General features: G+C 75.1%; 55 protein-coding genes and 1 pseudogene (2 of these 56 running past the window's edge). 33 read left to right on the plus strand and 23 right to left on the minus strand.

Going from position 1 to position 56260, the window contains the following annotated elements; genetic code table 11:
• On the plus strand, positions 1-241 hold the final stretch of the coding sequence (locus AB0N04_RS16335; RefSeq protein WP_360206485.1) for an NB-ARC domain-containing protein. 1007 nt of this gene lie to the left of the window's left edge; only the last 241 of its 1248 coding nucleotides appear in the window; the start codon falls outside the window, past its left edge; its stop codon occupies positions 239-241.
• Positions 238-1974, plus strand: a complete 1737-nt coding sequence (locus AB0N04_RS16340) for a tetratricopeptide repeat protein (RefSeq protein WP_360206487.1) — start codon at positions 238-240, stop codon at positions 1972-1974. The genes AB0N04_RS16335 and AB0N04_RS16340 overlap by 4 nt, the downstream gene beginning before the upstream one ends.
• Positions 1975-1997: 23 nt before the next feature.
• Here the strand turns inward: AB0N04_RS16340 and AB0N04_RS16345 are convergent, their stop codons facing one another.
• Entirely contained in the window at positions 1998-2807 is an 810-nt protein-coding gene (locus AB0N04_RS16345; protein WP_360206489.1) for a helix-turn-helix domain-containing protein, read from the minus strand.
• Positions 2808-3170: 363 nt separating this feature from the next.
• On the opposite strand from AB0N04_RS16345, the gene AB0N04_RS16350 reads away from it, so the two are divergent.
• Complete coding sequence (locus AB0N04_RS16350; protein ID WP_360206491.1) at positions 3171-3836, plus strand: DUF4097 family beta strand repeat-containing protein; 666 nt, start codon at positions 3171-3173, stop codon at positions 3834-3836.
• A gap of 137 nt (positions 3837-3973) precedes the next feature.
• Positions 3974-4792 (plus strand): alpha/beta hydrolase, encoded by an 819-nt coding sequence (locus AB0N04_RS16355; RefSeq protein ID WP_360206494.1) that lies wholly within the window; start codon positions 3974-3976, stop codon positions 4790-4792.
• 93 nt (positions 4793-4885) lie between these two features.
• Here the strand turns inward: AB0N04_RS16355 and AB0N04_RS16360 are convergent, their stop codons facing one another.
• Complete coding sequence (locus tag AB0N04_RS16360; RefSeq protein WP_360206497.1) at positions 4886-5689, minus strand: alpha/beta fold hydrolase; 804 nt, start codon at positions 5687-5689, stop codon at positions 4886-4888.
• 499 nt (positions 5690-6188) lie between these two features.
• Here AB0N04_RS16360 and AB0N04_RS16365 point away from each other — a divergent pair, with 499 nt between their 5' ends.
• Positions 6189-6755, plus strand: coding sequence for an RICIN domain-containing protein (locus AB0N04_RS16365; RefSeq protein WP_360206500.1), 567 nt, complete (start codon positions 6189-6191; stop codon positions 6753-6755).
• Between the two features lie 79 nt (positions 6756-6834).
• Here the strand turns inward: AB0N04_RS16365 and AB0N04_RS16370 are convergent, their stop codons facing one another.
• On the minus strand, positions 6835-7374 hold the full coding sequence (locus AB0N04_RS16370; RefSeq protein ID WP_360206503.1) for a hypothetical protein: 540 nt from the start codon (positions 7372-7374) through the stop codon (positions 6835-6837).
• Between the two features lie 247 nt (positions 7375-7621).
• Positions 7622-8019 (minus strand): annotated as a pseudogene (locus AB0N04_RS16375) (alpha/beta fold hydrolase); the annotation flags it as partial.
• Between AB0N04_RS16375 and AB0N04_RS16380 the strand changes: the two are divergent.
• Together AB0N04_RS16380 and AB0N04_RS16385 are read left to right on the plus strand one after the other, a co-directional pair.
• Entirely contained in the window at positions 7954-8112 is a 159-nt protein-coding gene (locus AB0N04_RS16380; RefSeq protein ID WP_360206581.1) for a hypothetical protein, read from the plus strand. The pseudogene AB0N04_RS16375 and the gene AB0N04_RS16380 sit on opposite strands and share 66 nt — an antisense overlap.
• A gap of 267 nt (positions 8113-8379) precedes the next feature.
• A complete protein-coding gene (locus tag AB0N04_RS16385) occupies positions 8380-9123 on the plus strand; it encodes a DUF4097 family beta strand repeat-containing protein (protein ID WP_360206506.1) in 744 nt (247 codons plus the stop codon).
• 307 nt (positions 9124-9430) lie between these two features.
• On the opposite strand, the gene AB0N04_RS16390 is transcribed toward AB0N04_RS16385, so the two are convergent.
• From AB0N04_RS16390 to AB0N04_RS16405, 4 genes are all read right to left on the minus strand, one after another.
• Positions 9431-10081, minus strand: a complete 651-nt coding sequence (locus AB0N04_RS16390) for a hypothetical protein (protein WP_360206508.1) — start codon at positions 10079-10081, stop codon at positions 9431-9433.
• Positions 10082-10305: 224 nt separating this feature from the next.
• Positions 10306-10980, minus strand: a complete 675-nt coding sequence (locus tag AB0N04_RS16395) for a response regulator transcription factor (protein WP_360206511.1) — start codon at positions 10978-10980, stop codon at positions 10306-10308.
• Positions 10977-12359 carry a histidine kinase gene (locus AB0N04_RS16400; RefSeq protein ID WP_360206514.1) on the minus strand — a complete coding sequence of 461 codons (1383 nt, stop codon included), beginning with the start codon at positions 12357-12359 and terminating at the stop codon, positions 10977-10979. Before AB0N04_RS16400 ends, AB0N04_RS16395 begins: the two co-directional genes overlap by 4 nt.
• A 320-nt stretch (positions 12360-12679) precedes the next feature.
• On the minus strand, positions 12680-14875 hold the full coding sequence (locus tag AB0N04_RS16405) for an MMPL family transporter (protein WP_360206517.1): 2196 nt from the start codon (positions 14873-14875) through the stop codon (positions 12680-12682).
• Between the two features lie 413 nt (positions 14876-15288).
• Between AB0N04_RS16405 and AB0N04_RS16410 the strand changes: the two genes are divergently transcribed.
• The 3 genes from AB0N04_RS16410 (at position 15289) to AB0N04_RS16420 (ending at position 18634) form a co-directional block, all read left to right on the plus strand.
• Positions 15289-16413, plus strand: coding sequence for a DegT/DnrJ/EryC1/StrS family aminotransferase (locus AB0N04_RS16410; protein ID WP_360206520.1), 1125 nt, complete (start codon positions 15289-15291; stop codon positions 16411-16413).
• Positions 16414-16597: 184 nt separating this feature from the next.
• Positions 16598-17542, plus strand: coding sequence for an NAD-dependent epimerase/dehydratase family protein (locus AB0N04_RS16415; RefSeq protein ID WP_360206523.1), 945 nt, complete (start codon positions 16598-16600; stop codon positions 17540-17542).
• A gap of 12 nt (positions 17543-17554) precedes the next feature.
• Positions 17555-18634 (plus strand): hypothetical protein, encoded by a 1080-nt coding sequence (locus AB0N04_RS16420; RefSeq protein ID WP_360206525.1) that lies wholly within the window; start codon positions 17555-17557, stop codon positions 18632-18634.
• A gap of 75 nt (positions 18635-18709) precedes the next feature.
• On the opposite strand, the gene AB0N04_RS16425 is transcribed toward AB0N04_RS16420, so the two are convergent.
• The 4 genes from AB0N04_RS16425 to AB0N04_RS16440 form a co-directional block, all read right to left on the minus strand.
• Positions 18710-19447 (minus strand): polysaccharide deacetylase family protein, encoded by a 738-nt coding sequence (locus AB0N04_RS16425; RefSeq protein WP_360206527.1) that lies wholly within the window; start codon positions 19445-19447, stop codon positions 18710-18712.
• A 7-nt stretch (positions 19448-19454) separates the two neighbouring features.
• Positions 19455-20255: an SDR family NAD(P)-dependent oxidoreductase gene (locus AB0N04_RS16430; RefSeq protein WP_360206530.1), complete on the minus strand. Its 801-nt coding sequence runs from the start codon at positions 20253-20255 to the stop codon at positions 19455-19457.
• Positions 20256-20333: 78 nt separating this feature from the next.
• On the minus strand, positions 20334-21344 hold the full coding sequence (locus AB0N04_RS16435) for a hypothetical protein (RefSeq protein ID WP_360206532.1): 1011 nt from the start codon (positions 21342-21344) through the stop codon (positions 20334-20336).
• 151 nt (positions 21345-21495) lie between these two features.
• On the minus strand, positions 21496-22299 hold the full coding sequence (locus tag AB0N04_RS16440; RefSeq protein ID WP_360206535.1) for an SAM-dependent methyltransferase: 804 nt from the start codon (positions 22297-22299) through the stop codon (positions 21496-21498).
• A gap of 226 nt (positions 22300-22525) precedes the next feature.
• On the opposite strand from AB0N04_RS16440, the gene AB0N04_RS16445 reads away from it, so the two are divergent.
• Positions 22526-23158, plus strand: a complete 633-nt coding sequence (locus AB0N04_RS16445; protein WP_360206538.1) for a sigma-70 family RNA polymerase sigma factor — start codon at positions 22526-22528, stop codon at positions 23156-23158.
• A gap of 230 nt (positions 23159-23388) precedes the next feature.
• Entirely contained in the window at positions 23389-24039 is a 651-nt protein-coding gene (locus AB0N04_RS16450) for a hypothetical protein (protein ID WP_360206540.1), read from the plus strand.
• Positions 24040-24069: 30 nt separating this feature from the next.
• Here the strand turns inward: AB0N04_RS16450 and AB0N04_RS16455 are convergent, their stop codons facing one another.
• From AB0N04_RS16455 to AB0N04_RS16475, 5 genes are all read right to left on the minus strand, one after another.
• A complete protein-coding gene (locus AB0N04_RS16455) occupies positions 24070-25866 on the minus strand; it encodes a condensation domain-containing protein (RefSeq protein ID WP_360206542.1) in 1797 nt (598 codons plus the stop codon).
• Between the two features lie 192 nt (positions 25867-26058).
• Positions 26059-26688 carry a 4'-phosphopantetheinyl transferase superfamily protein gene (locus tag AB0N04_RS16460; protein ID WP_360206544.1) on the minus strand — a complete coding sequence of 210 codons (630 nt, stop codon included), beginning with the start codon at positions 26686-26688 and terminating at the stop codon, positions 26059-26061.
• A gap of 131 nt (positions 26689-26819) precedes the next feature.
• On the minus strand, positions 26820-27599 hold the full coding sequence (locus AB0N04_RS16465) for a hypothetical protein (RefSeq protein ID WP_360206546.1): 780 nt from the start codon (positions 27597-27599) through the stop codon (positions 26820-26822).
• Positions 27600-27603: 4 nt separating this feature from the next.
• Positions 27604-27894 carry a phosphopantetheine-binding protein gene (locus AB0N04_RS16470; protein ID WP_360206549.1) on the minus strand — a complete coding sequence of 97 codons (291 nt, stop codon included), beginning with the start codon at positions 27892-27894 and terminating at the stop codon, positions 27604-27606.
• A gap of 86 nt (positions 27895-27980) precedes the next feature.
• Positions 27981-28913: a 3-oxoacyl-[acyl-carrier-protein] synthase III C-terminal domain-containing protein gene (locus tag AB0N04_RS16475; RefSeq protein ID WP_360206551.1), complete on the minus strand. Its 933-nt coding sequence runs from the start codon at positions 28911-28913 to the stop codon at positions 27981-27983.
• Between the two features lie 321 nt (positions 28914-29234).
• On the opposite strand from AB0N04_RS16475, the gene AB0N04_RS16480 reads away from it, so the two are divergent.
• From AB0N04_RS16480 to AB0N04_RS16495, 4 genes are all read left to right on the plus strand, one after another.
• The gene (locus AB0N04_RS16480) at positions 29235-29489 is read left to right on the plus strand and encodes a hypothetical protein (RefSeq protein WP_360206554.1); all 255 of its coding nucleotides are present in this window, start codon (positions 29235-29237) and stop codon (positions 29487-29489) included.
• A complete protein-coding gene (locus tag AB0N04_RS16485; RefSeq protein WP_360206557.1) occupies positions 29486-30646 on the plus strand; it encodes a glycosyltransferase in 1161 nt (386 codons plus the stop codon). Before AB0N04_RS16480 ends, AB0N04_RS16485 begins: the two co-directional genes overlap by 4 nt.
• A 192-nt stretch (positions 30647-30838) precedes the next feature.
• Positions 30839-31846: an ATP-binding cassette domain-containing protein gene (locus AB0N04_RS16490; protein WP_360206560.1), complete on the plus strand. Its 1008-nt coding sequence runs from the start codon at positions 30839-30841 to the stop codon at positions 31844-31846.
• Positions 31847-31868: 22 nt separating this feature from the next.
• On the plus strand, positions 31869-32633 hold the full coding sequence (locus tag AB0N04_RS16495; protein WP_360206562.1) for an ABC transporter permease: 765 nt from the start codon (positions 31869-31871) through the stop codon (positions 32631-32633).
• Positions 32634-32762: 129 nt separating this feature from the next.
• On the opposite strand, the gene AB0N04_RS16500 is transcribed toward AB0N04_RS16495, so the two are convergent.
• From AB0N04_RS16500 to AB0N04_RS16515, 4 genes are all read right to left on the minus strand, one after another.
• The gene (locus AB0N04_RS16500) at positions 32763-34079 is read right to left on the minus strand and encodes a PLP-dependent aminotransferase family protein (protein ID WP_360221830.1); all 1317 of its coding nucleotides are present in this window, start codon (positions 34077-34079) and stop codon (positions 32763-32765) included.
• Positions 34076-35011 carry an alpha/beta hydrolase gene (locus AB0N04_RS16505; protein ID WP_360221833.1) on the minus strand — a complete coding sequence of 312 codons (936 nt, stop codon included), beginning with the start codon at positions 35009-35011 and terminating at the stop codon, positions 34076-34078. The genes AB0N04_RS16500 and AB0N04_RS16505 overlap by 4 nt, the downstream gene beginning before the upstream one ends.
• A 189-nt stretch (positions 35012-35200) precedes the next feature.
• The gene (locus tag AB0N04_RS16510) at positions 35201-35995 is read right to left on the minus strand and encodes a methyltransferase domain-containing protein (RefSeq protein WP_360221836.1); all 795 of its coding nucleotides are present in this window, start codon (positions 35993-35995) and stop codon (positions 35201-35203) included.
• A 41-nt stretch (positions 35996-36036) separates the two neighbouring features.
• Positions 36037-37131: an alpha-hydroxy acid oxidase gene (locus AB0N04_RS16515; protein ID WP_360221839.1), complete on the minus strand. Its 1095-nt coding sequence runs from the start codon at positions 37129-37131 to the stop codon at positions 36037-36039.
• Between the two features lie 180 nt (positions 37132-37311).
• Between AB0N04_RS16515 and AB0N04_RS16520 the strand changes: the two genes are divergently transcribed.
• The 12 genes from AB0N04_RS16520 (at position 37312) to AB0N04_RS16575 (ending at position 49183) form a co-directional block, all read left to right on the plus strand.
• Positions 37312-38757, plus strand: a complete 1446-nt coding sequence (locus AB0N04_RS16520) for an AMP-binding protein (protein ID WP_360221842.1) — start codon at positions 37312-37314, stop codon at positions 38755-38757.
• Between the two features lie 144 nt (positions 38758-38901).
• Positions 38902-39177 (plus strand): phosphopantetheine-binding protein, encoded by a 276-nt coding sequence (locus AB0N04_RS16525; RefSeq protein ID WP_360221845.1) that lies wholly within the window; start codon positions 38902-38904, stop codon positions 39175-39177.
• Positions 39174-39428, plus strand: coding sequence for an acyl carrier protein (locus AB0N04_RS16530; RefSeq protein WP_360221848.1), 255 nt, complete (start codon positions 39174-39176; stop codon positions 39426-39428). Before AB0N04_RS16525 ends, AB0N04_RS16530 begins: the two co-directional genes overlap by 4 nt.
• A complete protein-coding gene (locus AB0N04_RS16535) occupies positions 39425-40561 on the plus strand; it encodes a beta-ketoacyl synthase N-terminal-like domain-containing protein (protein WP_360221851.1) in 1137 nt (378 codons plus the stop codon). Before AB0N04_RS16530 ends, AB0N04_RS16535 begins: the two co-directional genes overlap by 4 nt.
• A 79-nt stretch (positions 40562-40640) precedes the next feature.
• A complete protein-coding gene (locus AB0N04_RS16540) occupies positions 40641-41168 on the plus strand; it encodes a beta-ketoacyl synthase N-terminal-like domain-containing protein (RefSeq protein WP_360221854.1) in 528 nt (175 codons plus the stop codon).
• 278 nt (positions 41169-41446) lie between these two features.
• Entirely contained in the window at positions 41447-43063 is a 1617-nt protein-coding gene (locus tag AB0N04_RS16545; RefSeq protein ID WP_360221857.1) for a class I adenylate-forming enzyme family protein, read from the plus strand.
• On the plus strand, positions 43060-44316 hold the full coding sequence (locus AB0N04_RS16550) for a beta-ketoacyl-[acyl-carrier-protein] synthase family protein (protein ID WP_360221860.1): 1257 nt from the start codon (positions 43060-43062) through the stop codon (positions 44314-44316). The genes AB0N04_RS16545 and AB0N04_RS16550 overlap by 4 nt, the downstream gene beginning before the upstream one ends.
• A 102-nt stretch (positions 44317-44418) precedes the next feature.
• Positions 44419-45405 (plus strand): 4-hydroxyphenylpyruvate dioxygenase, encoded by a 987-nt coding sequence (hppD, locus tag AB0N04_RS16555; RefSeq protein WP_360221863.1) that lies wholly within the window; start codon positions 44419-44421, stop codon positions 45403-45405.
• 31 nt (positions 45406-45436) lie between these two features.
• A complete protein-coding gene (locus AB0N04_RS16560; protein WP_360221866.1) occupies positions 45437-46351 on the plus strand; it encodes a phytanoyl-CoA dioxygenase family protein in 915 nt (304 codons plus the stop codon).
• Entirely contained in the window at positions 46348-47373 is a 1026-nt protein-coding gene (locus AB0N04_RS16565) for a thiamine pyrophosphate-dependent dehydrogenase E1 component subunit alpha (RefSeq protein ID WP_360221869.1), read from the plus strand. The genes AB0N04_RS16560 and AB0N04_RS16565 overlap by 4 nt, the downstream gene beginning before the upstream one ends.
• The gene (locus tag AB0N04_RS16570; RefSeq protein WP_360221871.1) at positions 47370-48338 is read left to right on the plus strand and encodes a transketolase C-terminal domain-containing protein; all 969 of its coding nucleotides are present in this window, start codon (positions 47370-47372) and stop codon (positions 48336-48338) included. Before AB0N04_RS16565 ends, AB0N04_RS16570 begins: the two co-directional genes overlap by 4 nt.
• Before the next feature lie 56 nt (positions 48339-48394).
• Positions 48395-49183 carry a DUF3050 domain-containing protein gene (locus AB0N04_RS16575; protein WP_360221874.1) on the plus strand — a complete coding sequence of 263 codons (789 nt, stop codon included), beginning with the start codon at positions 48395-48397 and terminating at the stop codon, positions 49181-49183.
• A gap of 32 nt (positions 49184-49215) precedes the next feature.
• On the opposite strand, the gene AB0N04_RS16580 is transcribed toward AB0N04_RS16575, so the two are convergent.
• On the minus strand, positions 49216-50565 hold the full coding sequence (locus AB0N04_RS16580) for an acyltransferase (RefSeq protein WP_360221877.1): 1350 nt from the start codon (positions 50563-50565) through the stop codon (positions 49216-49218).
• Between the two features lie 146 nt (positions 50566-50711).
• Between AB0N04_RS16580 and AB0N04_RS16585 the strand changes: the two genes are divergently transcribed.
• The 5 genes from AB0N04_RS16585 (at position 50712) to AB0N04_RS16605 (ending at position 56047) form a co-directional block, all read left to right on the plus strand.
• Positions 50712-53066 (plus strand): FHA domain-containing protein, encoded by a 2355-nt coding sequence (locus AB0N04_RS16585; protein WP_360221880.1) that lies wholly within the window; start codon positions 50712-50714, stop codon positions 53064-53066.
• A 112-nt stretch (positions 53067-53178) separates the two neighbouring features.
• The gene (locus AB0N04_RS16590; protein WP_360221883.1) at positions 53179-53766 is read left to right on the plus strand and encodes a hypothetical protein; all 588 of its coding nucleotides are present in this window, start codon (positions 53179-53181) and stop codon (positions 53764-53766) included.
• Between the two features lie 161 nt (positions 53767-53927).
• Positions 53928-54914, plus strand: coding sequence for a serine/threonine-protein kinase (locus AB0N04_RS16595; protein ID WP_360221892.1), 987 nt, complete (start codon positions 53928-53930; stop codon positions 54912-54914).
• An 86-nt stretch (positions 54915-55000) separates the two neighbouring features.
• Positions 55001-55378, plus strand: a complete 378-nt coding sequence (locus AB0N04_RS16600; RefSeq protein WP_360221886.1) for a DUF1304 family protein — start codon at positions 55001-55003, stop codon at positions 55376-55378.
• Positions 55379-55549: 171 nt separating this feature from the next.
• Positions 55550-56047 carry a hypothetical protein gene (locus AB0N04_RS16605; RefSeq protein ID WP_360221889.1) on the plus strand — a complete coding sequence of 166 codons (498 nt, stop codon included), beginning with the start codon at positions 55550-55552 and terminating at the stop codon, positions 56045-56047.
• Positions 56048-56079: 32 nt separating this feature from the next.
• Here AB0N04_RS16605 and AB0N04_RS16610 read toward each other — a convergent pair whose 3' ends face one another.
• Positions 56080-56260 carry the end of a streptophobe family protein gene (locus tag AB0N04_RS16610; protein ID WP_363364572.1) on the minus strand. Its footprint extends 1187 nt past the window's final position, so 181 of the gene's 1368 nt are visible here — the last part of the coding sequence; its start codon lies beyond the right edge, outside the window; the stop codon is at positions 56080-56082.

Genomic DNA, 56260 nt, shown 5'->3' on the forward strand with positions numbered 1-56260 from the left:
GCGGCCCGTCACCACGGCCCTGCTCGTGGCGCTGGAGGCGGCGCAGCGGGAGGAGCCCGTGGGCCTGGCCGTCCCCGCGATGCAGCTGGCGGCCGTGCTCGACCCCGCCGGACACCCACGGCAGCTGTGGACCGAGCCCGCCGTGCTGGCCTACCTCGCCGAGCGCCGGTGGGGCCCCGACCACCGGATCACCGGCCGTTCCCACCGAAGTCCGTGCTGCGGAACCTGCGGCGCCTGGTGACGAGGCGGGAGGAGGAACCGAAACCGCCCGTCACCGCCACCGAGGTCCGGCAGGTCCTGGCCGTGCTGCACAACTACAACCTGCTGACCGACGGCGGCCCGGACGCGGGCCCCCGCGCGATCGCGGTCCACGCCCTCACCTCCCGCGCGACCCGCGAGGTCGGGCCCAAGTACCTGGGCGCCTGCTTCGCCGCCTCGTGCAGCCTCCAGAGCCTGTGGCCCGAGCCGGAGCACACCGACCGCGTCCTGGTCGAGGTCCTGCGTGCCAACAGCGAGCACCTGGCCCGGACGGAACACAAGTTCATGTGGATGCTCGGAGCGAATTCCCTGCTGTTCGCCCTCGGACGCAGTCTCATCGACGCGGGCCTGCACGTGGAGGCCATCGAGTACTGGAAGTTCCTCACTCAGGAGTGCGAGGAGCGGTTCGGCCCCGACCACATGGACACCAGGAGGGCCCTCCTGGGCCTCGCCTCCGCCTACAACATCGCGGAGCGCGGCGCCGAAGCCGTCGCGCTCGGGGAACAGCTGCTGTCGACGACCCCGTCCGCATCCTCACGCGGCCTGTCCGGCGGCATCTCGGTCCGGAACAACCTCGTCATCTCGTACTACGAAGCAGGCAGGCCAGCCGACGCCCTCGCGCTGGCCGAACAGCTCCTGGCCGACGTCGAGCAGCTGTGGGGCCCGACCGACCCGCGGACGCTGACCATGCGCAGCAACGTCGCCGCCTGCTACCAGAACACCGGCCGTGACGCCGAAGCGGTCGAGCTCGGCGAGGAGGTGCTGCGGGAGCAGGAGCGCACGCTGGGCCACGAGCACGAGGACACCGTGCACAGCCGCGCCCTCCTGGCCGGCTACTACCGCCAGATCGGCCGGACGGACGAGGCGGCCGAGACGGCCGAGACGGCCGAACTGGCGCACGCGCAGACCGAGCGGATCCACGGTGACGACGGCCTGCCGACCCTCACAGCCAGGAAGACCCTCGTCACCTGCTACCTCGCGGCGGGCCGGGCCGCCGACGCGGTCGCACCCGCCGAACGCCTGGTCGACGGCTACGCCCGGCGCGTGGGCGACACCCACGGACGGACGGTCAACGCCCGTGCCCTCCTCGAAACCGTCTACGGGGCGGTCGGCCGCACCGCCGACGCCATCTCCGTCGCGGAACGCCTCCTGGCGGACCTGGCCCGGACCGACGGCCTCGACAGTTCCGCCACGCTCGCCACGCGCCACCGGCTCGGGAAGCGCTACCTGTACGACGGACGCCCGGACGACGCCGTCACCACACTGGAGCAGTCGCTGGCCGAGTACACCCGGGTCCGGTCCGCGGACGCCCCGGACACCTACGAGGCGCAGCTGCTCCTCGCCGGCGCCTACTGGCACACCGGGCGGCACGCCGAGTCCATCGCGATGCGGGAGACCCTGCTGGCAGGCGCCGAGCGGCACCTCGGCGGTGACCTCACCGTCCCCAAGGTCCAGACGCTCGACTTCCTCGGCGGCCTGCTGCTCGCGCACGGCCGAGCACTGCTGTCGCGGACGCCGGCGTCGGCGCTGGCCTGTGCCGAGAAGGCCACCGACCTCCTGCGCCCCGTGGAGGAACTCGGAACGGGCAGCTGGTCGGAGACCCTGAAAGCCGCCGCCCTGCTCGGAACCGAGGCACAACACCGGGCCGCCTCGGACGACCAGGTCCGGGCCCACGGAGCACCGGTCGACGACACACCGGACCCGACGATCCGATGATGCGATGCTCCGAACGAGATCGCCTAGCCGCGGACCGGGCCGGGCCCGGAGGTGGCGGGTGAGTCGGCGGCCGTGCCGGAGGTAGCGGCGGCCGGGGTGCCGGCGTCGGCGGCCTGGGGCGTTTCGGGCTTGGTGTAGAGCACGTCACGGGCCTGTTCGGCGGCGCGGACGATGCCCTCGGAGACGAAGTCGAGGAAGCGGGCGACGTTCTCCAGCCGGGTGGCGGCCGGGGTGCCGGGACCGAGGACGCCGACGCCCTGTCGGGCGGCCTCGCTGAACGTGGCATTGTCCCGGGCGCTGCGGATCATCGACTGGTACCAGAGGTCGTCGTCGACGATGTAGCGCTCGCGGCGGCGTTCGTCGCGCTGCCGGCGGATGAGCTCCAGGCCCTCCAGGAGCGTGACCGCCTTGGAGACGGACGCCGGGCTGACCTGCAGGCGCCGGGCGAGGTCGGCGGCGGTGAGGCTGCCCGCGTCGGTGGTGTAGAGGCAGGCCAGCACCCGGGCCGTCATCTTGGGCAGGCCCGAGTGCATGAGGATGGTGGTGAGCGACTCCTCGTACTCGCGCACGGCCTCGGGGTCGCGCCCGTCCGGCTGGGGTCCGGACTCCGGACCCCGGGGGGCCACGGGCCGGCGCCGGTGCGCGCGGTGCTCGGTGGCGCGGTGGGCCAGGTCGGCGCGGTAGGAGGTCGGGCCGCCGTTGCGCATCACCTCACGGGTGACCGTCGAGGTCGGGCGGTCCAGGCGCCGGGCGATCTCGGCGTAGGGGAGGCTGTCGGCCAGCCCCAGCGCAATCTGCTGGCGTTCCTGCTGGGTGAGCCTGCCTCCCGGCATCGCGGTCTCCTCGGTGTTCCTCGACGGTCTTCGACCGTGTTCGACGGTTCGTGACGGCCGTTGGCGGACGGCGCACTTCGCGACCCCTGGCGGTGTTCCTCGTGGCCCTCGGCATCCCTCGGCGCCCCCCGGTTCCCCTTCGCCGGGGCCCTGCGCCCTCACCATAGCGTTCACCTCCAACCCATTGCAATGCCGCGAGTCACTGGCGTTGCGTTAGGCGAGAGACCATTGCAATGAAAACTGTCACTTGACCTGCAGAGTAAAAGTTTTTGCGCAACAAGCATGTTGCCGAGATATGGAAAGCAACGTAGCGTTTCTCTTGTCAGAAAACAGCACGCAGGCAACCGAGCACAGGAGCGCACGATGCAGACGTTCGACACCCCCGCCCCGATCGCCGCCGTCCTGGACATCCCGGCCGGGCGCGTCCAGTTCATCGCCGCCGACCGCGGCGACACCACCGTCGAGGTCCGGCCCGCCAACCCCGCCAAGGGCCGCGACGTCCAGACCGCCGAGCAGACCACCGTCACCCACGCCGACGGCGTCCTCCGGATCAGCACCCCCGAACCGGCGAACCGGCTCTTCGGCCCCTCGGGAGCCCTGGAGGTCACCGTCAAGCTGCCCGTCGGCTCCCGCGTCGAGGCCAGGACCTCCAGCTGCGAGCTGCGCGGCGTCGGCCGCCTCGGCGACGTCCACTTCGACGGCGCGTACCGGCAGATCAAGATCGACGAGGCGGCGAGCGTGCGCCTGACCGCGGTCGACGGCGACGTCGAGATCGGCCGTCTCACCGGCCCCGCCCGGATCAGCACCGCACGCGGCGACATCCGGATCACCGAGGCGGTGCGCGGAGCGGTCGTGCTCGGCACCCAGTCCGGCGACATCACCGTCGGTGCCGCCGCCGGCGTCTCGGCCACCCTCGACGCCGGCACCGGCCACGGCCGCATCAGCAACGCCCTGCGCAACGACGGCACCCCCGGACTCGACATCCGCGCCACCACCTCCCAGGGCGACATCACCGCGCGCAGCCTCTGACGGAACACCACCGGGGCGCTCCGGCACACCGGCACGACCCGACCCGGCCCGGCGCAACGCGGCGCAACGGCAACTCGGCGCGACTCGACTCATCACGACACGGCACGACACGGCACGACACGACCAGGGGGAACACCATGGCGAAGAACAGCAGCACCTCGACCGCCCGGCAGTGGACCGGCATGGTCCCGGTCGACGACACGGCCCTGGCCGTCACCGACAGCGGCGGCCCCGGCATTCCCGTGCTCTACCTCAACGGCCAGTTCGCCACCCAGGGGTACTGGCGGCACGTCATCACCGACCTGGGGACGGACTGGCGGCACATCACCTACGACGAGCGGGCCCGCGGCCGGAAGTCCGGGCGCTCGTCCGACTACTCCTTCGAGGCCGCCGTCCGCGACGTCGACGCCGTCCTCGCGGCCCGCGGCGTGGACCGGGCGCTGGTGGTGGGCTGGTCCTACGGGGCGTTCGTGGCGGCGCACTGGGCCGCCAGGAACCCGCAGCGCGCCCTGGGCGCGGTCCTGGTCGACGGCGCCTTCCCGTACGACTGGCTGGACGAGGCCATGGAACAGCGGATCCGCAAGCAGTTCCGGCAGTGGAGCTGGTTCCTCCCGCTGGCGCGCCCGACCGGCCTGACCCCGCGGATGACGGCCGACGAGATGTCGGACTGCAACATCGAGCTCGGGCGGATCTCCCGCGAGAGCGCTCTGAGCCCCGTGCTGGACGGCATCACCGTCCCGGTGCGGTACGTGGTCGCGTCGGGGTCCTCCCTCGGGAGCCGCGGCGACGAGCAGGAGCGGATCCGCACCAGCCTCGACGGCGTGACCACCCGCAACCCGAACATCGAGGTCAGCGCGAAGGTCGCGAGCAACCACGGGGCGATCCTGAAGAAGGACCACCGCGCCGTCGCCGACGCGGTGAGCGAGGTCGCGGCCGCCGACCGTGGCGGGCGCTGACGGTCGGCCCCGCGTCCGACCGCGGGGCCGGAGACGGCCGGCCGGTCAGACGGCCGGCCGGCCGGGTGGGTGGGGCGCCGGGGACGCCGGGGATCAGGTGGCGGCGGCCGCGGCCTCCCGGGCCTGGCACTTGTCCACGTACTCGGTGACGGCCGAGAAGAAGCGGTCCGGGTCCTCGAACGGCAGGCCGTGCCCGCCCGGGACCTCCAGGTACTCGGCGCGGGCGATGGCGGCGGCGAGTTCGCGCTGGTGGTGCGGCGGGATGACCCGGTCGTCCGCGCTGGCCAGCACGAGGGTGGGCGCGCTGATGCGGCGCACCGCGTCGCGCAGGTCGACCCGGGCGTCCAGCTCGATCTGGCCGAGGATGCGGTCGTCGAGCATGGCGGTGAAGCTCGCGGCCATCTCGGCGAACTGGGCGTCGTCGAGGGCGGCGAGGAGGTCGGGGCCCATCGCGGTGAGGACCAGTTCGCGGGCCAGTAGGTCCCGGTCGGTGCGCAGCAGGCGTGCCCACAGGTCGAACATGAAGGCCTCGCGCGGGGTCGTCCTGACCCATCCGGCGTGTAGGACGAGCGAGGCGACGGCGCCGGGGTGGCGGGCCCCGACGGCGGTGGCGACGGCGGCGCCCACCGAGTGGCCGACCAGGTGGAAGCGGTGGAGCCCGGCGGCGCGGGCGGTGGCGACGACCCGGTCGGCGAGGTGGTCGAGGTCGAGGGGGTCCGGTTCGGGGGCGGTGCCGCCCGCGCCGGGCAGGTTCGGGGCGACGACGGTGTAGCGGTCGCGCACCGCGTCGATGAGGGGGCCCCAGTTGGAGGCGGCCTCGGCGCCGGTGCCGTGGATGAGGACGAGACCCGGTCCGGTGCCGGCGACGATGCGGTCGAGCGGGGCGTGGCTGGTCACGGTCGTTCCTCCGGGCGGGGTGGCGCAGCATCAGGTTCAACAGAGACCTTACATGTATCAGGGCCCTGATATGCAATGGGGTGCGACGACGACACCCGGGGGTGGGGGGGCGGTACGCCGCCGGGGATGGGGCCGCGACGACGCCCCGGACGGGGGCGGTACGGCGCCCGGCTGACGGGTGGTCATCCGGCGGACGGCCCGGCCACGGGTCCGCCCCCGCGTCGAGGCAGGCTCCTCGGCCCATGACCCGCGAGAAGACGACCGTACCGAATCTTGATCATCACCTGGCCCGGGGTTTACCCGTGCCTGCGTAGAGTTCTCGCGCGTCGGCGGTCCGGGCACGTGTCCGGGCTGTGGGGGACGGGCCCTGTGGCATTGTGCTGGGGCCCGGTCCGACGCGGATCTGGGTACTGGGCGTCCGCCGTGCCCCGCCCTCTCCCCTCTCCCCTCTCCCCCACGAGCTCCGCCCGCGAGCACTTCCCCAAGGGACCGGTCCGCCTTGACCCTCCGCACCACCTCCCCCCGCATCCGACCGGCCGCGGTCGCCGCCGGCGCCGCCCTGGCCCTGGCCGCCGCCCTGCCGGCCGCCCCCGCCTCCGCCGCCGGCGGCAGCTTCGGCAACCCGACCTCCAGCACGCTGGTCAACGCCAACTCCGGCAAGTGCCTGGAGATCGCCGACTGGCGCACCGACGACGGCGCCCCCGCCCGCCAGTGGGCCTGCACCGGCGGCGCCAACCAGATGTGGGACTACGTGCCCGACAACGGCGGCTTCGAGCTGGTGAACCGCAACTCCGGCAAGTGCCTGGAGATCGCCGACTGGCGCACCGACCCCGGGGCACCCGCCCGCCAGTGGGCCTGCACCTGGGGCGGCAACCAGCACTGGAACTACGCCGGCACCCTCGGCGACCGCGGCGAACTCGCCCTCGCCAACTTCAACTCGGCGCTGATGCTGGAGATCGCCGACTGGCGCACCGACGACGGCGCCCCCGCCCGCCAGTGGCCCGGCGCGTACGACGGCGTCGCCCAGGCGAACAAGGCGTGGATCACCGCGATCAAGCGCTACTGAGACGCGGAACCGCGCGACGCGCAGGCCCTGCCGGGACGGCGGATCCGGCAGGGCCTTCGGCGCGCCGGGCCCGGGCGGGTCAGTCCTCGTCGAGGCCGGACAGGGCGTCGGTGATCAGTCGGGTGGCGAAGTCCTGGTCGCCGCCGGACATCCGGTTGATGCGCTCCGCGAGCAGGGCGGCCGTGGCCTCCAGCGGATTCATCTCGGCATCGGTCCAGGGCCCGTACTGCGCGCGCCACAGGTTGGGGCTCAGACCACTGCCCGCGGCGACCAGCAGGCCCGCCATGGTGGGGACCACCTCGGGACGGAAGGTCAGGGGCATCATCCGCATCGTGGCCACCATGCTGGGCACCACGTACTCGATGACGTCCTCGTCGTGGTTCTCGCAGACCGTCCGCAGCCAGTTCATGTACATGAAGATGAGCGTGCAGGCGCCGTCCAACAACGCGTCGAACCCATCGGGGCCCAGCGAATCGGCGAACTGGGCGACCAGCCGCTGCTGTTCGGGGTCGGGATCGGTCCTTCCCCCGTACACGGCCCTGAGCCGCGAGTCGATCACCATGAGCGCCGCCCCCACATCACCGACGGGGGCGTCCTGGGGGTCGCAGGACGATGACACGGGCTCCTCCTCGATTCCCTCGGACGGCCTCGGCCGGCACCCGGCCCGCCCGTTCGCAGCGTAGGCCGCCCGGCCGCCGCAGTCCGCCGAATCCCCCTCACACCCCCTGTTCGGGTGACGATCGGCGTGCGGCGGACGAGCAGGGCACCGTGAGCAGAACGCCCTCTGCGGTCCTGCCCGGTGCTACCGGCGTCGCGTCACCGTCATCGCCGCCTTCTCCTTCGGCTCCGCTCCGGTCACTCCGCAGATCGGCGGAGAGGAAGGGGGCGAGGAGCGCGAACAAGGCGTCCGGGCGGTCGAGGGGGATGATGTGGCCACAGTCCTGGAGCTGGTGTCCGACCAGGTCGTCGGCGACGGGACGGAGTTGGCGTTCGAGTCCGGTGCCGACGGGGTGCGAGCCGACGGCCATGGTGGGCATGGTCAGCCGGGCCGTCGCCACGGCGTCCTGGATCTGCTGCGCGCTGGTGGGCAGCGCCCGGTAGTGGCACCAAAGCCTCGCAGGTCCGGGGCGATGACCCGGTACCGCCCGGCCAGCCGGCCCATGATGCCGCCCCAGAGCCGCCAGGTGTGCGGGAAGCCGTGCAGCAGGAGGACCGCCGGTCCGTCCCCGGCGATCGCGACGTTGAGCCGGACGCCGTTCGTCACGCGCTCGCGGGGCTGCGGACCTGGGCGGAGGAGCACATGGCCGAGATCGACCGCGCCAACGAAGCCGTCGGCCAGGAGACCGATGAGGGATAGGCGGGCCGGCGTCTCGCGGTGGTCCGTGGGCTCCAGAACGGGCGGGGAGGGGCGGCGGGTCGAGGCGGATCCGTCGGCGCGGCCGCCGGTGGGCGACGGGGTGGTGACGGCCGGGCGCGGGGCCCGCGGGTACGGGCTGCCTCCGGGTGCATTGGGGGGTTAATACCACCGACCCGGGCCACCACGCGCGGTTACTGTCGTCGGGACGGCTCCGGACAGGAGCGGTCATACGGGGTTTTCACGGGACGAACGCGCACGATGTGCACGATGTGGGGGGAACTGATCATGGGTCACTACCAGCGTTACGCAGGGGCGCTCGCGGTCGGCGGGCTGGCGGTCGGGGTGCTCAGCGCCTGCAACCCGGTCGGGACGAGGTTCGACGACGACGCGACCGTGTCGGACCGGATCACCGCTGTGCGGCTGGACACCTCCGCCGGGGACGTGACCGTCCGCGGCAAGGCCGGCGCCACCCAGGCCGCGGTGCACCGCGCGATCACCTACCGGAGCGACAAGCCCGGCGCGACCACCCGGGTGGAGGGCGGCGTGCTGGTGCTGGGCGGCTGCGGACGCAACTGCTCGGTGGACTACACCGTCGAACTGCCGCCGGGGCTGCCGATCAGCGGCGGGACGTCCTCGGGCGGGGTCAAGCTCTCGCAGGTCGGAGAGGTCACGGTGCACACCAGTTCGGGCGACATCGCACTCGACGACGTCGCCGGGGCGGTCGACGTGCGCACCGACAACGGCGACATCAAGGGGACCACGCTCAAGGGCGACAAGGTCCACGCCAAGACCGACAACGGCGGGATCACGCTCACCCCCGGCAAGGCCCAGGACATCACGGCGAGGACCTCCAACGGCGAGATCAAGGTGACGGTGCCGACCGCCGCCTACCACGTCAGTGCCTCGACCGACCTGGGCGAGAAGCACATCGGCGTCCAGAACGACCCGAACGGCAAGTACCGCCTGGACCTCGGCACCGACATCGGCGAGATCACCGTCAAGACCGGCTGATCGGACGGCCGGTGGAGCGGTCCGCCGCCACCGCAGACCGCTCCACCCCGCCCGCGCCACCCGCACTCCGGGGACCGGTCCGGACGTCCGGACCGCCCCGGGTTCGGCCCGACTGCACGGCATGCGTCGCCGGCGCGCGCAGGATCGCACGCGAACAGGCACCTCGTGGTGGTGGCACCCTGAATTCACGCTCCGGGCACGAACCTGCCGGGCACGAACCCGACCTACACCAACCCGACTTACACGAACCCGACCGGTACGAACACCGCCGGTGCGAACCTGCCGGGCACGAACCCGGGGGAACCGGTCAGAGGGCGACCTGGACCTCGGCGCGGTGGCGGATGTACTCGTCGGGGTGCGAACGCGCGATGGCCACCGCGGTCTCCACCAGGGCGTGCAGCTGCGCCGGGTAGGCGCGCGGCACGAGGGGCAGCCCGGGGAGGATGGAGCGCCGGACGTCAAGGTCCTCGTTGGCGACGAACTCCCGCAGCGCGGCCTGGTACCAGGCGTCCCGGACGGTCGACCCCTCGTCCTCGGCGGCCCGGTTGCGGGCGTCCCCGACGGACAGGGACGTCCAGTACCAGGCCCGGGCGGCGCCGGCCCGCTCGGCGTTGGTGCCGGTGTGCAGGTAGCCGAGCAGGGTCAGCCGGACCCTGCGCTGGCCGAAGGCGAGCAGCGCCGGCTCGACGAAGCGCCGGTTGAAGCTCGGGTTGGGGTCGTGGACCGCGGCCTCCAGCAGCGCCTGGAAGTACTCCTCGGGCAGGTCCGACCGGCCCGCGAGCGCCTTGTGGACCTCCCACCGCGCCGCGCTCGGGAAGTCGGGCCCGTAGGCGGCGTCGACCCCGAGCAGGCCCAGCAGCCGGGTCAGCCGCAGGTCGAAGTCCTGCGCGGCGTCCGCCGGACGCCCGGGCAACGGCTGGAAAGTCCGCACCTCGCCTGCCGTGTCCTTCGTTTCCACGACCATCCTCCTCATCCTGAGTCACCGGCAGACTACTCGCGGATACACCAGTTCGGAGGACGTTTTCGGGCAGGCTGAAGGCCGAATCATTAACATTCGGCCAGACTTTGACGATTTCTCGGATCAGGATTCGACCGTGTCGCGGCGGGTTATGTCACGGCGGTGGTGCCGCCACGGAAGCGGTGGTGCCGCGCCGGTGGTGCCACGGCGACGGCCGGCGCCGGTCAGCTCGGCCGGCCGGGCGGAACCAGACCGGACTGGTAGGCGATGGCCACGAGTTGGGCGCGGTCCCGGGCGTCGAGCTTGGCCATCGCACGGTGGACGTGGGTCCGCACGGTGAACGGGCTGACGAACATCCGCTCGGCGATCTCCTCGTTGGTGAGTCCGGTGGCGGCCATCGCCATGACCTCGCGCTCGCGGGCGGTCAGCACGGCCAGCCGCTCGGAGGCGCCGCCGGCCGCCGGATCGGGCTGGGCGAGGAGCTGGTCGATCACGGCGCGGGTGGCGGCCGGGGAGAGGAGGGCGTCCCCGGCGGCGACGGTGCGGACGGCGGCAAGCAGCTCGGCCGGGTCCGCCCCCTTGCCCAGGAAGCCGCCGGCGCCCGCGCGCAGCGCCTGCGCCACGTACTCGTCGATCTCGAAGGTGGTGAGGATGAGCACCCGGGTGCCGCTCAACTCCTCGTCCGAGCAGATGGCTGCGGTCGCGCCGAGGCCGTCGGAGCCCGGCATCCGGATGTCCATCAGGACGACGTCGGGGCGGGTGGTACGGGCGAGCTCGACGGCCTGGTGGCCGTCGGCGGCCTCCCCCACCACCTCCATGTCCTCCTCGGCGTCGATCAGGACCCGGAAGGCGCCGCGCAGCAGTGCCTGGTCGTCGGCGAGCAGTACCCGGATGGTCATGCGTGGCCCCTGTCGTCTGGAACGGAACGGACGGGTCGAACGGCTCGGACGGACCGGGCGGCTCGAACGGACCGGGCGTCCTGGTCCTCGCCCCCGCCGGCGCACCGCGCGACGCCGTCCCGCAGCGGGCCCCGCCGAACGGCGTCACCGCCGACGCCGCCCTCCCGGGCCGGGCCGTCGTCGCGGGCACCGGTGCGCAGCGGGAGTTCGGCGGTGACCAGGAAGCCGCCGTCGGCGCACCGGTCCGCGGTGAGGCGGCCGCCGACGGCGGCGGCCCGCTCGCGCATGCCGATCAGGCCGAAGCCGCTCTCCCCCGGGGCGGCGTGCGGCGGCAGGGTGGGCCGGGAGTGCCCGTCGGCCGGCGGGCGCCCGTTGGCCACGGTGACGGCGACCCGGCTGCCGCGGTACGCCAGGGTGAGCTCCGCGCCGGCGCCCCCGGCGTGCCTGGCCACGTTGGTCAGCGCCTCCTGGACGATCCGGTAGGCGGTGAGGTCGACGCCGGGCGACAGCGCCCGGGCCTCGCCCTCGACGGTGAGCCGGACCGGCAGGCCGGTGCGTTCGAAGGCGCCGATCAGCTCCGGCAGCCGGTCCAGGCCGGGCGCGGGTTCGAGCGGGGCCCGATCCTCGGCGCGGCGCAGCAGGCCGACGGTGGCGCGCAGCTCCTGGAGCGCGGAGCCGGTGGCGTCGGTGATGTGGCTGAGCACCTCGCGGGCCTGGGTGGGGTGGCTGTCCATGAGGTAGACGGCGATGCCGGCCTGGGCGTTGGCGAGGGCGATGTGGTGGGCGACGACGTCGTGCAGGTCGCGGGCGATCCGGATCCGCTCGTCGGCGACCCGGCGGCGGGCCTCCTCCTCGCGGGTGCGCTCGGCGCGTTCGGCGCGCTCCTCGATGGCGGCGAGGTGGGCGCGGCGGTTGCGGATGGAGTCGCCGAGGGCGCCGGGGAGCAGGGCCCAGGCGAGGACGCCGAGCCGCTCGCCGATCGGGCCGACGCCGTCGGCCAGCACGGACAGGCCGGTGAGCAGCGCGGCGGTGGCGATGGAGGCACGCAGCGCGGTGGCGCGGTCGGTGCGGACCGCGAGGAAGTAGAGGGCGACGAGCAGGGGGGTGGCGAGTCCGGAGGTGAGCCGGGGGCTGGTGAGGGTGAGCGCCATCGTGCAGAGCAGGGTGACGGCGACCACCGCGCGCGGGTGGCGGCGGTGGGCGAACACCGTGACGGCGGAGAGCAGCGCGATGATGCTGGTGAGCGGGCGGAAGCCGGTGTAGTGGCCGGTCTGGTCGACGGTGGCGCCGACGCCGGTCATCAGGATCAGCGTGGCGCCGCCGGCGACGTCGAACAGCCGGGGGTGGTCGCGGCGCAGCCGCTGCCAGGTGTCGCTCATCGTGGTGCTCTCCGGGTCGGGGGTGCCCTGGCGGCACCCTCGCCGGGGTCTGCCAGGTCGTGCCGGGCCGCGCCCGGGTGGGCGGGGCGGGCCGGGTCGAGGGGGGCGGCCGCGGTGGCGCCCCGACAGCAACGGTAACGGTACGGGCTCGAACCGGTGTCCGAGCCGGGGCCCGCCCCCGTGAGGAGGGGCGGGCCCCGGCTGAGGGACCGGAGGGGCCGGCGGGCCGGACGGGTCAGCGGGCCGGAGGGGCCCGCGGATCAGACCGGACCGCCGGGTCGGGCAGGGCGGGACGGGCCCGCCCCACCCGGAGTGCGGCGCTACACGCCGACGGACTCCCGGACCGGGGTCGGCTCCGGGGCCGCCGTCTGCAGCTTGCTGCCCTCGACGTCGACGTCCGGTATCAGCCGGTCCAGCCAGCGCGGCAGCCACCAGGCGTGGCGGCCGAGCAGGGCCAGGACCGCGGGCACGATCGTCATCCGGACCACGAAGGCGTCGAAGGCGACGGCCGCAGCCAGACCCAGGCCCATCATCTTGATCATCGGCTCGCTCATCCCGATGAACCCCGCGAAGACGGCGATCATGATGAAGGCGGCGGCGGTGACCACCCGGGCGTTGTGGCGGAAGCCGGTGACGATGGCCGCGGCGGGCCGCTCGCCGTGGACGAAGCCCTCGCGGATCCGGGTGACCAGGAACACCTCGTAGTCCATGGCGAGGCCGAAGACCACGCCGATCATGAAGATCGGCATCATGCTCATCACCGGCCCGGTCTGCTCGACGCCGATGAGGTCGGCCAGCCACCCCCACTGGAAGACCGCGACGACCGCGCCGAGCGCGGCGGCCACCGAGAGCAGGAACCCGAGCGCCGCCTTCAGCGGGACGAGGACGGAGCGGAAGACCACCAGCAGCAGGATGACGGCGAGGCCGACGACCACCGCGAGGTAGGGCACGAGCGCGTCGGTGAGCTTCTGCGAGACGTCGATGTTCATCGCCGTCGTGCCGCTGACCAGGACCGTCGCGCCGGTGGCCGACCTGAGGCCGTCGGCGTGGCCGCGGATGGCGTGGACCAGGTCCTTCGTCCGGGCCTCGCTGGGACCGGTGGCGGGGACCGCGTTCAGCAGGGCGGTGTCGCCCGCCTGGTTGAACATCGGCGGGGCGACCGAGACCACGCCGGGCAGCGCGGCGACCGTCTTGGCGACCTCGCCCGCAGCGGCCTTCGGGTCGGCGGTGCCCTTGGCGTCGACCAGGACCGTCAGCGGCCCGTTGAAGCCGGGGCCGAAGCCCTCCGAGAGCAGGTCGTAGGCACGGCGCTGGGTGGTGGAGACGGGCTTGGACTCGTCCCCCGGGAGGCCGAGCCGCAGGTCGAGCGCGGGGGCGGCGAGCACGCCGAGGCCGATCACGCCGCCGAGCAGCACGGCGAGCGGGCGGCGCAGCACGAACCGCGCCCACCGGGAGCCGCCGTTCTCGCGCTTCGACTCGACCGCGCCCCGGGCCTTGCGGACCTTGCGGGGCAGCACCCGGCGGCCGATGAAGCCGAGCAGCGCGGGGACCAGAGTGAGCGCGACCAGCACGGCGACGACCACGGTGCCGGCGGCCGCCATGCCCATCTTGGCGAGGATCGGGATGCCCACCACCGAGAGCCCGGCGAGGGCGATGACCACCGTGAGACCGGCGAACACCACCGCGGACCCGGCGGTGCCGACGGCCCGGCCGGCGGCCTCCTGCGGGGTGCGCCCCTCGGCGAGCTCGGCCCGGTAGCGCGAGACGATGAACACCGCGTAGTCGATGCCGACCGCGAGGCCGAGCATCATCGCGAGCGTGCCGGTGGTCGAGGAGAGGCCGAGCATGCTGCCGAACGCGGTGATCAGGGCCATGCCCAGGCCGACGCCGACCACCGCGGTGAGCAGCGGCAGCCCGGCGGCGACCAGCGAACCGAAGGTGATCACCAGGACCACCGCGGACAGCGCCATGCCGATCGCCTCGCTGCTGCCGCCCGCCTCGGGCTTGGCCGTCAGCGCGTTGCCGCCGACCTCGACCTTCAGCCCGGCGTCCCGCCCGTGCTGGGCGGCCTGCTGCAGGGCGTCGGTGGCGCCCGTGGACAGCGTGCCCGCCTTCACCGAGTAGCTCACCGTCGCGTAGGCGGTGGTGCCGTCCTTGGAGACGGCACCGGCCTTGAACGGGCTGACCGTGCCGGTGACCTCCGGGGCGTGGGCGAGCTCGGCGACCGTCCGCTCCACCGCCTGCTGGTTGGACTCGGCGGTGATCTTCTGCCCGGACGGCGCGACGAAGACCAGCCGGGCCGAGGCGCCGTCGGCGTGCCCGCCGGGGAAGCGCTCGTTCATCAGGTCGAAGGCCTGCTGCGCCTCCGTGCCGGGCATCGCGAAGCCGTCGTCGGGCGCGGCGGGCGCCTTGGCCGCCAGGACTCCGCAGACCGCCAGCACGGCGACCCAGAGCAGGGACACCAGCCGGCGCCGGACGAAGGCCCATCGGCCCAGGCGGTACAGGAACGTGGCCACGGAGAGTGGACTCCTTCAGGATGTCGGGCACAGTGCGCGCCGCGGCCGGATCGACGCCTCACGGCGCGGTCCGCCCGCAGCATGACCAATCCTTGATCGCCGGCCCCTCCTCCGTCGTCGTCCCTGCGCAGGCCGTTTGCGTACTGCGGACGCAGTACACCCCTCCCCCGGACGGCGGAGCGCACGGCCTGCGGCGGAAGCAGTCGTACCTACTCCCGGAGGTGTCTCGGGCGGCCCCGCGGGGCCCCGGCGGGCGGGCCGCCGCGGCCCCGGCGTCACCCGTGCGGGCGGCGACGACGGGCCGCGGGCAGCCCGGCGAAGTAGCGTGATGTGCCTGGCCCGGACCGATCTGCCCCGGTCCGGAGCGACCCGTCCCGATCGGTGCTGACCCCAGCCCGCCGCCGGAGGTGCCCATGGGCGTTCCAGCCGCCCGCATCGTGTTCGACGAGAGCGACCGCGCGGCCGTCGCGGACGCGGTGACGGAGATGCTCGCCACCGGCGCCCTCACCCTCGGCCCGTGGACCGAACGCTTCGAACAGGCCTTCGCCGCCGAGCACGGCGCCTCGCACGCCGTCGCGGTGAGCAGCGGCACCGCCGCGCTGGAGGTGATCCTGCGCAGCGTCGACGTGCGGGGCCGCGACGTCGTCGTCCCCGCCGTCACCTTCTACGCGACGGCCGGCGCCGTGCTGCACGCGGGCGGACGCCCGGTGATCGCCGACGTCGACCCGGCCACCCTCGCCCTCTCCCCCGCGACGCTGTCCGCGGCGCTCACCCCGGACACCGCCGCCGTCGTGCTGGTGCACATCGGCGGGCTGGTCACCCCGGAGGTCGGCGCGCTGCGCGCGCTCTGCGACCGGCACGGGATCCCGCTGGTGGAGGACGCCGCGCACGCGCACGGCAGCAGCCACGACGGGCGCGCCGCCGGGACCTTCGGCCTGGCCGGGGCCTTCTCCTTCTACCCGACCAAGGTCACCACCAGCGGCGAGGGCGGGATGGTCCTCACCGAGTCGCCGGAGCTGCGCGACGAGGCCCGCACCTACCGTGACCAGGGCAAGGGATCCTTCACCACGAACCACCACGTACGGCTCGGCTACTCCTGGCGGATGAGCGAGCTGCACGCCGCCGTCGGCGCCGTCCACCTGCGCCGGCTCAAGGAGTTCATCGAGACCCGCCGGGCCGTCGCCCGCCGCTACGACGAGGCGCTGGCCGGGCTGGACGGCCTGGAGCCGGTGCTCGAACCGCCCGGCTCCCGCGGCAACTACTACAAGTACGTGGCGCTGCTGCCCGCCGGGGTGGACCGCGCGGCCTTCAAGCGGGCGGTCTCCGAGGAGTACGGGGTGCGGCTGTCCGGCGAGGTGTACGACCTGCCGCTGCACCTGCAGCCCGTGCTCGCCCCCTACCGGCGCGAGGCGCTGCCCGTCGCCGAGGACGTCTGCGCGCGGCAGGTCTGCCTGCCGGTGCACTCCGACATGACCGGGGACGAGACCGAGCAGGTCATCGAGGCCGTCTCGGCGGTCCACCGGCGGCTCGCCGGGTGACCGGACCGCCCGCGGCCCGACCGCCCGGGACCGAAGGGACCGCCGAGGCCACCGGGACCGCCCGGGCCGCCCGGCTCGCCGGACAGGCCCACCGGACGGGACCGCCCGGACCTCCGACCAGGCCGACCACCCTTCGACCACGCAGAGACCACGCACCGACAAGGGCTCGACAAGGAGAGAGATCGTGCGCATAGCCGTCACCGGGGGATGCGGATTCATCGGCTCACACGTCGTGGACCACCTGATCGCGGCGGGCCACGAGGTCCTCGCGGTCGACACCACCGACAAGTACCTCAACCCCGACGCCGAACACGCCAGGATCGACGTCCTCGACCTCCCGGCCCTCACCGCCGCCCTGGCCGGCAGCGAAGTGGTCTACCACCTCGCCGCGATGGCCGACGTGGAACAGGTCTCCGCCGACCCGGTGCGCGCCGTGCGCACCAACATCGACGGCACCGAGACCGTCCTGGAGGCCGCCCGGCGCAGCGGGCTCAGCCGCACCGTCCTGGCGAGCACCGTGTGGGTCTACGGCGCCGCCCTCACCGACGAGCAACTCGACGGCGGGGAACAGGAGCTGGACGAGCACGTGCCGATCGAGCTGGAGCACAGCGGGCACCTCTACGTGGCCACCAAGCTCGCCGCCGAGATGCTCGTGCACAGCTACCGCGAGCTCTACGGGCAGCACTTCACCATCCTGCGCTACGGCATCCCGTACGGGCCCCGGATGCGCGACGAGCTGGTCGTCGCCCGGTTCGTCCAGGCGGCGCTGACCGGACGGCCGATCACCATCGCCGGAGACGGCCGGCAGAGCCGCAACTTCGTCTACGTCGAGGACCTGGCCGACGCCCACGTCCGGGCCCTCTCGCTCGCCGCCGAGGACCAGACCTTCGCCCTGGAGGGCTCGACGGCCGTCTCGGTGCGCGACATCGCCGACACCGTCGACGAGCTGCTCGGGCCCGTCAGCATCGAGCACATCGACGGCCGCAAGGCCGACTACGCCGGGCGGCGGATCTCCTCCGCCCAGGCCAAGCGGCTGCTCGGCTGGTCCCCGCGGACCAACTTCGCCGAGGGCGTGCGGCGGTACGCGGACTGGTACCGGGCCACCGCCGCCACCCCCACCGCCTCCTGACCGGAGCCGTCCGTGCCGCACGCGCTGCTGGTCTCCGGCTCCCTCGGCCAGGGCCACGACGTGATGGCCCGGGCCTGCGCCGACACCCTGCGGGCCCGGGGCTGGACCACCTGCACCGTGGACGCGATGGCCCTGCTCGGCCAGCGCTCGGGTGCCGCCGGGGAGGCCGTGTTCCGGCGGCTGCTCGACCTCCCCGGCGTGTACGACGCCTTCCACTTCTCGGCGCTGCGCCCGGGCGCCCGGATCGCGCTGCTCGCCGACGCCGCCGCCCGCGCCCGGCTGCTCCCGGCCCTGCGGGAGCTGGTCGCGGCGCAGCGGCCGCAGCTGGTGGTGTCCGTCTTCGCCACCGCCACCTCGGCCGTCAACCGGCTGCCGATGCGCGGCTTCCGGCACTTCGTGTTCTGCACCGACGTGACGCCGCACCGGCTCTGGGTGCAGGAGGGCACCGACCTCTTCCTGGTCACCTCCGAGGTCGCCGCCTGCGCCGTCCGCCGCTACCGGCCGGACGCCGCCGTCTCCGTGCTGCCCGCGCCGCTGCGGGAGCCGTTCTACCGGCCGCCCGCACGTGCCGCGGCCCGCGCCGAACTGGGCGTCCCGGCGGACGGGCCGTGCGTGCTGCTGATGTCCGGCTCCTGGGGCCTCGGGCCGCTCGCCCGCACCGCCGCCTCGCTCGCCGCGGCCGGCCCGCACGTGCTCGCCGTCGCCGGCCGCAACCGGGAACTGGAGGACCGGCTGCGGGCGGCCGCCCGCCGGGAGCCGCGGCTGCGCCCCTTCGGGTACACCGACCGGATCCCGGCCCTGATGGCCGCCGCCGACCTCGTCGTCACCAGCTCCGGCGACACCTGCAGCGAGGCCCGCGCGCTCGGCCGGCGGCTGCTGCTGCTCGACGTCGTCCAGGGGCACGGGCGGGACAACCTGCAGCACGAACTGGAGCTCGGGCACGCCGACGTCGCCACCGCCCGGCCCGCCGACGTGGTCCGCAACGCGCTCGCCGCCCTCGACCGCCCGGAGCCGGCCCCCTCGCCCGGCGCCAGCCCGGACGGCTGGAACCGGGGCTTCGCGGCCGCGCTCGAACGGGTCGGGCTCGACTGAGGGAGCGCCGGTACGCCGTCGGGTCACGCGAGTCGAGGGCGCCGGCTCCGGACCGGGTGAACCGGACCCGGCCGTTCAGGGCAGCGGGATGCCGTGGTCGCGCAGCGGGCCGAGGGTGAGCCCGTGCTCGCGGCAGTGGGCCGCGATCAGCGGGAGCGCGTCGAGCGTCGCGCGCCAGGAACCCGGGGCGGAGGTGCAGTCGGAGTCGTGCAGGAGGAGGGTGGCGCCGGCGGTGAGGCCGGGGCGGGCGGTCTCGAGGACGGTGCGCCCGGTGGCCTCCGCCGTCCAGTCCCGGCCCCACGCCGTCCAGAGCACACTGCGCAGGCCCAGGCGGCGCGCGGCCAGCGCGGGCCCGGCGGTCAGCACCCCGTACGGCGGGCGGTACCAGAGCGGGCGGGCCCCGCACAGGTCGGTCACCGCCGCCCCGGCGCGGCGCAGTTCGCGCAGGTCACGGGCCGGGGCCGGGTACCACTGCGAGCGGTGGAACCAGCCGTGCACGGCCACCTCGTGACCGCGCGCCACCAGCTCCGCGCCGAGGGCGGGGGCGCGTTCCAGCATCGAGCCGAGCAGGAAGAAGGTGGCCCGCACCCGGCCGGGCCCGGCCAGGGCGTCCAGCGCGTCCAGGACGTAGGGAGTGCTGCGCGGGTCCGGGCCGTCGTCGAAGGTCAGTGCGACGTGGCCCGGGGCGGTGCCGTGGCCGGCGGTGCGGCGGGCCAGCGTGCGGCGCAGCACCGGCAGGCGGACCGCGGCCGGGGCCAGGTGCAGGAACTCGGCCGCCGCGGCGGCGGCGAGCACCCTGGTCGCCGTGCTCACCCGGAGCTCACCCGAAGCGGGAGGCCATGCGCCGGAACACGCCCGGCGCCACGCCGTGGATCCGGGCCGGGAACCCGAGCCAGTGCGGCACGTACAGGCGGTCGCGCTCGGTGGTGATGGTCGCGACGACGGTGGCCGCGACCCGCTCCGCCGGGACGGGCCGCGGGCGCTCCCGCTGGTAGGGCGTGCCGCGCCGGTCGAAGAACGGCGTGTCCACCGCTCCCGGCAGCACCAGCCGCACTCCGACGCCGGTGCCGCGCAGCTCGTACCAGAGGCTCTCCGCGAACATCGCCAGCCCGCCCTTGGTCGCCGAGTAGCCCGACTCGTCGCGCACGCCCACCTGGCCGGCGATCGAGCCGAGCAGCACGATCCGGCCGTGGCGGCGCTCCAGCATGCCCGGCAGGAGGAGGCGGACCAGCCGCAGCGGAGCGGCGAGGTTGACCTCGATCATCCGGTCCAGGGTGTCCGACGGGGTGTCGGCGAAGGCGCCGCGCCACCCCAGGCCGGCGCTGGCCACCAGCGCGTCCACCCGCCCGGTCTCGGCGACGGCGGCCTCGGCGAGGCGGGCGGGGCCGTCCGGCTTGCTGAGGTCCTCGGGCAGGGCGACACCGCCGGTGCGGGCGGCGAGCTCCTCGAGGCGGGTGCGGTCGGTGCCGGAGAGCAGGGTGTGCCAGCCGGCGTCGGCCAGCCGGACGGCGGTGGCCCGGCCGATGCCGGAGGACGCCCCGGTGACGAGGGCGACGGGGCGCTCGGCGGGCCCGGAGCTCCGGGGGCCGGGTCGGAGGTCGTCCCGGTCTTCGTCCGCCATCGCGCACCTGCCGATCCATGGGCGTCTCGCCGTCCGATTTGTCCGGCAAGTCACCTTCGCACGGCGGCGCCGTCCGGGCTACCGGGGCGGAACGGCCCGCCTTGCCCGCCGGTCCCCGTCCGGCCGCGGACCGCCGTCGTCGTCCGCGTCCCCGTCCGGCTCCGGACCGCCGGCCGCCTCCGGGCCTCCGTCCGCGCCCGTCCCCGTGCCGGCATCCGTGCGGCCACCGGCGTCACGGGCCGCGCCGGCGAACGCCTCGGCCGACTCGCCCTCCAGCTCGCCGAAGCGGGACAGCAGGAAGGTGCCGCCGACGGCCACCGCGAAGCCCGTCAGCGCGCACCACTCGAATCCGGGGCGCGCCGCGTCCCCGAGCGCCGCCACGCCGACCAGCGCGGGCCCGAAGGTCTCGGCGACCGTGCCCGCGGCGGTCGCGGCCGTCACCGTGCCGCGCTGCAGCGCGAGCGCGTACGCGAGGTAGCCGCCGAGGCCGCCGACGGCCAGCGCGTACGCCGCCGGATCGGTGAGCACCCCGACCGCACCGGAGGTGTCCAGCACCCGCACGGCCAGGCTCGTCACCCCGAAGCCCACCCCGGCCAGCAGCCCGAGACCGGCCGCGGCCGCGTTGCCCTCCCGGCGCACCAGGACGAGGGTGAGCAGGAGCATCACGGCGGTCGTCGCGAGCAGCGCCCAGTGGAACGCAGCCGGGGCGTACTCCCGCCCCTCCCGGCCGGAGCCGAGCGCGAGCAGGCTCAGACCGACGACCACGCCGAGGATCCCGGCCGCGTCGCCCCGGCGCAGCCGGGCGCCCAGCAGCCAGACGGCGGCGAGCGCCGTCACCGCCAGGCTGGCGTTGGTGACGGCCTGCACCAGGAAGAGCGGCAGGCTGCGCAGCGCCACGATGCTCAGCAGGAAGCCCACGATGTCCAGCGCCGTCCCCACCAGGAACTGCCAGGACCGCACCAGCGCGGCCAGCAGCCCGGCCCGCACGCGGTCCGCCCGCGGCGCGGAGCGCGCCCCGCGGGCCTGGAACACGGCCCCGAGGCCGAAGCAGACGGTCGCGACCAGCGCGGTGGTGAGTCCGAGCAGCATGCCTCTCCCAGCCTCGCCGGCGGCATCGGTCCACCACCAGTCTGGGCCCGCGGGGGCACCGCCGCACGGGCCCGCCCGGCGGGCCGCGGGGCGGCGCGCGCAGCCGGCCGCGGGGAGGCGGGGGCGGGCCGGCCGCGGGGAGGCACCGGAGTCAGGGCCGGAGAGCCACCGCGGCGTAGGCGCAGGCCTCGGCGGCGCTGACGGGCGGGTCGGCGGGGGTGGGCCGCCAGTGCGGGGTGGGGACGGCGCCGGGGGCGATCAGGGTCCAGCCGTCGAAGAACCGGGTGAACTCGGGCAGGGTGCGGGCCTGGGCCGCGGTGCCGGCGGACTCGTAGATGCGCACCAGCCGGCCGATCTCCTCCGGGGCGAACTCGGGGGTGACGTGGGTCATCACCAGGGCGCTGCCGGGGGCGAGCGCCGACTTGAGGTGCTCGACGATGCCGTAGGCGCCGCGCGCGTCGGGGACGAAGTGCAGGAGGGCGTTGAGGGAGAGCGCGACCGGACGGTCGAGGTCGATGGTGTCGCGCACGCCGGGCGAGGCGAGCACGTCGGCCGGGTCGGTGACGTCGGCCTCGACGTAGGCGGTGCGCCCCTCGGGGGTGCCGGTGAGCAGGGCCTGGGCGTGCGAGAGCACGATCGGGTCGTTGTCGGCGTAGACGACGCGGGCGCGCGGCTGGACGCGCTGGGCGACCTCGTGGAGGTTGGGCGAGGTGGGGATGCCGGTGCCGATGTCGAGGAACTGGTCGATGCCGGCCTGGGCGAGGGCGCGGGTGGAGCGGTGGACGAAGGCCCGGTTGGCGCGGGCGGCGGCGCGCAGCCAGGGCGCGACGGCGAGGGCGTGGCCGGCGGCCTCGCGGTCGGCGGCGAAGTTGGTGAAGCCACCGAGGTAGTAGTCGTACATCCGGGCCGAGTGCGGCACGTTCAGTCGCAGGTCGACTCCGTCGTAGAGGCTCATCGCGTTCCCCCCTTGGGCCGGTGCGGGCACCTGACGATTGCTGCCCACCGTATCGAAGGGCCAATCCCGCGCCGCGCCGCTCAACTGGTCACCAGATACCACGAGATGACAATCTGTATTCGGATTGCAGCCTGGAGTGACAGGCCTGGTGGAATGAGGATGGGCACGGACAGCCCGACCCTCGAGTGGCCCGGCGGGCAGCCGTCGGCCACGGAAAGCAGGCTCGATGACGATCGACAGGGGTGCGCCCGTGCGCGGGTACCGGGGAGCCGCCACGGTGGAGCGCACCGGCACGGCCGGGCCGGACCGGGGGGCCGGCACCGACCTCGGCCAGCGCTTCGACCTCACCTACGCGGCGTTCTGCGAGACGCACGAACCCGCCTGGCACGCCCTCGCGTTGACCCGGATAGGCAGCCGGACCGACGCCGAACTGCTGGTCGACGCCGTCAAGGCGGACCTGGCCCGCTGCTGGCCGCAGGTCCTGCGCTTCGAGGAACCGGCCGCGTACGCCTGGCGGCTGGCCAACCGGCACGTGGCGGACTGGGTGGCCGCCGAGGAGCCGGTGGCGGTCGAGGCGGTCACCTTCGCGGCGGTGATCGGCGCGTTCAAGCAGGTCGCGAACGGACTGCTGCACAGCGAGGCGGACGAGGTGCGGCTGTACGCGGCGATCCTCGAACTGCCCGACCGCCAGCGGGACGTGGTCATCCTGCGCTACCTGCTCGGCTTGCACGTCAAGGTGATCGCCGCGTACCTGGGACGGCCGGTGGCGACGGTGCACTCGAACCTGCGGCACGCCCGCGAGCGGCTCGCCCGGCGGCTCGGGGTGGGCGAACTCCCGGACCACGCGGGGGACCTGTGACCCGCCGCCCGACCACCGGCCGGCCCGACGGGAGGCTCGGCGACGACCCGGCGGAACCGGCCTACCCGGCGGAACCGGCCCACCGGACAGACCCGGCCGATGGAGCGGAACCGTCCGACGGGACCGAACCGTCCGACGGGGCGCAGGCAGCGGACGGGCCCCGTCCCGCCGACCGCGTGTGCACCGGGGACGGGGCGTGCCCCAACGCCGGGGGGCGCACCCCGCTCCACGTGCCCCGGCCCGAGCGGGCCCACGCCGAGCGGATCGCCGCGGTGCGTCAGGCCCGGCTCACCGCCGCGCCCGCACACCTGCCCTCGGAGCACGAGCAGGCCGCCTTCGAACTGGGTCTGGTGGTGGCCCTGGTGCTGGGTGCGCCGGACGCCTCCCGAGGGCTCGACCTGCTCGTCAACGCACGGCGGATCCAGCCCGAGGGGGCGGAGGTGTTCGCCGCGCTGCTCTACGCCACCGGCCGCGAGGAGGGCGCGGAGTTCTGGTGGCGCTTCGCTGCCGGATCCGGCAGCGGGACGGCGGCGTACTGCCTGCACCTGCACCACCTGATGCTCGGCGAGACCGACGACGCGGACTACTGGCGGGCCTGGTCCGACCAGCTCGCGCGGACCGAACGCCCGCCCGGGCCTGGCGCGTTGCGGATGAGCCGGCCGCTGCTGCCGGACGACGTCCGGCGCGACATCCTCTCCCGGGTGCACCGCGGTCTGGCACCGCAGCTGCCACCGCGGTTGGTCGCGGTGATCGACCGGCTACCGGTGCGGGGCGACCCGGACGAGGAGGAGGTGCCGAGCCCGTGGGGGCTCACCTCCGGCGCCACGTCCGCGTGTTCGTGGCAGCTGGGGTGGGAGGGCGTCGACGACCCGTTGGAGTGAGCGGCCGGCGCCCCGCCTCCGCTCCCCCGTTCAGGTGAGCGCGGCCACCCTGGCGATGACCTCCGGGTCGCGGCCGTCGCCGGCGACGGTGCCCTCCGGCCCCCGGACGACGTAGCGGTGCGGCGCCATCGCGGTGTCCCGGCCGGGCAGGGCCGCGACCACCGCGCGGTGCACCTCGGCGGGCTCGACGGGCGCGCCCGAGAACGTCAGTGTGGCGACCAACTCGCCACTCTCGAAGGCAACTTCCACGGACGCCCGGGAGCCGATGGCCTCCTCCAGCAGGCCCCGGACGGCAGCGAGGTCGACCCATGCGCCGTCGACCGGCCGCCACCCTTCGCCCCGCTCGGGCGTCGGGACCTCCGCGAGGCCCGGCAGCGCGTGCAGCGGCACCGGCCCGTCGGCCGCGGCCGTGAGCACGGCGAGCAGCGCCTGCGCGAAGCGGTCGGTCTCGTCGGCGTCGAGCACCTGCGGACAGGCGATCAGGGCGAAGTCGAGGCTGCCGCTGATCCGCAGGATGGTGAACATCAGCCGGACCCCGAGGGGCGGCGCGGGCAGCCGGGTCAACTCCGGGTCGACGGCCGGGACGGGCTGGATGTCGGCGACGGCGGTGGGGATGGTCAGACTGAGGTCGTTCACCACGACCTGCCGGGGGAAGCGGACCCCGCGCACGTGGGCGGCGTCCTCGACCAGCTGCCACACCTGCTCGGCGTCCAGGGTGCTGTGCCAGTAGCCGTTGAAGGAGGCGGACTTGGCGCGGCCGATCAGCTCGTCGAAGTCGGCCGAACCGGTGTCCAGCCGGATCAGCGCGTCCTGCGCGAGGGTGCCGACGTGATCGACCAGCGCCGCGCGCTGGCGGTTCGCGGACAGCGCGGCGATCGACAGGTCCGCGCGGCCGGCGCGGCGGGCGACCAGGGCGGCGAAGGCCGCGAACAGCACCACGGACGGGCTCGCGCCGGTGCGCCGGCAGACCGCGGCGAGGTCCGCGGCGGCGCCGCGGGAACGGACCAGGACGGCCCCCAGGTCGTGCGGCGGGCCGGCGATCCGCGCGTCGGCGAACACCGCCTGCGGGCCGGTGGTCAGGATCCTGGCCCAGTGCCGCAGGGCGGTGGCCGACCGCCGGCGGCCCTGGGGGCTGCGCTCGGCCTCGGCGATCCGCAGCGGCGTGGGGGCGGTGACCGGCGGGAGGTCCTTGCCGGCGGCGAGCGCCACCCAGTCCTGGATCAGCAGCGCGATGGCGGCGCCGTCGGCACCGGCGTGGCAGACCACCGCGACCAGCCTCAGCAGCCGCTCACCGTCGGCGAGCAGGGTGCAGCGCAGCCGCGGCGCGGACGCCAGGTCCACTGCGACGGCGACATCCGTCCGACCGAACTCGGCCGCGAGCATGTCCAGTTCGGCGTCACTGCGATCACCCGTCTCGACCACGGTGACGCTGAACCGGCCCTCCGGGTGGACCACCTGCTGCTGCGGGTAGCCGTCCGGCCCCGGCCCGGCCGGGAAGGAGGTCCGCAGGGACTCGTGCCGCTCGACGAGCCTGCGCAGGGCGGCCAGCCCGGCGGACACCGAGGTGCCGTCCGGGACCGGCCAGGCCGACTCCTTGTTGATCTGCTCGGGGGCCTCGCGCCGGATGCACCGGATCATGTTGTCCTGACCGAGCGTGAGCGGCCCGGAGCCGCCGCCCGGGGCCGCGTACCGGACCTCGACGCTCCTGCTGGTCGGGGTCGCACCGGTCGGGGTCGCACCGGTGAGCGCCACGTCGGCAAGCGTCACGCCGTTCGGGGTCACGTCGTTCGGGGTCGCACACTTCGGGGTCGGGTCGTTCGGGTTCACGTCGCACGCGCCTTTCGGCTCGCCGGGGGAAGGGCCGGGAGAAGGCTGAGGGGGGAGCCCGGAGAGGGAGCCGGGGAGCTCGGAGCCGGGAAGCTGGTGGAGCCGGGTGGACTCGGGAGAGGGTGTTCCCGGGACGCTACCAGCGGCCCGACGCATTGGTCCAGACCAAACGTGTTGCGATGCGATGAAACGTCAACTCATCGTCCAAGCCTGCACGTTGACATGAACAGGAGCATCGCCGCGGACCGCCAGCGCAGCCCGGAACGGCCCCGGAACCGGCACGTCCAGGAGCCGGAGCGGCCCCCGGCCGAGCGGGCGCGGCTCCGCCAGCAGCAACGGGGACGGGCCCGCCACCGGCAGCCCGAAGGACTGGACCAGCCGCCCGCCGTACGCCTTGACGCACGCCTCCCGGCGGCACCACAGCGCCGTGCAGCGCGCCGCCCGCCCGGCCACCGTGGGCGCGGCGGCGACGTAGCGGGCCTCCGCCCCGGGGAAGAGACGCGCGGCGATCAGCCCGGCCGCCCGACCACCGAGCAGCCCCTCGACGTCGACCCCGAGCTGCCGCCCCTCGGCCACCGCCAGCACCGCGAGCGGCCCCGAAGCCGACCAGCTCACCCGCAACCGGCCGGCGTCCGACGGCTCCGGCTTGCCGTGCCGCCCCCGCCGCCAGACCACGTCCGCCGCCGGACGGCCGAGCCGTGCGCCGACCAGCTGCCGGACGGCGCCGCGCACCACCGTGAAGCGCCGCCGCAGCAGCTCGTCCGCCCCCGCCGTCCGGGCCCGCTCGTCCTCGTCGAGGAGTCGCCACAGCTCTGACACCACCTCCGGAGGCTGGTCGGCCCCGACGGTCCAGAGGTCGACCACCGTCGCGAAGGGCCCGGCCCCGGACGGACGGGTCCGGGGCGAGCCGCCCCGCGCGGATCCGGCCCCGGGAGGGCCGGCCGGAAGGGCGGTCACGGCATGGTCAGGGTGCTCAGCACGCCGAGCCGGCGTTCCAGGCCCGCCACCAGGACCGGTCGCCGCCGCTCCCGCCAGGCGGGCAGCTGCTCGGCGAGTTCGGCCCAGACCCCGGTGAAGGGCTGGGCCGCCGGCCCCTCGGCGCCGTCCAGCCCGGGGCCGAGCACCAGCGCCGCGTCGGGCCCCAGCTCCGCCGCCCGTGCCCGGACCGTCCGAGAGGGCGATTCGGCGCCGGGCAGCTGATCGACCGTCATCCCCGGCCGGTCGGTCTCCTCGCAGACCAGCACGACGGCGGAGTGCCGCTGCGGCAGTACCACCGGCCCGGCCGGCCGGTAGTGCAGGGCCGTCTGCTCGGCGAGCACCACGACCGCCCGCCGGCAGGACCCGGTGCGGTGGTGGTCGGCGGCCAGCCGCAGCGCGGTGAAGGCCGCGGCGGTGCCCTGGTCGCAGACCGCGTAGGCGAGCGGCGCCCCCGGGCAGGCCCGGCCGAGCGCCAGCGAGGACGGCGCGCCGGGGCGGACGTCCGGGGTGTCGAAGGCCAGGATCAACAGGTCGACGGGCTCGTCCGGGGCGAGCACCTCGCGCAGCAGGCCGTCGGCCAGCTCCTCGAAGGAGTGGCCGACGCCCTCGCGCAGCAGGTCCTCGCGCAGCGGCAGCCCGTACGGGCGGACCAGGTCGGAGACGAAGACCCGCAGGTCCGGGTCGAGCGAGCGCTCCGAGCGGCCGTCGAAGCGCCGTGCGAGCGCCCGGGTGATCCGCAGGCCGTGGCCGGCCACCTGGTCAGTCCTCGGGGATGACGTGTCCGGCGACGTAGTCGGCCAGGCTGGTGACCGAGCGCAGGTCGCCCTCGGTGATCTGCTCGACGTCCACCTGGATGTCGAGGGACTCCTCGAGCTCCAGGATGAGTTCGATGGTGCCCGCGGAGGTGAGGCCGAGGTCGTCGAAGAGACAGGCGTTCTCCGGGATCTCCGGCAGCTCGCGCTTGAGCACGCGGGGCAGCAGCTCGCCGATGCCGTGGCGGATCCGCTCGCGCAGCTCGGGGTCAGTGGTCTGGACCACAGGTTCTGACATGGGTGTCCCGTCCCGTCGTACGTGGGAGTGCGGTGTGGCAGTGGAAGGGGGACCGGCGGCACGCCGGTCGCAGGGGTGACGGCTGGTCAGTACTGGACGACCATCGCGGAGAAGGTCGCGCCGACACCGGCGGCGGCGATCAGGTAGTGGTCGCCGCGGCGGAGCAGCCCCCGCGTGGTCGCGGTGTGAAGATTGATGAGGCTGTCTGCAGCGAAACTGTGCCCGACCGACAGCACGTTGTCCAGCACCACCTTGTCGAGCGGATAGCCGATCCGACGCGCGATCATCCGCCAGGAGGCCTGGTTGACGTTGTGCGGAAGCACCGCGGCCAGGTCGGACAGGTCCAGACCGGCCTCGGCGAGGGCCGCCTCGATCGCCTCCACCATCACGTTCGGGTACTCGCGCTGGTAGCGGGCGAGCAGGTCCGGGTCGTCGGCCAACCGGCCGTCGAACTCCGGCCGCTGGCGCACCACGAAGGAGCGCACCCGGTGGCGCCCGCCCGTGGCGCTCACCAGGCAGGCGGCCGCGCCCTCGGCGAAGATGCCCGTCTCGGGCACCACCTGGGCGTCCTTGGTGAAGGTCTTCTCACCGGCCAGAACGAGCGCCAGCGCCTCCGGGTCGGGGTCGCCGGCCAGCAGCCGGCCGGCCAGGTCGATGGCCAGCAGGCCCACCGCACAGGCGTGGTGGGTCACGGTGAAGGCGTTCGCGTGGGCCAGGCCGCGCCCGGCCAACAGGTCGTGCAGGGGGTTGAGCGGGTAGGGCACCGCCACCGGCATGCTGCGGGCGTGGATCACGAAGCGGACGTGCCGCTCGCGTCCACGCAGCTCCGGCAGGTCGTCCAGGGCGGCTTCGAGCAGGTCGGGCAGCGTCCCGGCCGGGTCCAGACGCAGCTGGTCCAGGCCGTGGAAGCGGCGGAAGAGACGAAGTTGACGTGGGGTCAGGCCGATCCGCTCACCAACCGCCTCGATGGGCACGGCGTGCGGGGGGAGGTGAACGGCCACTGCCTCCAGTGCTGTCACGCGGGCTAGTATTCCGACGCCCGCCGGGTCGCACAAGTGATCTCGGGCCATTCCCCGTCGCGTTCGCCCCCGGGGCCGTCGCCGCAGGCCGACGCCCTCGCCCCGGCGCCGTCGCGCCTCACCCCCGTGCCGTCGAGCAGGTGGGAGCCACCCATGCCGGACCGTGAACCACCGCACCCCGTCGAACCGTTGACCCCCCGAACGCCGCAGCCCGCCGCGGGCCCGGGCCCCGAAGCGCCGGACCCCGCAGGCCCGGACCCCGCCCCGAACGCCGCAGGCACAGCCCTTGCAGCACCACCGGACGCCGACAGGCCGCACCCCGTGCTGGTCGCGCTGCTCGTCGAGGCGGCCGGCGCGCCGCCCGGCTGGGCCGAGCGGCTGACCCCGCACGCCCGGCTGGACGGCGACCTGCTGCTCGACGAGTGCGAACTCGCCGCGCTCGCCGCCGCGCTGCGCGACCGTTTCGGGCCCGCCGCCGACCTGGCCGGGCTGCGGGCTCGCCTCGACCTGCCCGGGCTGGAGGCCCTGACCGTCGCCGACCTGCAGGAACTGCTCCCCGAGGAGGGCCCCCGATGACCCGTTTCCTGCTGGTGATGCCCCCGCTCACCGGGCACGTCAACCCGGCGGCCGGCATCGCCGCCGAGCTGACCGCCCGCGGCCACCAGGTCGCCTGGACGGGCACCGAGTCCGTGCTGCGGCCGCTGCTGGGCCCCGACGCCGTGGTGCTCGGCACCGGAACGCGGGCCTTCCGGGCGCAGGGCGGCCACGGGCTGGCCGCGCTGCGCTCGCTCTGGGAGGGCTTCATCGTCCCGTACGCGCGGTTCACCGCGAAGCCGCTGGACAGCGTGGTGCGGGAGTTCCGGCCGGACGTGCTGCTGGTCGACCAGCACACCCCGGCGGGCGCCCTGGTCGCCCACCGGCACGGCCTGCCGTGGGCGAGCTTCGCCCCGGGCGCGATGGAACTGGGCCGTCCGTACCGGGCGTTGCCGCAGGTGGAGGCATGGATGACGGGGTTGCTCCGCGGACTGTGGGAGCGCGCCCGGCTGCCCGCGGAGGAGTACCTGGACCCGCGCTTCTCCCCCGCCCTGGTGCTGGCGACCACGGGCCCCGCGCTCACCGGCGACCCGGCCCCGCCACCGGAGCACGCCCTGGTCGGGCCGGTGTTGCCGGCACGCCCGGCCGACCCGGACTTCCCGTGGGGGCGGCTTCTGCCGGGCCGGCGGCGGGTACTGGTCACCATGGGCACGCTGGCGGGCGAACTGGGTGCGGACTTCCACGCCCGGGCCGCGCGGGCGCTGGCGCTGTGCGGGCCGGACGTCCAGCCGGTGATCGCGGCTCCGCGCGACCTGCTGCCCTCGTTGCCCGCGCTGCCGGCCGGGGCGGTCCTGGTGGACCGGGCGCCGGTGCTGGAGCTGATGGGCCGCGGGGAGCTGGACGCCGTGCTCTGCCACGGCGGGATGAACACCGTGGGCGAGGCCCTGGCGCACGGCCTGCCGCTGGTCACCGCGCCGATCCGGCACGACCAGCCCTTCGTCGCGGCGCAGGTGGTGGCGGCCGGGGCCGGTCTGCGGGTGCCCTTCGCCCGGGTCGGGCCGGAGCGGCTGGCCGTGGCCCTGCGGGAGGCGCTGGAGGCCCCCGGCCTGCGGGAGAACGCCGGACGGGCCGGCCGGGCCCTGCTGGCCGGGGGCGGTGCGGTGGCGGCGGCGGACCGCCTGGAGGCGCTGGCGCCCTGAGCCGTCCCGGCACCACACACCCCCCGGTTCCAGGGCTTGAGCCCGCGTCAGGTGGGCACGGGCCGGGGCGCCCTAGCAGACCGGGTGATCACACGTCCATTGGTCTAGGCCATTGTTTCCAGGCCGGGGTTCACCCTAGGGTGGCGCGCAGCACCGCCATCGCAGGTGCCGAGCACCGCCTTCCCAGGTGCCGTGGCAGAGCCCATCCCCGCACGGGAGTTCCGGTTGATCGAGACCACGGGACTGCGCAAGTCCTACCGCAAGAAGACCTCCCGCAAGAGCGCGGAGGACCCCACCGTCGACGCCGTCCGCGGCATCGACCTGTCCGTCGCCGCAGGCGAGATCTACGGCTTCCTCGGGCCCAACGGCGCCGGGAAGACCACCACCCTGCGCATGCTGGCCACCCTGATCCGCCCCGACGGCGGCCGGGCCACCATCGCCGGGGCGGACCTGTTCACCGACCCGGCCGGTGTCCGCCGCCGGATCGGCTACGTCGCCCAGGGCGGCGGCACCACCGACGGCGTCAGCGCGCGCGAGGAACTCGTGCTCCAGGCCCGGATGTACGGCGCCCCCAAGGCGCGGGCCGTCCGGGCCGCCGAGGACGCGCTCAAGGCCTTCGACCTGGGCGAGTTCGGCGACCGGCCGTGCGCCACCTACTCCGGCGGCCAGCGCCGGCGGGTGGACATCGCGCTCGGCGTCATCCACGAGCCGCGGGTGCTGTTCCTGGACGAGCCCACCGTCGGGCTCGACCCGGCCAGCCGGGCGTACGTCTGGGAGGAGATCCGCCGGCTGCGCACCGAGGGCATGACGGTCGTGGTCACCACCCACTACCTCGACGAGGCCGACGCGCTCTGCGACCGGGTGGCGATCGTCGACCACGGCCGGGTGGTCGCCGAGGGCACGCCCGAGGCGCTCAAGCGCGAGATCTCCGGCGACGTCGTGCTGGTCGGGCTGGAGCCCGCCGAAGGCGCCGCCGAACGCGCCGCCCGGGTGCTGCGCCCGCAGCCCTACCTGCACCGCCTGGAGGTCGAGGGCGAGGACGGACTGCGGCTCTACCTGGACGACGGCGCCGCCGCCATCCCGCAGCTGCTGCGCGCCCTGGACGGGGCCGGTGTGACGCCCGGCACCGTGCAGCTCCAGCGGCCCAGCCTGGACGACGTGTTCCTGGCCCGCACCGGCCGATCGCTCCAGCAGTCCTGACCCGCCCACCCCTGGGGAGACCATGAAGCTCGCCCGCGACACCTGGCTGGTCTTCCAGCGCCAGCTGCTGCTGATGATCCGCACCCCGGTCTGGATCGCCGTCGGCATCATCCAGCCCGTGTTCTACCTGCTGCTGTTCGCCCCGCTGTTGAAGAAGGTGCTCGCCCCGGACGGCGCGAGCAGCTACGCCGACGCCTACCAGGTCTACGTGCCGGGCCTGTTGGCGGTGCTCTGCATCTTCGGCGGGCTGTTCACCGGCTTCAGCCTGCTCGGCGAGCTGAAGGCCGGCATCATCGAGCGGTCCAGGGTGACCCCGGTGAGCCGGCTCGCGCTGCTGCTCGGCCGGGCGATGCGGGAGATGGTGGCGCTGCTGGTGCAGGCCGTCCTGATCACCCTGATCGCGCTGCCGTTCGGGCTCCGGGTCAGCCCGCTGAACCTGTTGCTCGCCTACCTGCTGCTCGGGCTGCTGGCGCTGATGACCTCGGCGATCTCCTACGGGATCGCGCTGATGGTGCCGACGGACGCGGCGATGGCGCCGGTGGTGAACACCATCGCGCAGCCGATCGCGCTGCTGTCGGGGGTGCTGCTGCCGCTCACCCTGGCGCCGGAGTGGCTGCAGCAGACGGCCAGGTGGAACCCCTTCTACTGGGCGGTGGAGGGCATGCGCGCACTGTTCTCCGGGCACGTCGGGGACAGTTCGGTCTGGCAGGGCCTGCTGGTCGTCGCGGTGATGACCGTGCTGTCGGTGTACTGGTCGGCCCGGCTGTTCTCGACCCGGGTGCGCTGAGCGCCAGGCACTGCGCGGAACCCCGGCACAGCGGGGAAGCCCCCGGCACGACGGGGAAGAGGGGTGAAGGGGAGGGGCCCGGCTCGCGAGCCGGGCCCCTCCCCTTCACCCCTTCGGCCCGTACGGTCCTCAGCCGGTGGCGGACCCGATGAACGCGGCCAGCTTGGCCACGCCGTCGATGATCTGCGCCTGCGTCAGCGAGCTGATCGACAGCCGCAGCCGCCGTTCCCCGCCCCCCGCCGGGTAGAACGGCGCCATCGGCGTCCAGAGCACCCCGTACGCGCGGGCGCAGTGCTCCATCGCCGCGTCGTCGGCGGTGAAGGGCACCGTCAGCACGGCGAAGAAGCCGCCCTCGGGTCGGTTCCAGGAGACCCCGAGCCGGCGCCGCTCGGAGGCCGGGAAGTGCCGGTCCAGCTCCCGTAGCAGGGTGTCCATGCCGGCCGCGTAGTGGGCCGTGGCGGGGGCGTTGGCGGCGCGCAGCCGGCAGTCGTGGCGCAGCAGCATGCCGGCCACGACGGCCTGGCTGAGCGCGGGCGTGTTGACCGTCGTCATGCTCTTGAGCTTGGCCAGCTCGTCGGCGAGCAGGGTGCGGCGCCCGCCGGGCCCCGCCACCTCCTGGTCCGCGACCACGTAGCCGAGCCGGGCGCCGGGGAAGCAGGTCTTGGCGAAGGAGCCCAGGTAGACGACCTGGCGGCGGCGGTCGAGCGCCTTGAGGGTCGGCCGCTCCCCCGGGTCGCGGGCGAAGAAGCCGTACGGGTTGTCCTCGACGACCAGCAGGCCCTCCGCCGCGGCGGCGTCCAGCAGGGCGTTGCGGGCGGCCACCGGCATGCTGGTGCCGGAGGGGTTGGCGAAGTCCGGGACGACGTAGAGGGCGCGCGGACGCCGGCCGTCGGCCCGCACGGCCTTCGCGGCGGCCCGGACGGCCTGCGGGTCGGGCCCGCCGCCCGGGCCCTCGGGCACCGGCAGGGTGGTCAGGTCGAGCAGCCGGGCGGCGCCGGTGACGCCGACGTAGCAGGGCGAGCTGACCAGCAGGACGTCGTCCGGGGTGGCGCACAGGGCGCGCAGCACGAGCAGCATGCCCTCCTGGGCGCCGACGGTGAGCACCAGGGCCTCGGGGTCGACGCTCAGGCCCTCGTCGTGGGCGAGGGTGCGGGCGACCAGGTCGTTGACGACGCCCTTGGTGGGCCCGTACTGGAAGAGCCGGGTGCGCACGGCGTCCCGGTCCAGGCCGCGTTCGGCGAGGTGGGCCAGGTAGGCATCCAGGTGGGCGGTGACGTCCTCGGGTTCGAAGAAGCCCTCGTAGGGGCGGCCGGGGGCGAAGGAGACGGCGTCGGGGTAGCGCGTGGTGACCTCGTTGAGGAAGGTCATCGCGTCCAGCAGCGGGTCGGCGAGCGAGGCGTGCAGCTCGCCGAGCGGCAGCGGGACGGGCCGGTCGGCGGCGCTCACCGCAGGGCCTCGCGCAGCCGGCCGGCGGCGTAGTGCTGGGCGTCGGCGGCGGCGTCCAGGGTGCCGGTCATGGCGAAGAAGCCGTGCGGCATGCCCGCGTAGCGGCGCTCGTCCACCGGGACGCCGGCCGCGCGCAGCGCCCGGGCGTACTGCTCGCCCTCGTCGCGCAGCGGGTCGTACTCGGCGGTGATGACGGTCGCGGGCGGCAGCCCGGCCAGGTCGGGGGCGCGCAGCGGGGAGGCGTGCGGGTGGGCGCCGTCGGCCGGGTCGGCCAGGTAGTGGCCCCAGTACCAGGCGACCGAGCGGCGGTTGAAGAGCAGCGGGTCGTCGTGCTCGGCCAGCGACGGGGTGTCGGCGGCGTGGTCGGTGTTGGGGTAGACGAGCAGCTGGTGGCGCAGGGCCGGGCCGCCCTCGTCGCGGGCGAGGAGGGTGACGGCCGCGGTGAGGTTGCCGCCGGCGCTGTCTCCGCCGACGGCGAGCCGGTCGGGGTCGACGCCGAGCCGCCCGGCGTTCCCGGCGAGCCAGGCCAGCGCGGCGCGGCAGTCGTGGACGGCGGCGGGGAAGGGGTGCTCGGGGGCCAGCCGGTAGCCGACGGAGGCGGTGACGCAGCCGACCTCGGCGGTCAGCCGGCGGCAGATCGCGTCGCTGGTGTCGGGCGAGCCGAGCGTCCAGCCGCCGCCGAACAGGTAGAGCAGGGCGGGCAGCGGCCGGCCGGGCGGTTCGGGGCGGTAGAGCCGCAGGGCGAGCTCGCCGCCGGGGCCGGGGATGCGGTGCTCCTCCACGGCGGCGACCGGTTCGGGGGTGCCGGCGGCGGCGCGGATGTCGGCGAGGTCGGCGGCGCGGGCCTCGGCGAGGGTGAGGGTGTAGAGCGGCGGTGCGCCGCTGCTCGCGCGCCGGGCGCGCAGGGCCTCGGCCTGGGGGTGCAGGGGCATGGGGGTGGGTCCCGTTCGGTGCGGAGTCGGTACGGGTTCGGGGCGCTGCCGGGGCCGCCGGCGGGCGGCGTCGCCGCGGACGGCCTGCCGGCGACGACGGGCCGCCGCTCGGCCGGCGACAGGCGACCGGCGGTCGGCTTCCAGCGGCCGGCGGCAGGCGGGAGGCGGCCGGCGATCAGCGGCTGCCGGTCAGCGGTCGGCCTCGACGTAGACGGTCTCGTCGGTGCGGAACGCGGTGTCGAGGTCGGCGACGTCGGGCCGCACGCCCTGGCGGTAGGCGCAGGGGCGGATCCGTCCGGCCTCGAAGCCGGCCAGGGTGAGGACGTGGCGCAGCTCGTCGAGGTCGTAGATCCACTGGTGCCCGTAGTGGCGGAAGATCTGGTTGACCAGGAAGGCCGGGCGGGCGGGCATCGGCGGGCCGAAGCCGAGGGTGGTGAGGCGGCGGCGGTGTTTGGCGAGGAAGCCGTCACCGGTGGCGTAGCCGACCAGGTAGCGGGCCAGGTCGGGGGTGGTGAGGCGGAGCACCCCGCCGGGGCGCAGCACGCGGTGGACCTCCCGCAGCCAGCCGACGGCGACGGGCATGGTGACGTGCTCGATGAGGTGCTCGGCGTACACCCAGTCGACGCTGGCGTCGGCGAGGGGCAGCGGGCGGCCGATGTCGAGCTGGGTGAACCAGCGGTCGCCGTCGACCCGGTAGAGGGTGCCGGGTTCGGTGGCCGCCGAGGGGCTGCGCAGGGTGGCGAGGTCGGTGCCCAGGCCCTCCGGGTGGTCGGTCCGGAAGGCGGCGAACTCGATCCCGGTGATGCCGAGTTCACGCAGTCCGGCGTGGTCGCGGGGCAGCCCGCCGGGGTGCGCCGCGAGCTTGTCGCAGGTGGCGACCTGCGCGCTGAAGGCGTCCAGGCGGGTGGCGAGGTCGTCGGGGTCGTCCCAGTCCCAGCCGGGGAAGGGGTCGGGTCGGGCGGTGGTCGGGCGCGGTTCGGTCATGGCTCTCTTCCTTTGACGACGTGGTGCGGGCGGTGCGCGGTTCAGCCGACCGGACAGGGCCAGGGGGCGAGGACGGTGCGGTCCAGGTCGGCGAGCCGGGGGCGCCCCAACAGGGCCATGGTGTGCTCGAGTTCCTCGCGCAGCAGGTCGAGGACGTGGTGCACGCCTGCTTCGCCTCCGGTGGCCAGGCCCCAGAACACCGGCCGGCCGACCAGGACGGCGCGGGCGCCGAGGGCGAGGGCGAGGGCGACGTCGGTGCCGGTGCGCACGCCGCCGTCGAGCAGCACCGGCAGGTCGGCCGGCACCGCGTCGACGACCTCGGGCAGTGCGGCCAGGGCGGGCAGGGCGCCGTCGAGTTGTCGGCCGCCGTGGTTGGAGACCAGGACGGCGTCGACGCCGTGTTCGGCGGCGAGCCGGGCGTCCTCGGCGGTCAGCACGCCCTTCAGGACCAGTGGCAGCCGGGTGCGCTCGCGCAGCCAGGCCAGGTCGGCCCAGGTCAGGGTGGGGTCGAACTGCTGGCGGGCGTGCTCGGCGATGCCCGAACTGCCGCCACTCGCACGGTGGCTGGCGGACATCAGGGCCGGGTCCAGGTTGACGGCGCGCACGCCCGGCGGGATGGCGAAGCCGTTGCGCAGGTCGCGCAGCCGGCGGCCGATCCGGGGGGCGTCGACGGTGAGGACGAGCGCCCGGTAGCCGGCCGCCTCGGCGCGTTCGACCAGGGCGGCGAGCGCGGCGCGTTCACGCAGCCAGTACAGCTGGAGCCAGAGCGGACCGGTGGCGGCGGCGGCGATCTCCTCCAGGGTGCGGCTGGCGAACATCGCGGCGACCAGCAGGGCGCCGGCGCGGCCGGCGGCGCGGGCGGTGGCCGTCTCGCCCGCGGGATCGACCAGCCGGTGGTAGGCCATCGGGGCGATCCCGACCGGGAGGGCGAGCGGGGTGCCGAGCAGGGTCAGCGCGGGCGAGCAGGACGAGACGTCGACCATCGTGCGCGGGCGCAGCGCATAGCGTGCGAACATTTCCCGGTTCGCCGCCAGGGTGCGTTCCGCTCCGCTGCCGCCTTCGATGAAGTCCCAGATTTCCGGGGGAAGGTGCGTGCGCGCGGCGCGCTCGATCCCGGCCAGCGTGAGTTCTCCCACGGGCATCCTCGATTCCCGGACGGCCACGCGCGGGCCGGTCCCGGTCGGCAGCGTAGGAGCAACCGGCACATTGGTATAGACCTTGATTTGACCAATCGTCTGTGCAATGGTCTGGCAACGGAATTGACCGTTTTGGTTGTGAACGGCGTTCATGTCAAATCCCCTCACTTGCGTGGAGTGGTGTTGACCCGCTTTTCCCCCTCCTCACTTCCGCCCTCCGAACCGCCGCACGCCGACGCCCCGGACTCCTGGGTCGACCGGCTGCTGCTGGCCGGCCCCGGGGGCGAGGAGTGCCTGCACCTCGGAGCACCGATCGACCGGGACGCCCTGCGCGCCCTGGTCGACGACCAGGCCGAGCGGCTCGCCGCGGCCGGGCTCGAACCGGGCGGCACCGCCGCACTGCGGCTGCCGCCCTCGGTGGCGTTCGTCGCCGCGCTGCTGGCATGCTGGCGGCTCGGCGCCCAAGTCGCCCTGCTCGATCACCGGTTGACCGACCACGAGGTCGACTCGGCGGTGGCGCGGCTGGCCCCGCAAGTGCTGCTAGGCTCCGCTCACCGGCCCGCGGCGGCGCTGCGCGGCTTCTCCGAGGTGGAGCCGGTGGCCGTCCGCCTGCCGGACGGGCTCCCGGCCCGCAGCGGGCACGCGCTGATCCAGCTGAGCTCCGGATCCACCGGACCGGCCAAGGTCATCGCCCGCACCGCCAGCGACCTGCTCCGCGAACTCGACTGCTACCGCAGGCTGGAGGAGTTCCCCGGCGAAGGCGAACGGGTCGTCCTGCTGTCCTCGGTGGTGCACGTGCTCGGCCTGGTCGGCGGACTGCTCAACGGTCTGCACGCCCGCGCCGCGGTCACCGTGCCGGAACGGATGACGGCAGCGGGCATCCTCGCGGCCGTCGCCGCCGGCGACCGGCCGACCACCCTCGTCGGAGTGCCCTTCCACGCCGAGCTGCTGGCCGGCGCGGTCGCTCCGCCGCGGCTGTCGCAGCTGCGCCGGATGATCGTGGCGGGCGAGCTGGTCCGACCGGGCCTGCCCGCGCTGTTCACCGGCCGCTACGGCGTCCCGCTCGGCACCATGTACGGGATGACCGAGACCGGGGTCATCGCCACCGACCTGTCCGGCACGCTCCACCCCGCCAAGCAGCCCGTCCACGGGATGCGGCTGCGGATGGTCGCGGGCGAGCTGCAGATCGGCGCGCCGGCTTCGCCGTACCCGGGGCTGGACGACCCGACCCGCTGGTCGGAGGGCTGGCTGCACACCCGGGACGCGGCCGAGCTGGACCGGGCCACCGGCCGGGTCACCGTGCTCGGCCGGCTGGACTCCCAGGTCTCGATCGGCGGGCTCAAGGTCGACCTCACCGAGGTCGAGCAGACCCTCACCGCACTGCCCGAGGTCCGCGAGGCCGTGGTGGTCTTCGAGGACGGCGCGATCGAGGCCTACCTCGCCACCGAACCCGACGCCGACCTCGCCCTCGTCCAGGACGGGCTGGCCCGCCGGCTCGCCGCCTACAAGCGGCCGCGGCGGATCGCCCTGCTGGCGCAACTGCCCCGCACCGCCACCGGAAAGCTGCTGCGCGACCCGGCCGCGCTGCGCACCACCGCCACGGCCGCGGCCACCGCCGCGCGCTGAACCGCCCCGGCGCGCGCACCGCGCCGACGCTGCACCACCCCGACGTTGCACGAAAACCCGACGCCGCACACCGCACACCGCACACCGCACACCGCACACCGCACACCGCACCGACGCTGCACCACCCCGACAAGGAGCCACACCATGCAGGACCGCATCCGCGAGTTCGTCCTCGCCTCCCTGACCGAGATGCAGTACGACGTCACCGACGTCACCGGGGACACCGACCTCGGGCCGGCCGGGCTGGACCTCGAGTCGCTCGCGCTGGCCGAACTGTCGGTGCAGGTCGAGGACGAGTTCGGGATCAAGTTCGACCTGGACGAGATGGAGACCACCGCGCTGATGACGCTCGACGAGTTCACCGCCGACGTCGTCAAGCGGATCGCCGCCACCGCCGCCACCACCGGCAGCGCGGCGTGAGCGACTCCGGCCTCCCCGACCGGGCCGAGGTCCGCACGATGCTGGCGGCGTTCGGGCAGCGCGCCGCCGACGACGTGCCGGAGGATCTCGGGTCCCTCGAACTCACTTGGCTGATAGCCGAGTTCGAGCAGCGCTACGGCATCCAACTGGACCTCGACGACGACCGCTTCGGCGCCGTCCGGACGGTCGACGAGGCCACCGACCTGCTGCGCGCGGCCGTCCTGGCCGAACGCTCGGCCGCACGGCCATGACCGGTACCCCGCCCGCCGGCACCCGGCCGGTGGTCACCGGGCTCGGGGTGCTCAGCGCCGCCGGGCGCGGACCCGACCCGCTGACCGAGGCCGCCGTCCACGGCAAGGCCGCGTTCGGCCCGGTCACCCGCTTCGACGTGAGCGCCCGCCGCACCACCCGGGCGGCCCTGCTGCCACCGGGCGTCCCGCTCGCGCACACCTTCCCGCTGGCCCGGGCCGTCCTCGACGCCATCGGCCAGGCCTGCCGGCAGGCCGGGCTGACCGGTGACGACGGCGGGCGGATGCCCGTCCTGCTCGCCCTGCACAGCGACGAACGGACCCGCAGGACCGCCGACGCGGTGGCGGCCGGCGTCAGCGCCGTCTGGGGCACCCGGGGCGTCACCCGGGTGTACACCGGCGCCTGCGTGGCGGCCTCCACCGCCGTCGCGGACGCCGCCGCACTGGTCGCCGCAGGACGGCACGAACGGGTCCTGGTCGCGGCCGGGCACCTGGTCGAACCCGGTGTGTTCGCCGTCTTCGACGCCGGGCGGGCACTGGCCCGCGACGGCGAACTGCGACCGTTCAGCACCGGTCGCAGCGGCACCCTGCTCGCCGACGCGACAGCCGCCGTGGTGGTCGAGGCCGCTCCGGCCGCCGAACGGCGCGGCGCCCCCGCGCTCGCCCGGCTGGCCGGCTGGGGGCGGGCCGGTGACGCCCACCACGTCTGCCGCCCCGAGCCCGCGGGCGACGGAGCCGTCCGGGCGATCGAGGCCGCGCTCACCCGCGGCGGCGTCGCCCCGGAGGAGGTCGGCTACGTCAACGCCAACGGGACCGGCTCCACCCTCGCCGACCAGGCCGAGGCGAGCGCGCTGCGCCGGGTGTTCGGCCGCCACACCGCCGAACTGCCGGTCAGCTCCAGCAAGTCCGTGCACGGGCACGCCCTCGAGGCTTCCGCCCTGCTCGAACTCGTCGTCACCATCGGCGCGTTGGGCCGCGGCCTGCTGCCGGTCAACGCCGGCTGGCTGGGCCCCGACCCGGACGTCGGCCTCGACCTCGTCCTGGACGGCCCGCGCGCCGCCGGCCCCCGCTACGCGCTCAGTCTCAACTCCGCCTTCGGCGGCGCCAACACCGCCCTGCTGGTGGCCGCCGCGTGAACCGCACGAGCCGAACGCGCCGCCCGTACCCGCCCCCCTCCCCGGCACCGGCACCGACACCGACACCGACACCGACACCATGATCACCGACCGCACCCCAGCCCCGGCCGCCCGCGCGCTGCGCGTCCTCGCCGAGGCCCGCCGACCCGGCCCCGGTCTGACCGGCCCGCCGCCGCCCCTGCCCGGCTTCGCCGGATCCGGCCTCGGCCCGCTCGTCGCCGACACGGCCGACCGCTGTCTGCAGGCGCACCACGGACCACCGCCCGCCCCCGGGCGGACCGCCCTGCTGCTGGCGAGCGCCGGCGGCGACCGCGCCACCGCGCGGGCCATCGACCGCACGGCCGAACCCGGGCGACGACCGGCCCCGCTGCTGTTCTTCCAGTCCAACCCCAACGCCGTGCTCGGGCACATCGCCGCCCGCTGGGGCCTGACCGGCCCCGTCCTGGCGATCAGCCCCGCCGAGGCCGCCCCCGGAACCGTACCCGCGGACGCCCTCGACCTCGCCGCGCTGCTCCTCGCGGACGGCGACGCCGACCTGGTCCTGGTCGTCGCCGCCGAGCAGACCGACGACGGCGACCACGCGGTGGCCGTCCTGGTCACCGGCTGAACCGCCGGGCCACCACCGGCGGTAGCCCCCGGGGGTAGCCGGCGACGAGGCCGGCACCCGCGCGGGCCGCACCCGGCCGGACCGGCTCCGCCGCACCGGAGGCCCACGGCCCGCGGCCGACCGCCGCCCCGGCCGGTCCCCGCGGGCCGCCCGCCGAAGCCGCCGCCCAGCCGCCACCCGCCGAAGCCCCCCGCCGCCCGAGCGGCCGCACCGCCCCGACACCCGATCAGCCGCCCGGGCCGCCCCCGGCCCCGGCCCCGAGGGAGGGATCCACCCCCGTGACCATCCGCAGTCTCCGCACCCTGCTGGCGGACGACCCCGACGTCGGCGCCGGCAACGTCCTGACCACCCGGCTCGCCCTCGGCCTCGGCCTCGACGAGCCGCTGCTGACCTTCGACACCGCGGTGGACGGCCACCCGGCCTGGCAGCCCTTCACGCTGCGCGAGCTCGACCGCGCCGTCCGGGCCCGCGCCGCCGCCCTGCACGGCCTCGGCATCACCCGCCGCGACCCGGTCGTCGTCTACGCGGGCGACGCCGCCGACCACGTGCTCGCCTTCCTCGCCCTGGCCCGGCTCGGCGCCGTCCCCGCGCTGCTCAACCCCAACCTCGACGGCGAGCGGGCCGCCCGCTACATCGCCCGAATCGGCGCGGTCGGCGTGCTCGCCGACCCCGCACACCTGGCCGCCCTCGCCGACCACGACCCCGGCGCGCCGCTGCTCCCCGAGATCGGCACGCTCGGCGCCGCCGACCCGGACGACGCCCCGGCGCCCTACCGGCACTGGTCCGGCGACCCGGTCGCGATCACCCACTCCTCCGGCACCACCGGCATGCCGAAGGCCGTCGTCCACTCGCACGCGAGCCTGTACGCAGCGATCCGCCACCGGCTGCGGCTGCCCCGCCCGCAGGGGCAGGAGCGGATGCTGAGCGCACTGCCCGCGCCGCACGCCGCCACCCTGATCGCGCTCAACCTCGCGCTCAGCTCGCACACCCGGCTCGCCGTGCTGTCCGGGCAGTCCGGCGCCGGGGTGCTGGACGCCGTCGAGCAGTGGCGGCCCACCGGCGTCGTCGGCTTCGCCGCCACCTGGGCCGACCTCGCCCACCACGACCTCGCCGCCCGCGACCTCTCCTCCGTCGCCCTCTGGTGGAACACCGGCGACTGCGCGCACGAGGTGCACATCCGCCGCCTGATCGCCACCGGCAGCCGGGAGTCCGTCACCCGCGCCGGCCGCACCCGCACACCCGGATCGCTGTTCGTGGACGGGCTCGGCTCCACCGAGATGGGCCACTCGCACTTCTTCATCACCCACGGCCCCGGCACCGAGCGCTACGGTCGCTGCGTGGGCCGCCCGCACGCCTTCGTCGACTGCGAGGTGGTCGGCCCGGACGGCGAACCGCTCGGCCCCGGCGAGGTCGGCGAACTCGCCACCGCCTCACCGACCCTGGCCCTCGGCTACTGGAACGACTCGGCGACCACCTTCCGCACCAGGATCCGCGGCCGCTTCCTCACCGGCGACCTGATGTACCGGGACGAGGAGGGCTACTACTACCACGTCGACCGGGCCGTCGACTCGGTCGAACTCGGCGACGGCAGGCGCCTGTTCACCGCCATGTCGGAGGAGCGGGTGCTGGCCGCCTGCCCCGACGCGGCGGACTGCACGGTGGTGGCCGTCCGCGACGGCGAACGGGTCGTCACCGACGTGCTGCTGATCCTGGCCGAGGGCGCCGACCGGGACGCCGACCGCACCGAGGCGGTCGTCGCAGCCCTCGACGAGGCCGCCGCCGCCACCGTCCGCCAGGTGCTGGTGGTCTCCGGGAGCGACATCCCGCTCGGCCCGACCGGCAAGGTCCGCAAGGTGCTGCTGCGCGAGCGCTACCTCGCCGCGGTGCAGGCATGAGCGCCCGCCCGGGAGCCGTCGTCACCGGCATCGGCCTGGTCTCACCGCTCGGCCGCAAGCCCACCGAGGTGTTCGAGGCGCTGACGGCCGGCCGCTCCGGCCTGCGCGCCGTCCCCGAGGGCCACCCCGCCCACGGCTGGCTGCCCGCCGCCGGGATCGCCCCCGCCGTGGACGGCCGGGAGGTGCTGCCGCCGACCGAGACCCGCTGCGTGGACCGCTTCGTCCTGCTCGCCCTGGCCGCCGCCGACGACGCGCTCGCCGACGCCGGCCTGGTGGTCGGCGAGGGCGTCGACCCGCACCGCACCGCCGTGGTACTGGCCACCGGCGGCGGCGGGCTGGAGACCTTCGAGCAGCAGTCGCACCGCCGCCTGGAGCGCGGCCGCCCCGGCGTCAGCCCGTACCTGCTGCCGGGCATGCTCTCCAACATGGCCACCGCCCGGATCGCCATCAAGCACGGCATCCGCGGCTACAGTTCGGCCGTGGTGACGGCCTGTGCGGCCGGCGCCCAGGCCGTCGCCGAAGGGCTGCGGCTGATCCGCTCCGGCGACGCGGACGTCGTGGTCTGCGGCGGCACCGAGTCCTCGCTGCACCCGACCATCGCCGCCGCCTTCACCAACGCCCGGGCGCTCGCCCAGGGCTGGGAGCAGCCCGAGCAGGCCAGCCGCCCGTTCGACGCCCGGCGCAACGGCTTCGTGCTCGGCGAGGGCAGCGCCGTCCTCGTCCTGGAACGCGCCGCGCACGCCGACGCCCGCGGCGCCGCCGGGTACGCCGACGTCATCGGCTGGGGCGCCTCCACCGACGCCCACCACCCCACCATGCCCCGGCCGGACGGCGCCGGCGCCGCCGACGCGATGCGCGCCGCGCTCGCGAACGCCGGCCTGGCCCCGGGCGACATCGACTACGTGAACGCCCACGGCACCGGCACCAAGCTCGGAGACGTGGCCGAGACCGCCGCGCTGCACGCCGTCTTCGCCGGCCGGCCGCCCGCGGTCAGCTCCACCAAGGGCTCCACCGGCCACCTCCTGGGCGCCGCGGGCGCCCTGGAGGCGGCGGTGACCGCCCTGGCGGTGGCGAGGGGGACGCTGCCGCCGACGCTCAACCTGCACGACCCCGACCCGGCCTGCGACCTGGACCACGTCCGGGGCGCGGCCAGGACCGCACCGGTGCGCGCCGCGCTGAGCAACGCCTTCGCCTTCGGGGGCCACAACCTCAGCCTGATCCTCGGCCCGGCGTCCACCCGGGCCGCCCGCTAGGGCTTGTCCGGCGGACCGGACCGGCGTCCACCAGGACCGCCCGCCGGGGCCCGTCCGACCAGCCCGAGCCCGCCCTTCCCATCCCTCCGGGGGGAGATCCCGTTGTCCATCCAGACCATCACCCACGTCGAGTACCACTGCTCCGACGCCGACAAGACCGCCGCCGGCCTCTGCGCCGACTTCGACTTCACCGCCGACCCGCCGGTGACCGCGCCGGACGGCACCCGCACCGTCCGGCTGCACCAGGGCTCGATCCGCGTGCACCTGGCCTCCGCCGCCGACCCGGGCCACCCGGTGGCCGAGTTCGTCGCCCGGCACGGGGACGGCGTCGCCGTCCTCGCCCTGTCCTGCACCGACCCGCAGGCCGCGCTCGAGCGCGCCGAGCGGCACGGCGCCCGCGTGCTGGACCGGGCCGGCGGGCTGATCGCCGGTTTCGGCGACACCGCCCTGCGCCTCGTCCCGGAGCGCCAGGCCGACGCCGGGGAGGCCCCGGGCCTGCTGGACGCCCTCGACCACGTCGCGATCTGCGTCCCGGCGGGCGAACTCGCCGACGCCGTACGGTTCTGCGAGGCCGCGCTCGGCTTCCACCGGATCTTCGGCGAGTACATCGAGGTCGGCGAGCAGGCCATGGACTCCAGCGTGGTGCAGAGCGCCTCCGGCGAGGTCACCTTCACCCTGATCGAGCCGGACACCAGCCGCCGGCCCGGCCAGATCGACGAGTTCCTGTCCTCCCACGACGGCGCCGGCGTGCAGCACCTCGCCTTCCGCACCCGCGACATCGCCACCGCCGTGCGCACCGCCCGGGCCCGCGGCGTGGAGTTCCTGAGCACCCCGGGCGCCTACTTCGACGCCCTCGCCGAGCGGTTCGGCACCACCGCCATCCCGGTGGAGACCCTGCGCGACCTGCACGTGCTGGTCGACCAGGACCACGGCGGCCAGCTGTTCCAGATCTTCGTCCGCTCCACCCACCCGCGGCGGACGTACTTCCTGGAGCTGATCGAGCGTCAGGGCGCCGGCACCTTCGGCACCGCGAACATCAAGGCCCTCTACGAGGCCGTCGAACGGCAGAGCTCCGCCGCCTCCGTCTGACCGCCGGATCCCGAAGAAGGAGGCACCACCCGTGACCACCGTCACCGAGTTCCACCTCACCGACGCCGAACGCGACCTGCTGCCCACGCCCGAGGAGGTCGCCCACTACCGCGAGCACGGCTGGTACCTGTCCCGCCGGCTGTTCTCCGACGAGGAGCTGGACACCCTCCAGGCCGCCACCGAGCTGTACTACGCCGGCGCACGCGACCGCGAACTGCCCGTCCGCCCGCCCAGACTGGCCTCCTGGGAGCCCTCGCACGGCCCCGTCCAGCGGCACAACGACTACGTGCACTACGAGAGCGACGCCATCGGCGCGATCCTGCGCAAGCCCCTGGTCGGCGCGGTGGCCGCGCTGCTCGCCGGGGCCGAGGAGATCCGGATCTTCCAGGCGACCCTGATCTACAAGCCCCCGGTGCCCGGGGAGCCGAGCAACCGGGTGCCCTGGCACTTCGACAAGCACTACTGGCAGACCTCGACCTCCGAGGAGATGCTCACCGCCTTCATCCCGTTCCACGACTGCGGGGAGGAGAACGGCACCATCACCATGGTCGACGGCAGCCACCGCTGGCGGGAGCTGGACTCCGGCGAGGACTCCACCCGGCACTTCGCCGACCGCGACCGCGGCGAGCTGGACGGCATCCTGGCCGCCAACGCCGCCCACAACGGGCAGCAGGTGCGCACCGTCCCGATGGAGATCCCGCGCGGCCACATGTCCTTCCACCACTGCCGCACCTACCACGGCAGCGGCCCCAACCTGGCCGCGTTCCCGCGCCGGGCCGTCTCGCTGCACCTGCAGGACGGCGCCAACGCGTACCGCCGGCACGCCAGGGCCGACGGCGAGCCTGTGGTGTACAACCACGACGTGCTGGTGCGCCGCACCGCGGACGGCCGGCCCGACTACGCCGACCCGCGGTTCTGCCCGACGGTCTGGCGGGGCACCCGGTGACGGCCTCCCCCGGTCCCGCCGCCGGGGCGGCCGGACCCGGCGGGACGGCGCCGCTCGGGACGCCCGCCGAGCGCTACCGGATGCTGCGGCTGATCCGTGGCTTCGAGGAGCTGGCGCTCGGCCTGGTCCGGGCCGGCGCGATCCCCGGCGGCATCCACCCGTACATCGGCCAGGAGGCCGTCGCGGTCGGCGTCTGCGCGGCGCTCGGCCCCGGCGACCGCCTCACCAGCACCCACCGCGGGCACGGCCACGTCCTGGCCCGCGGCGCGGCGCCCGACCGGCTGCTCGCCGAACTCGCCGGCCGGGTCGACGGGTTGAACGGCGGCCGGGGCGGCTCGATGCACGCGGCCGACCTCTCGCTCGGCATCCTCGGCGCCAACGGCATCGTCGGCGCCGGCGCCCCGATCGCGGTCGGCGCCGCCTGGGCGGCCCGGCAGGCCGGCGACGGCCGGGTGGCGGTCGCCTTCTTCGGAGACGGCGCGCTCAACCAGGGCGTGCTGCTGGAATCCTTCAACCTCGCCGCGATGTGGCGCCTTCCGGTGCTGTTCGTCTGCGAGAACAACGGCTACGCCACCACGCTGCCCGCCGCCACCGCCGTCGCGGGCAGCGCGACCGGGCGGGCGGCCGCCTTCGGCATCCCCGCCGAGGAGGTGGACGGCATGGACACCGAGGCCGTGCGCGCCGCCGCGCTGCGCGCGGTCGACCGGGCCCGGGCCGGCGGCGGCCCCGGCTTCCTGGAGTGCCGCACCTACCGCTACGAGGGCCACCACACCATGGAACGCCGGATGAAGCTGCACTACCGAACCCCCGAGGAGGTGGCGGCCTGGCGCGCCCGGGATCCGCTCCCCCGGGCCGCCGCCCTGCTGGACGCCCGGGCCGTCGCCGGGATCGACGAGGAGGTCGCCGGCCGGCTCGCCGTCGCCGAGGACTTCGCGCTGGCCTCCGCGCACCCCGACCCGGCCGGCGCCCTGGACCACCTGTACGCCGACGGTCTGCGGCCCCGGGCGGGGGCGGTGGCATGACCAGGCTCTCGTACACCAAGGCGCTCAACCGGGCGATCGCCGACGAGCTCGCCGCCGACCCGGCGGTCTGCGTGTTCGGCGAGGACATCGGAGCCGGCCTGGCCGGGCCCACGCTCGGCCTGCTGGACCGCTTCGGCCCCGGTCGGATCGTCGACACCCCGCTGTCCGAGCAGGCCTTCACCGCGATGGCGATCGGCGCCGCGCTCGCCGGGCGGCGCCCGGTGCTGGAGTTCCAGATCCCTTCGCTGCTGTTCCTGGTCTTCGAGCAACTCGTCAACCAGGCACACAAGTTCTCGCTGATGACGGGTGGTCAGGCGGCCGTCCCGCTGACCTGCCTGGTGCCCGGGTCGGGCTCCCGGGACGGCTGGGCCGGGCAGCACTCCGACCACCCGTACAGCCTGTTCGCACACGCCGGGGTGAAGACCGTGGTGCCCGCCACCCCGACCGACGCGTACGGGCTGCTGCGCTCGGCGATCCGCGACCCGGACCCGGTGGTGGTGTTCGCCCCGGCCGCCGCCCTGCCGGTGCGCGAGACCGTCACCCAGGAGCTCGAAGCCGTCCCGCTCGGCAGGGCCCGGATCCACCGGCACGGCACCGACGTGACGGTCGTCGCGGTGGGGCACCTGGTGCACGACGCGCTCGCGGTGGCCGAGGAGGTCTCCGGGACGATCTCCGTCGAAGTCCTCGACCCGCGCACGCTCCACCCCCTAGATTGGGCCGCGCTCGCCGCCTCGCTGGAACGCACCGGTCGGCTGGTGGTCCTCGACGACTCGAACCGCAGCTGCGGCCTCGCCGCCGAGGTGCTGGCCACCGCCGCCGAGGAGATGCACCTGATCGCCCCGCCCCGCCGGGTCACCCGCCCCGACGGTGCCGTCCTGCCCTTCGCCCCCGCCCTCGACCGTGCCCTGCAGCCCGGCCGCGAGCAGCTGCGCCACGCGCTGCACGCCGTCATGAAGCAGCCCTGAAGCAGCCCTGCCCCACCCCCTCTCCCCCGCATTCCCCCCGAACAGAAGGAGTCGACGTGTCCACCAACCGCTACCACTGGGACCGTTCGCACCCCGGCCTGACCAGCCTCCAGCAGGCCATCGACCCGCTGCGCCGCGAGGTGGTCGGCCACACCGTCTACGGCGGGCTGACCAGCATCGGGCGCGTCCGCACCTTCCTGGACAGCCACGTGTTCGCCGTCTGGGACTTCATGTCGCTGCTGAAGAGCCTGCAGCGCGACCTCACCTGCGTGGACGTCCCGTGGGTGCCGAACGGGCCCACCGCCAGCCGCCGGCTGATCAACGAGATCGTGCTGGTGGAGGAGAGCGACGAGCTGGGCGAGGGCTACACCAGCCACTTCGAGCTCTACGTCGAGGGCATGCGGCAGGCCGGCGCCGACCCGCGGCCGGTCGAGGAGTTCCTGGGCCTGCTGGGCGCCGGCACCGCAGTCCCGGAGGCGCTGAAGGCCGCGGCCGTCCCGCAGGCCGCGGCCGACTTCACCGGCACCACCTGGTCGATCATCGAGAACGCGCCGGTGCACTGCCGGGCCGCCGCCTTCGCCTTCGGCCGCGAGGACCTGATCCCCGACATGTTCGCCCAGGTGGTCGGCATCGACGACCCGGACGGCGTGCTCACCGTCTTCAAGGACTACCTGGCGCGGCACATCGAGGTGGACGGGGAGCAGCACACCCCGATGGCGATGCAGATGCTGATCGACCTGTGCGGCGACGACCAGGCCAAGTGGGACTCCTGCGCCGAGACCGTCCGCACCGCGCTGCGCGCCCGGGTCGCGCTCTGGACGGCCATCGAGGCCGCCTTCGCCTGACGCACCGCCTCCGAGAATGTCCTGACGATCCGTCAGATCACCTTGGGGACCGCCGCGGCCGACGTGGGCAGCTCGTCGGCCGCGGCCCGGAAGCGGTGCAGCGCGGCCCGGCCCTCCGCCCCCCGCACCCGGGCGGCGAGCCGGGCCGGCAGCACGACGGTGGTCAGGAAGCCTGCGCCACCGAACCCCTCGACCGTCCAGCTCACCCACGGGAGCGGGTAGTTGGCCGTCGGGCTGAAGAACACCGGGCGGTGGCCCTGGAAGCTCACCCGGTAGGCGCCGAAGCGGCTCCAGTTGGAGAAGCTGAACCGGCGCGCCTGCGGGTCGAAGCCCAGCGGGACGCAGTCGCGCAGCCGGTCACGGCCGAGCGAGGCCAGGAAGTCCAGGTTGGCCCGCAGGTTGAGGTGGGCGGTCGGGAACTCCTCGACGGCCGCCCGCAGTGCGCCGGCCAGCGCCGCCGGGCCGTCCTTGGGCTGGTGCGGCAGGTGGACGTCGCCCAGCAGGTTGCCCACCAGGGCGGGCGAGAGGCCGAGCCAGCGGCGGGCGTTGACCGGGACGGTCAGCCAGCGCTCGGCCCCGTCGCCGTCCAACTCCCGCAGGGTGCAGACCACGTGGGCGCAGAGCACGTCCCCGGAGGAGAGCCGGCGCCCGGCCGCGGCACTGAACTCCTCGCGCATCCGCTCGACCTCGGCGTCCGTGAAGAGGATCTGGACGGTCCGGTTGGCGCGCGGCCCGGCCGCCACCTCGCGGGCCAGCAGCTGCGCCTCCTCCTCCCCCGGCACCCGGAAGCCGGGCCGCCCGCAGTCCGACTCCGGCAGCACTCCGGCCAGCAACGCGTCCTGGTCCTCGACCAGTTCGGCCTCCGGCAGCTCCTCCCCCTCGACCGCCGCCGACCAGATCCGCAGCAGCAGCATGAAGCTGTGCAGGTCGCCGACCGCGTGGTGCCAGGAGCAGCCCAGCACGGTGCCGCCGTCGCCGGTGCGGGTGACCCGCACGGTGAACAGCGGGGCGCCGCCGGTGCGGGCGGCCGGGGCGTCCACCGGGTCGGCCAGGTCGGAGCCGGGAGCCGTCACCCGGCCCATGGCCTCGGCGAGCGTGCCGTCCACGGTGTAGAGGTCCAGCGGGACGCCGGAGTCGTCGCAGACCGCCTCCAGGACGCCGTCCACGGTGCGCAGCCGCCCGGCGAAGACCGGCACCCGCTCCAGGGCGCGGGCCAGGCCGGCGGCGAGCCGCTCGTCGTCCAGCGGCCGGTCGAAGCAGAGGACCACCGAGACGGCGAGGTCGGCCAGCATGGTGTCCATCAGTCCGCAGCGCAGCACCGTGCCCGGGGCACGGCCGGCTCTGACGGTCCGGGACAGGCGCAACTGCGGCCAGATACTCATGCGTTCCGTCCCCGGTGGTTCGGCGGGTGGCTGCGGGCACGCCGAACGATAGTGCCGCGCCGTCACAGTGGTCCAGTCCAATCCCGCGATCCGGGAGGCCCGCCCTCCGGAAGGCCGTGAGGCCGTCCCGGCGATAGAATCCGACCATGGGAGAGCGCCCCGGCGCGTCCGTCGCGCCGCCCCTCGTCCTGGTCACCGACACCGAGTCGCAGCTGATCGAACCGACCCGGGCCTACCACCTGGGCCGCGACCCGACCAGCGAGATCGTGCTGGACGACCCCCGGGTCTCCTGGCACCACGCGGTGCTGCGCGCCGACGACGGCCACTGGCTGCTGGAGGACGTCGGCAGCACCAACGGCACCTTCGACGAGGGCCACCGGGTCGACCGCGAGGACGTCGGCCCCGGGACGAGGCTGCGCTTCGGCGACCCGGCCGACGGCCCCTCCGCGACCTTCGCCGGCCTGCCCCGCCCGGACCCGGGCGAACGGACCTCGCTGCTCGCCCCGCAGTCCTCCGGCACCTTCCGCAGCCCCAGCGCGGTGATCCAGCTGCCCGACCGCACCGTGCGGATCGGCCGCTCCGACGACAACGACCTCGTCCTGGACGACCTGGTGGTCTCCCGCCACCACGCCGAACTGCGCGAACTGCCCGACGGCGGGCACGAGATCGTCGACCTCGACAGCCACAACGGCACCTACCTCAACGGCCGCCCGGTGCGGCGCGCGCCCGTCGGACCGGCCGACATCGTCGGCATCGGCCACTCCGCGCTCTGCCTCTCCGACGGCCGCCTGGTCGAGTACACCGACACCGGCGAGATCTCCCTGGACGTGCAGCACCTGGTGGTCAGGGTCGGCCCCGACCACCGGGTCCTGCTGGACGACATGAGCTTCCCGCTCCCCGAGAAGGCCCTGCTCGCCGTCGCCGGACCGAGCGGCGCCGGCAAGTCCACCCTGCTCAACGCGCTCACCGGGCTGCGCCCCGCCGACGAGGGCACCGTGCTGTACGACGGCCGCGACCTCTACCGCGACTACGCGGAACTGCGCCGCCGGATCGGCCTCGTCCCGCAGGACGACATCCTGCACACCCAGCTGACCGTGCGGCGCGCGCTCTCCTACGCCGCCGAGCTGCGCTTCCCCGGCGACACCGCCAAGCACGAGCGCGAGGCCCGGGTCACCGAGGTGATCCAGGAACTCGGCCTGGCCGAACGCGCCGACCAGGTGATCGCCAGCCTCTCCGGCGGCCAGCGCAAGCGGGTCAGCGTCGCGCTGGAGCTGCTGACCAAGCCCTCCCTGCTCTTCCTCGACGAGCCGACCTCCGGCCTCGACCCGGGCATGGAGCGCTCGGTGATGCACATGCTGCGCGGGCTCGCCGACGACGGCCGCACGGTGGTCGTGGTGACGCACAGCGTGCTGAGCCTCAACGTCTGCGACCGCCTGCTGGTGCTCGCGCCGGGCGGCCGCACCGCCTACTACGGCCCACCCGGCGAGGCCCTGGAGTTCTTCGGCTTCGAGGAGTGGCCGGAGGCCTTCGAGGCCTTCGAGAGCGAGGACCACGAGGCCTGGCAGCGCCGCTTCCGCGCCTCCCCGCAGTACCGGCGCTACGTGGCCGCCGAGTCCGTCCCGGCCGTTCCGGTGCCCGCCGTGCCGCCGCCCGGCGCGCAGGCGCCCTCGATCGGGCGGGAGAAGCCGCAGGGCTGGTTCGCCCAGCTGGGCACCCTCGTGCGGCGGTACACCGCCGTGCTCGCCGCCGACCGGCTCTTCCTCACCATCATGGTGGTGCTGCCCTTCGTGATCGGCCTGATGTGCCGGGTGATGGCCGGCAGCCGGATCACCCCGGACAACGCGGTCAACTGCCTGCTCACGCTCTGCATCGGCGGCCTGCTCACCGGCGCCGCCAACTCGGTGCGCGAGCTGGTCAAGGAGCGGGCGATCTACCGGCGCGAACGCGTGGTCGGACTGTCCCGGTCGGCCTACCTGGTGTCCAAGGTGGTGGTGCTCGGCACGGTCACGGTCGGTCAGGCCGTGGTACTGACCGTGGTCGGACTGGCCGGGGTCGACCTGTCCTTCGCGGTGCCGACCGGAGTGGTCATGCCGCAGCTGCCCGAGCTGATCATCGCGGTCGCGCTGCTCGCCTTCTCGGCGATGATGCTCGGCCTGGTGGTCTCGGCCGTGGTGGAGAAGGAGGAGGCCACCATGCCGCTGCTGGTGCTCCTCTCCGTCGTCCAGATCGTCTTCAGCGGGCTGATGCTCAAGCTGCACGGGGTGCCCGGGCTGGAGCAGTTCGCCTGGCTGATCCCGTCCCGCTGGGGACTCTCCGCGATGGCCCGCACCATCGAACTGCACAGCATCTTCCCGACCAACATCACCGTCGACCCGATGTTCCGGCACGAGCGCGCCGGCTGGCTCTTCAGCATGGCCGTGCTGCCCGCCCTGTCCGTCGCCTACGGCCTGGCCGTGCTGGCCCTGCTGCGGCGGCACGAGCCCGCCATCATGCGGCGGTGACGGCGGCCCCGGGCTGGACCGGACCGCCGCCGGTAGAGTGGGAGACAGACCTGTGCTGCGAATCGTGCCGCGCGCGGCCGCGGCTCGCGCGGCGGAGGAAATGTAGCCGCCCATGGACGAGTTCGCGTTCCGCCCCACCCACGTCGCCCCGCCGGCCGGGATGGCCACCTGGACGGCCCCGGACCCGGCCCGGCCCTCCGCCCGGCTGGACGCCCTGCTCCCGGTGCGCCTGCTCTCCCGGCAGGGCGACTGGGCGCAGATCCTCTGCTCCAACGGCTGGTCCGCCTGGGTGGACGGCCGCCTGCTGATCACCCTGCCCGACACCCCGCCCGCCGTCGGCGGCCCGCCCGCCCGCACCGCCGACCCGCGCCCCGCGCTCGCCGACGCCGAGTCCGCGCTGGCCCGCTACCGGACCCTGCTGGAGGACCTCGCGGCCGGTTCGCTGGACCTGGAGACGTTCCGGGACCGGGCCCGCGGCCTGCGGATCGGGCTGGTCGTCGAGGGCGAGGCGCTCTGGGTGTTCGACCCGGTGCACGACCGGTGGTGCTACTGCGACGGCCTCCAGCTGCAGACGTACGCGGCCACCGACCGGCCCGCACCGACCCCCGCGCCCACGCCGCGGCCCTCGCCCGCCCCCGGGCCCGCCCCGCAGGAGCCCGCGCAGGGCCCGTACGCGCCGACCAGGGCGGTCGACCTGTGAACCCGACCGAACCGGCCGACCGGCGGCCGCCCGACCCGCCCCCCGACCCGTCCCCCGACCCGCTGCCGGAGGGGCCCGCCGGCCGTCCGCCCGGGCCGCCCCCGGAGGGGCCGCCGGACGGGCCGACCGACCAGCTGTCCGCCCCCAGCCTGCCGGCCGGCATGGTCGGGCGCCGGATCGCCGGCTACCGGCTCGACGGGGAGATCGGACGCGGCGGCATGGCCGTGGTGTACCGGGCCAAGGACCTGCGGCTGCGCCGGACCGTCGCCGTCAAGCTGCTCGCCCCCGAACTGGCCCGCAACGAGGTGTTCCGCCAGCGCTTCATGCACGAGTCCGAGGCCGCCGCGGCGATCGACCACCCGCACATCATCCCGGTGTTCGAGGCCGGCGAGCACGAGGGCATCCTGTTCATCGCGATGCGCTACGTCGAGGGCGGCGACCTGCGCGGCCTGCTCAACCGGGGCGGGCCCTTCCCGATCGAGCGGGCCGCCCGGCTGGCCCTGCAGATCGCCTCCGCACTGGACGCCGCGCACGACCACGACCTGGTCCACCGCGACGTCAAACCGGGCAACGTGCTGGTCGCCGCCGGGACGGACAGCGAGCACCCCGAGCACCTGTACCTGGCGGACTTCGGGCTCACCAAGAAGTCCCTCTCGCTGAGCGGGCTGACCAGCGTCGGCCAGATCGTCGGCACCCTCGACTACGCCGCGCCCGAGCAGATCTCCGGCAAGCCGCTGGACGGGCGCTGCGACCAGTACAGCCTCGGCTGCGTGGTCTTCGAGATGCTCGCCGGCACCCCGCCGTTCCGCCGGGAGAGCGACCTCGCCCTGCTCTGGGCGCACCTCAACGACCCGCCGCCCGAGCTGCGCACGCACCGCCCCGACCTGCCCGCCGCCGCGGCGGCCGTGATCACCCGGGCGCTCGCCAAGGCGCCCGCGGAGCGGTACGCCAGCTGCCTGCAGTTCGTCGCCGAGCTACGCGCGGCCAGCGCCGCGGCGCCCGGCCGGGGCGACGGCGCGGAGCCCTGGAACGGGGCCGGGCCGCCCACCCAGGTCGTCCCGGTGGCCGCCGGGCCCGGCCCGGGGCCGGGCGCCGTGCCCGAGCCGCCGGCCTGGGCCGCACCGGTGGTCCACCCGCCGCCGCGGTGAGCGCTCCCGACCCCCGCCCCGGCCGTCCCGCCCGCCGGGTCGCCCGCCGCCCGCACCGCCCGCCGCCGTCCCGAGGAGTCGCACCCATGAACGCCGTGAGCCAGGTCTTCGCCATGCTCGCCGCCGCGATCCACCTCATCGCGTGGCCGCTGGAGAGCTTCCTGTACGGCCACCCCCGGGTGCGGTTCCTGCTCACCGGCAGCACGGCGGACGCCCCGGAGGTGCGGCTCTGGCGCTTCAACGTCGGCTTCTACAACCTGTTCCTGGCGCTCGGCCTGGTCGCCGGACTGGTCCTCCTGCACACGGACGGCCACACCACCGCGGGGCGAGCGGTGATCAGCTACATCGGGGCGTTCCTGGTGGCCGGCGGCATCACCCTGTTCGTCTCCGAGCGCCGGCTCTGGCGGGTGGCCCTGGCCCAGGCCGTCCCGGCGGCGGTCGTCCTGCTCGCGCAGGCGTTCTGAGCCACCCCTCCCGCCGACGCCGGGCCGCCCGCCGACGCCACCCCGCCGGCCGGCGCCGGGCCGCTGCCGCCCGGCGGCCTCCCGTGCGGCGCGTTTCGCCCGCCCGCGCCGCGGCAACAATCCGCCTGCCCCCGCGACGCGCGCGGCGGCGGACTCCCGGGGGTGGCGGGCATGGCGCGGTCGTCGATCGGCGAGCGGTACGTGGTGAGCATCGGCTGCCGGGTGGCCGTGGAGCGGGGGCCGGCCACCACGACCGTCCGGTGGAGCGTGTCCCACCTGCCGCCCGGCGGATCGCCCCGGCCGGCCGCCGGGCGCCGGGACGTCGGACTGATCTGCCCCCGCTGCACGCAGGCCTTCTCGGTGCGGGTGGAGAGCGCGGGCCGGGCGCGGGGCAAGCAGCTGGTCCAGCGGGTGCTGGGCTGGCTGCTGGTCCTCTCGCTGCTGGTCACCCTCCCGATGCTGGTCCACCTCGGCGGGCAGACCGTCGAGGAGGGGGACGACCGGGCCGTCGACACCATCGGGGTCCTGGTCGCGCTGGCGGCCGCCGGGGTGGTCGTCGGGCCGTCGCTGCTGGCCACCGCGAAGCTGCACAGCGGGGTCGGCCGGCTCCGGCGGATCCGGGAGGGCGGCGGCCGCACCGTCCGGGTCCGGGGCCACCGGCTGTTCTGACGCCGGCACCGGCCGCCGGGCCCGCCGGGCCGTCAGCCCGGCGGGCCCGCCGCGTCCGCCGGCCGCGCCGGGTCGGCGACCTCGCCCCGGCGGCCCGTCCGGGCGGCCAGCAGCGCGCCCAGGGCGCCGGTGAGCAGGCCCCAGCCCGCGGCGAGCGGGACGGCCGTCAGCAGCACCGGTTGCAGCGTGAGGCTGCCGCTGCCCAGCCCGGAC

It is taken from the genome of Kitasatospora sp. NPDC051702 (genome assembly GCF_040681575.1).
GTDB lineage: Bacteria > Actinomycetota > Actinomycetes > Streptomycetales > Streptomycetaceae > Kitasatospora.

Excerpts from the sequence above, each read along its gene's own strand:
- AB0N04_RS16345 (WP_360206489.1), bottom strand. The coding sequence starts at position 2,807 with ATGCCGGGAGGCAGGCTCACCCAGCAGGAACGCCAGCAGATTGCGCTG.
- AB0N04_RS16350 (WP_360206491.1), top strand. The coding sequence starts at position 3,171 with ATGCAGACGTTCGACACCCCCGCCCCGATCGCCGCCGTCCTGGACATC.
- AB0N04_RS16355 (WP_360206494.1), top strand. The coding sequence starts at position 3,974 with ATGGCGAAGAACAGCAGCACCTCGACCGCCCGGCAGTGGACCGGCATG.
- AB0N04_RS16385 (WP_360206506.1), top strand. The coding sequence starts at position 8,380 with ATGTGGGGGGAACTGATCATGGGTCACTACCAGCGTTACGCAGGGGCG.
- AB0N04_RS16395 (WP_360206511.1), bottom strand. The coding sequence starts at position 10,980 with ATGACCATCCGGGTACTGCTCGCCGACGACCAGGCACTGCTGCGCGGC.
- AB0N04_RS16400 (WP_360206514.1), bottom strand. The coding sequence starts at position 12,359 with ATGAGCGACACCTGGCAGCGGCTGCGCCGCGACCACCCCCGGCTGTTC.
- AB0N04_RS16410 (WP_360206520.1), top strand. The coding sequence starts at position 15,289 with ATGGGCGTTCCAGCCGCCCGCATCGTGTTCGACGAGAGCGACCGCGCG.
- AB0N04_RS16430 (WP_360206530.1), bottom strand. The coding sequence starts at position 20,255 with ATGGCGGACGAAGACCGGGACGACCTCCGACCCGGCCCCCGGAGCTCC.
- AB0N04_RS16435 (WP_360206532.1), bottom strand. The coding sequence starts at position 21,344 with ATGCTGCTCGGACTCACCACCGCGCTGGTCGCGACCGTCTGCTTCGGC.
- AB0N04_RS16440 (WP_360206535.1), bottom strand. The coding sequence starts at position 22,299 with ATGAGCCTCTACGACGGAGTCGACCTGCGACTGAACGTGCCGCACTCG.
- AB0N04_RS16445 (WP_360206538.1), top strand. The coding sequence starts at position 22,526 with ATGACGATCGACAGGGGTGCGCCCGTGCGCGGGTACCGGGGAGCCGCC.
- AB0N04_RS16470 (WP_360206549.1), bottom strand. The coding sequence starts at position 27,894 with ATGTCAGAACCTGTGGTCCAGACCACTGACCCCGAGCTGCGCGAGCGG.
- AB0N04_RS16485 (WP_360206557.1), top strand. The coding sequence starts at position 29,486 with ATGACCCGTTTCCTGCTGGTGATGCCCCCGCTCACCGGGCACGTCAAC.
- AB0N04_RS16495 (WP_360206562.1), top strand. The coding sequence starts at position 31,869 with ATGAAGCTCGCCCGCGACACCTGGCTGGTCTTCCAGCGCCAGCTGCTG.
- AB0N04_RS16505 (WP_360221833.1), bottom strand. The coding sequence starts at position 35,011 with ATGCCCCTGCACCCCCAGGCCGAGGCCCTGCGCGCCCGGCGCGCGAGC.
- AB0N04_RS16510 (WP_360221836.1), bottom strand. The coding sequence starts at position 35,995 with ATGACCGAACCGCGCCCGACCACCGCCCGACCCGACCCCTTCCCCGGC.
- AB0N04_RS16525 (WP_360221845.1), top strand. The coding sequence starts at position 38,902 with ATGCAGGACCGCATCCGCGAGTTCGTCCTCGCCTCCCTGACCGAGATG.
- AB0N04_RS16535 (WP_360221851.1), top strand. The coding sequence starts at position 39,425 with ATGACCGGTACCCCGCCCGCCGGCACCCGGCCGGTGGTCACCGGGCTC.
- AB0N04_RS16540 (WP_360221854.1), top strand. The coding sequence starts at position 40,641 with ATGATCACCGACCGCACCCCAGCCCCGGCCGCCCGCGCGCTGCGCGTC.
- AB0N04_RS16550 (WP_360221860.1), top strand. The coding sequence starts at position 43,060 with ATGAGCGCCCGCCCGGGAGCCGTCGTCACCGGCATCGGCCTGGTCTCA.
- AB0N04_RS16570 (WP_360221871.1), top strand. The coding sequence starts at position 47,370 with ATGACCAGGCTCTCGTACACCAAGGCGCTCAACCGGGCGATCGCCGAC.
- AB0N04_RS16580 (WP_360221877.1), bottom strand. The coding sequence starts at position 50,565 with ATGAGTATCTGGCCGCAGTTGCGCCTGTCCCGGACCGTCAGAGCCGGC.
- AB0N04_RS16585 (WP_360221880.1), top strand. The coding sequence starts at position 50,712 with ATGGGAGAGCGCCCCGGCGCGTCCGTCGCGCCGCCCCTCGTCCTGGTC.
- AB0N04_RS16590 (WP_360221883.1), top strand. The coding sequence starts at position 53,179 with ATGGACGAGTTCGCGTTCCGCCCCACCCACGTCGCCCCGCCGGCCGGG.
- AB0N04_RS16595 (WP_360221892.1), top strand. The coding sequence starts at position 53,928 with ATGGTCGGGCGCCGGATCGCCGGCTACCGGCTCGACGGGGAGATCGGA.
- AB0N04_RS16600 (WP_360221886.1), top strand. The coding sequence starts at position 55,001 with ATGAACGCCGTGAGCCAGGTCTTCGCCATGCTCGCCGCCGCGATCCAC.
- AB0N04_RS16605 (WP_360221889.1), top strand. The coding sequence starts at position 55,550 with ATGGCGCGGTCGTCGATCGGCGAGCGGTACGTGGTGAGCATCGGCTGC.